Origin of the sequence: Nonomuraea jabiensis, from assembly GCF_014204795.1 — a bacterium.
GTDB classification, from domain to species: domain Bacteria; phylum Actinomycetota; class Actinomycetes; order Streptosporangiales; family Streptosporangiaceae; genus Nonomuraea; species Nonomuraea jabiensis.
Window position 1 is genome coordinate 12,422,829 of sequence record NZ_JACHMB010000001.1, and the last position, 57,671, is coordinate 12,480,499.

At 71.9% G+C, this 57,671-nt stretch carries 48 protein-coding genes, 1 pseudogene and 1 riboswitch (2 of these 50 cut by a window edge); of the genes and pseudogenes, 20 read left to right on the forward strand and 29 right to left on the reverse strand.

The genetic code is table 11. From position 1 onward, the window contains the following. The 3 genes from HD596_RS63345 to HD596_RS56615 form a co-directional block, all read left to right on the forward strand. Positions 1–507, forward strand: the 3' portion of a protein-coding gene (locus HD596_RS63345) for a hypothetical protein (RefSeq protein ID WP_246555498.1). 1,299 nt of this gene lie to the left of the window's left edge; 507 of the gene's 1,806 nt are visible here — the last part of the coding sequence; its start codon lies beyond the left edge, outside the window; its stop codon occupies positions 505–507. 57 nt (positions 508–564) lie between these two features. After that, the gene (locus tag HD596_RS56610; protein ID WP_185077620.1) at positions 565–3,855 is read left to right on the forward strand and encodes a coiled-coil domain-containing protein; all 3,291 of its coding nucleotides are present in this window, start codon (positions 565–567) and stop codon (positions 3,853–3,855) included. Between the two features lie 433 nt (positions 3,856–4,288). After that, positions 4,289–5,005 carry a carbonic anhydrase gene (locus tag HD596_RS56615; RefSeq protein ID WP_221520075.1) on the forward strand — a complete coding sequence of 239 codons (717 nt, stop codon included), beginning with the start codon at positions 4,289–4,291 and terminating at the stop codon, positions 5,003–5,005. A 751-nt stretch (positions 5,006–5,756) separates the two neighbouring features. Here the strand turns inward: HD596_RS56615 and HD596_RS56620 are convergent. Both HD596_RS56620 and HD596_RS56625 read right to left on the reverse strand, forming a co-directional pair. Then, on the reverse strand, positions 5,757–6,107 hold the full coding sequence (locus tag HD596_RS56620) for an MFS transporter (RefSeq protein ID WP_185077621.1): 351 nt from the start codon (positions 6,105–6,107) through the stop codon (positions 5,757–5,759). Then, the gene (locus HD596_RS56625; RefSeq protein WP_185077622.1) at positions 6,104–7,036 is read right to left on the reverse strand and encodes an MFS transporter; all 933 of its coding nucleotides are present in this window, start codon (positions 7,034–7,036) and stop codon (positions 6,104–6,106) included. The genes HD596_RS56620 and HD596_RS56625 overlap by 4 nt, the downstream gene beginning before the upstream one ends. Positions 7,037–7,435: 399 nt before the next feature. Next, positions 7,436–7,581, forward strand: a riboswitch (cyclic di-AMP (ydaO/yuaA leader). A 12-nt stretch (positions 7,582–7,593) separates the two neighbouring features. On the opposite strand from HD596_RS56625, the gene HD596_RS56630 reads away from it, so the two are divergent. After that, positions 7,594–8,370, forward strand: coding sequence for a glycoside hydrolase family 25 protein (locus HD596_RS56630; protein ID WP_185077623.1), 777 nt, complete (start codon positions 7,594–7,596; stop codon positions 8,368–8,370). Positions 8,371–8,510: 140 nt separating this feature from the next. Here HD596_RS56630 and HD596_RS56635 read toward each other — a convergent pair whose 3' ends face one another. Both HD596_RS56635 and HD596_RS56640 read right to left on the reverse strand, forming a co-directional pair. Further along, complete coding sequence (locus HD596_RS56635; protein ID WP_185077624.1) at positions 8,511–9,386, reverse strand: F510_1955 family glycosylhydrolase; 876 nt, start codon at positions 9,384–9,386, stop codon at positions 8,511–8,513. 47 nt (positions 9,387–9,433) lie between these two features. Beyond that, entirely contained in the window at positions 9,434–10,720 is a 1,287-nt protein-coding gene (locus HD596_RS56640) for an MFS transporter (RefSeq protein WP_313047329.1), read from the reverse strand. Positions 10,721–10,806: 86 nt separating this feature from the next. On the opposite strand from HD596_RS56640, the gene HD596_RS56645 reads away from it, so the two are divergent. Continuing rightward, entirely contained in the window at positions 10,807–11,442 is a 636-nt protein-coding gene (locus HD596_RS56645) for an HAD family hydrolase (protein ID WP_185077625.1), read from the forward strand. A gap of 35 nt (positions 11,443–11,477) precedes the next feature. On the opposite strand, the gene HD596_RS56650 is transcribed toward HD596_RS56645, so the two are convergent. From HD596_RS56650 to HD596_RS56660, 3 genes are all read right to left on the reverse strand, one after another. Further along, complete coding sequence (locus HD596_RS56650; protein ID WP_185077626.1) at positions 11,478–12,362, reverse strand: NAD-dependent epimerase/dehydratase family protein; 885 nt, start codon at positions 12,360–12,362, stop codon at positions 11,478–11,480. A 63-nt stretch (positions 12,363–12,425) separates the two neighbouring features. Next, a complete protein-coding gene (locus HD596_RS56655; RefSeq protein ID WP_185077627.1) occupies positions 12,426–16,124 on the reverse strand; it encodes an AAA family ATPase in 3,699 nt (1,232 codons plus the stop codon). Then, positions 16,125–17,234, reverse strand: coding sequence for an exonuclease SbcCD subunit D (locus tag HD596_RS56660; RefSeq protein ID WP_185077628.1), 1,110 nt, complete (start codon positions 17,232–17,234; stop codon positions 16,125–16,127). Positions 17,235–17,341: 107 nt separating this feature from the next. Here HD596_RS56660 and HD596_RS56665 point away from each other — a divergent pair, with 107 nt between their 5' ends. Then, complete coding sequence (locus HD596_RS56665) at positions 17,342–18,835, forward strand: alpha/beta hydrolase family protein (protein ID WP_185077629.1); 1,494 nt, start codon at positions 17,342–17,344, stop codon at positions 18,833–18,835. A 29-nt stretch (positions 18,836–18,864) separates the two neighbouring features. Here HD596_RS56665 and HD596_RS56670 read toward each other — a convergent pair whose 3' ends face one another. From HD596_RS56670 to HD596_RS56680, 4 genes and pseudogenes are all read right to left on the reverse strand, one after another. Beyond that, positions 18,865–19,791: an alpha/beta hydrolase gene (locus tag HD596_RS56670; protein WP_246555499.1), complete on the reverse strand. Its 927-nt coding sequence runs from the start codon at positions 19,789–19,791 to the stop codon at positions 18,865–18,867. Positions 19,792–19,873: 82 nt separating this feature from the next. Further along, positions 19,874–20,860, reverse strand: coding sequence for an RNA-guided endonuclease InsQ/TnpB family protein (locus tag HD596_RS56675; protein ID WP_376776130.1), 987 nt, complete (start codon positions 20,858–20,860; stop codon positions 19,874–19,876). A gap of 38 nt (positions 20,861–20,898) precedes the next feature. Continuing rightward, positions 20,899–20,994 (reverse strand): annotated as a pseudogene (locus tag HD596_RS66085) (hypothetical protein); the annotation flags it as partial. Further along, positions 20,975–21,115 (reverse strand): hypothetical protein, encoded by a 141-nt coding sequence (locus tag HD596_RS56680; protein ID WP_185079482.1) that lies wholly within the window; start codon positions 21,113–21,115, stop codon positions 20,975–20,977. The pseudogene HD596_RS66085 and the gene HD596_RS56680, both read right to left, overlap by 20 nt. Before the next feature lie 90 nt (positions 21,116–21,205). Here HD596_RS56680 and HD596_RS56685 point away from each other — a divergent pair, with 90 nt between their 5' ends. Next, entirely contained in the window at positions 21,206–22,651 is a 1,446-nt protein-coding gene (locus tag HD596_RS56685) for an LCP family protein (RefSeq protein ID WP_185077631.1), read from the forward strand. Between the two features lie 19 nt (positions 22,652–22,670). On the opposite strand, the gene HD596_RS56690 is transcribed toward HD596_RS56685, so the two are convergent. Genes HD596_RS56690 through HD596_RS56705 form a run of 4 tightly spaced genes read right to left on the reverse strand, consistent with a single transcriptional unit; the run spans position 22,671 to position 25,972 of the window. Then, positions 22,671–23,615 (reverse strand): asparaginase, encoded by a 945-nt coding sequence (locus HD596_RS56690; protein WP_185077632.1) that lies wholly within the window; start codon positions 23,613–23,615, stop codon positions 22,671–22,673. Beyond that, a complete protein-coding gene (locus tag HD596_RS56695; RefSeq protein ID WP_185077633.1) occupies positions 23,608–24,423 on the reverse strand; it encodes an amino acid ABC transporter permease in 816 nt (271 codons plus the stop codon). The genes HD596_RS56690 and HD596_RS56695 overlap by 8 nt, the downstream gene beginning before the upstream one ends. Continuing rightward, a complete protein-coding gene (locus tag HD596_RS56700; RefSeq protein ID WP_185077634.1) occupies positions 24,420–25,064 on the reverse strand; it encodes an amino acid ABC transporter permease in 645 nt (214 codons plus the stop codon). The genes HD596_RS56695 and HD596_RS56700 overlap by 4 nt, the downstream gene beginning before the upstream one ends. Next, on the reverse strand, positions 25,064–25,972 hold the full coding sequence (locus HD596_RS56705) for a glutamate ABC transporter substrate-binding protein (RefSeq protein WP_185077635.1): 909 nt from the start codon (positions 25,970–25,972) through the stop codon (positions 25,064–25,066). The genes HD596_RS56700 and HD596_RS56705 overlap by 1 nt, the downstream gene beginning before the upstream one ends. 106 nt (positions 25,973–26,078) lie before the next feature. On the opposite strand from HD596_RS56705, the gene HD596_RS56710 reads away from it, so the two are divergent. Continuing rightward, positions 26,079–27,215: an ROK family transcriptional regulator gene (locus HD596_RS56710; protein WP_221520077.1), complete on the forward strand. Its 1,137-nt coding sequence runs from the start codon at positions 26,079–26,081 to the stop codon at positions 27,213–27,215. 93 nt (positions 27,216–27,308) lie between these two features. On the opposite strand, the gene HD596_RS56715 is transcribed toward HD596_RS56710, so the two are convergent. Continuing rightward, on the reverse strand, positions 27,309–28,037 hold the full coding sequence (locus HD596_RS56715; RefSeq protein ID WP_185077636.1) for a hypothetical protein: 729 nt from the start codon (positions 28,035–28,037) through the stop codon (positions 27,309–27,311). After that, positions 28,034–29,401 carry an alpha/beta fold hydrolase gene (locus HD596_RS56720; protein ID WP_185077637.1) on the reverse strand — a complete coding sequence of 456 codons (1,368 nt, stop codon included), beginning with the start codon at positions 29,399–29,401 and terminating at the stop codon, positions 28,034–28,036. Before HD596_RS56720 ends, HD596_RS56715 begins: the two co-directional genes overlap by 4 nt. Positions 29,402–29,550: 149 nt before the next feature. Between HD596_RS56720 and HD596_RS56725 the strand changes: the two genes are divergently transcribed. The 3 genes from HD596_RS56725 to HD596_RS56735 all read left to right on the forward strand — a co-directional run bounded on the left by HD596_RS56725 (position 29,551) and on the right by HD596_RS56735 (position 31,389). Continuing rightward, entirely contained in the window at positions 29,551–30,030 is a 480-nt protein-coding gene (locus tag HD596_RS56725) for a GNAT family N-acetyltransferase (protein ID WP_221520078.1), read from the forward strand. Continuing rightward, positions 30,018–30,323 carry a hypothetical protein gene (locus tag HD596_RS56730; protein ID WP_185077638.1) on the forward strand — a complete coding sequence of 102 codons (306 nt, stop codon included), beginning with the start codon at positions 30,018–30,020 and terminating at the stop codon, positions 30,321–30,323. Before HD596_RS56725 ends, HD596_RS56730 begins: the two co-directional genes overlap by 13 nt. Before the next feature lie 130 nt (positions 30,324–30,453). Then, on the forward strand, positions 30,454–31,389 hold the full coding sequence (locus HD596_RS56735) for a hypothetical protein (RefSeq protein WP_185077639.1): 936 nt from the start codon (positions 30,454–30,456) through the stop codon (positions 31,387–31,389). Between the two features lie 30 nt (positions 31,390–31,419). Here HD596_RS56735 and HD596_RS56740 read toward each other — a convergent pair whose 3' ends face one another. Continuing rightward, entirely contained in the window at positions 31,420–33,729 is a 2,310-nt protein-coding gene (locus HD596_RS56740) for a xanthine dehydrogenase family protein molybdopterin-binding subunit (RefSeq protein ID WP_221520079.1), read from the reverse strand. Between the two features lie 59 nt (positions 33,730–33,788). Between HD596_RS56740 and HD596_RS56745 the strand changes: the two genes are divergently transcribed. Together HD596_RS56745 and HD596_RS56750 are read left to right on the forward strand one after the other, a co-directional pair. Then, positions 33,789–34,658 (forward strand): FAD binding domain-containing protein, encoded by an 870-nt coding sequence (locus HD596_RS56745; RefSeq protein WP_185077640.1) that lies wholly within the window; start codon positions 33,789–33,791, stop codon positions 34,656–34,658. Further along, the gene (locus tag HD596_RS56750) at positions 34,655–35,134 is read left to right on the forward strand and encodes a (2Fe-2S)-binding protein (RefSeq protein WP_185077641.1); all 480 of its coding nucleotides are present in this window, start codon (positions 34,655–34,657) and stop codon (positions 35,132–35,134) included. The genes HD596_RS56745 and HD596_RS56750 overlap by 4 nt, the downstream gene beginning before the upstream one ends. A gap of 2 nt (positions 35,135–35,136) precedes the next feature. On the opposite strand, the gene HD596_RS56755 is transcribed toward HD596_RS56750, so the two are convergent. Beyond that, entirely contained in the window at positions 35,137–35,802 is a 666-nt protein-coding gene (locus HD596_RS56755; protein ID WP_185077642.1) for a GntR family transcriptional regulator, read from the reverse strand. Between the two features lie 129 nt (positions 35,803–35,931). Here HD596_RS56755 and HD596_RS56760 point away from each other — a divergent pair, with 129 nt between their 5' ends. After that, positions 35,932–37,236: an MFS transporter gene (locus HD596_RS56760; RefSeq protein WP_185077643.1), complete on the forward strand. Its 1,305-nt coding sequence runs from the start codon at positions 35,932–35,934 to the stop codon at positions 37,234–37,236. Positions 37,237–37,327: 91 nt separating this feature from the next. Beyond that, complete coding sequence (locus HD596_RS56765; protein ID WP_185077644.1) at positions 37,328–37,543, forward strand: hypothetical protein; 216 nt, start codon at positions 37,328–37,330, stop codon at positions 37,541–37,543. Between the two features lie 55 nt (positions 37,544–37,598). Here HD596_RS56765 and HD596_RS56770 read toward each other — a convergent pair whose 3' ends face one another. From HD596_RS56770 to HD596_RS56780, 3 genes are all read right to left on the reverse strand, one after another. Continuing rightward, positions 37,599–38,603: an enolase C-terminal domain-like protein gene (locus tag HD596_RS56770; protein WP_185077645.1), complete on the reverse strand. Its 1,005-nt coding sequence runs from the start codon at positions 38,601–38,603 to the stop codon at positions 37,599–37,601. Positions 38,604–38,614: 11 nt separating this feature from the next. Then, positions 38,615–39,988: an MFS transporter gene (locus HD596_RS56775; RefSeq protein ID WP_246555500.1), complete on the reverse strand. Its 1,374-nt coding sequence runs from the start codon at positions 39,986–39,988 to the stop codon at positions 38,615–38,617. Between the two features lie 73 nt (positions 39,989–40,061). Beyond that, entirely contained in the window at positions 40,062–40,793 is a 732-nt protein-coding gene (locus tag HD596_RS56780) for a TetR/AcrR family transcriptional regulator (RefSeq protein ID WP_185077646.1), read from the reverse strand. 97 nt (positions 40,794–40,890) lie between these two features. On the opposite strand from HD596_RS56780, the gene HD596_RS56785 reads away from it, so the two are divergent. After that, a complete protein-coding gene (locus HD596_RS56785; protein ID WP_185077647.1) occupies positions 40,891–42,336 on the forward strand; it encodes a DHA2 family efflux MFS transporter permease subunit in 1,446 nt (481 codons plus the stop codon). Between the two features lie 42 nt (positions 42,337–42,378). Here the strand turns inward: HD596_RS56785 and HD596_RS56790 are convergent, their stop codons facing one another. The 5 genes from HD596_RS56790 to HD596_RS63350 are packed head-to-tail and all read right to left on the reverse strand — an operon-like array spanning position 42,379 to position 50,024. Further along, positions 42,379–43,518: a VWA domain-containing protein gene (locus HD596_RS56790; protein WP_185077648.1), complete on the reverse strand. Its 1,140-nt coding sequence runs from the start codon at positions 43,516–43,518 to the stop codon at positions 42,379–42,381. Then, a complete protein-coding gene (locus HD596_RS56795) occupies positions 43,515–45,851 on the reverse strand; it encodes a DUF5682 family protein (RefSeq protein ID WP_221520080.1) in 2,337 nt (778 codons plus the stop codon). The genes HD596_RS56790 and HD596_RS56795 overlap by 4 nt, the downstream gene beginning before the upstream one ends. After that, positions 45,848–46,912 carry an ATP-binding protein gene (locus tag HD596_RS56800; protein ID WP_185077649.1) on the reverse strand — a complete coding sequence of 355 codons (1,065 nt, stop codon included), beginning with the start codon at positions 46,910–46,912 and terminating at the stop codon, positions 45,848–45,850. The genes HD596_RS56795 and HD596_RS56800 overlap by 4 nt, the downstream gene beginning before the upstream one ends. After that, positions 46,909–48,270 carry a DUF5691 domain-containing protein gene (locus HD596_RS56805; RefSeq protein WP_313047344.1) on the reverse strand — a complete coding sequence of 454 codons (1,362 nt, stop codon included), beginning with the start codon at positions 48,268–48,270 and terminating at the stop codon, positions 46,909–46,911. Before HD596_RS56805 ends, HD596_RS56800 begins: the two co-directional genes overlap by 4 nt. After that, positions 48,267–50,024 carry an SWIM zinc finger family protein gene (locus HD596_RS63350; protein WP_313047346.1) on the reverse strand — a complete coding sequence of 586 codons (1,758 nt, stop codon included), beginning with the start codon at positions 50,022–50,024 and terminating at the stop codon, positions 48,267–48,269. The genes HD596_RS56805 and HD596_RS63350 overlap by 4 nt, the downstream gene beginning before the upstream one ends. A 112-nt stretch (positions 50,025–50,136) precedes the next feature. On the opposite strand from HD596_RS63350, the gene HD596_RS56825 reads away from it, so the two are divergent. From HD596_RS56825 to HD596_RS56840, 4 genes are all read left to right on the forward strand, one after another. Next, the gene (locus HD596_RS56825; protein WP_313047347.1) at positions 50,137–50,682 is read left to right on the forward strand and encodes a cupin domain-containing protein; all 546 of its coding nucleotides are present in this window, start codon (positions 50,137–50,139) and stop codon (positions 50,680–50,682) included. Between the two features lie 43 nt (positions 50,683–50,725). Further along, positions 50,726–51,172 (forward strand): NACHT N-terminal Helical domain 1-containing protein, encoded by a 447-nt coding sequence (locus tag HD596_RS56830; RefSeq protein ID WP_376776174.1) that lies wholly within the window; start codon positions 50,726–50,728, stop codon positions 51,170–51,172. A gap of 272 nt (positions 51,173–51,444) precedes the next feature. Then, a complete protein-coding gene (locus HD596_RS56835; RefSeq protein ID WP_185077651.1) occupies positions 51,445–52,317 on the forward strand; it encodes a UTP--glucose-1-phosphate uridylyltransferase in 873 nt (290 codons plus the stop codon). A gap of 61 nt (positions 52,318–52,378) precedes the next feature. Continuing rightward, positions 52,379–53,914, forward strand: a complete 1,536-nt coding sequence (locus tag HD596_RS56840; protein WP_313047350.1) for an aldehyde dehydrogenase family protein — start codon at positions 52,379–52,381, stop codon at positions 53,912–53,914. A 72-nt stretch (positions 53,915–53,986) separates the two neighbouring features. Here the strand turns inward: HD596_RS56840 and glnII are convergent, their stop codons facing one another. Continuing rightward, positions 53,987–55,006 (reverse strand): glutamine synthetase, encoded by a 1,020-nt coding sequence (glnII, locus tag HD596_RS56845; RefSeq protein ID WP_185077653.1) that lies wholly within the window; start codon positions 55,004–55,006, stop codon positions 53,987–53,989. Positions 55,007–55,178: 172 nt separating this feature from the next. Further along, positions 55,179–57,671, reverse strand: the 3' portion of a protein-coding gene (locus HD596_RS56850; RefSeq protein ID WP_221520081.1) for an AAA family ATPase. 474 nt of this gene lie beyond the right edge of the window; the window shows 2,493 of its 2,967 coding nt (coding positions 475–2,967); its start codon lies beyond the right edge, outside the window; its stop codon occupies positions 55,179–55,181.

The following is a 57,671-nucleotide window of genomic DNA, read 5'->3' on the forward strand; positions in this document are numbered from 1 at the left end:
GTCGGGGTCGCGGGCGCGGCCATTACCGGGGAGGTGGGCGAGCGCGTCGATCGGGCGGACGGCGACGAGCCGGTGGCCGGACGGGCGGTGGCCGGACTGGCCGCGGCTCCTGGCGTTCGGTCCGGTGTCCCGGCGGGCCCGCGGCTGGGGGTGAGCGAGCGGGCCGTGCTGACGCTCGTCCTGGTGCACTCCGTCGCCATCCCCAGGGCCGAGGGGCTGTTGCCCGAGGACTCGTGGTTGTCGCCGCACCCCACCCCGGTGGACGAGCTGCGCCGCCACACCCAGCTGCCGATCGGCGAGCTGGAGGCGGCGTTGCGGACGTTGCGGCACGCAGGGCTGCTGGGGCAGGTCAAGGCCGGTGAGGAGGCGGGCGGCTACGTGCCGGGCCCGCAGTTCCATCGGCTCACTCCGGCGGCCCGGCGGCGGTTGCAGGAGGAGCTCATCCTGGCGGCCGGGCCCAACACGCCGCTGGCGGCCGCCGTACGATCCCGAAGATCGGCGAAGTGACCGCGACGGCACACAGATTCAGCGTCATGACGGATGGAAGGACTACGGGGGTAACAGGTGTCGCAGGTGGAGAACGTCGTCGGAGACCGGGTGCTGATCGCTGTGCAGGCGGTCAACATTTCGCGGCTGTCGACCCATCCGGTGCCCACCGTCCCCGGCACGCTCATCGTCGTGGCGGGTGCCGGGCCGAAGGACTCCAACGGCGCGGGCAAGTCGTCGTTCATCGCCTCGATCACGGCGTTGCTCGGGGACGAGCAGTGGCGCTTCGCCTCGGGCGCCAAGGCGGTGTCGGAGCTGCTCTTCAACGCCGAACTGGCCAGCGGCGCGGGCGCCCGCCAGTGGGCGAGCGCCGACCACGGCTACATCGTGGGCGTCTTCGGCCCGCCCGGCATGGATGGCTTCGCCCCGTACGACACGGCGGAGGCGGCGCCAACGGGCGCTCTTCCGGCCGGTGGGGCGGGCGACGGAGCGGCCACGGACGGTGCGGCCGTCGCAGGTGACGGGGGCGGCTCCGGGCACGGGGGCGGCTCCGGGCACGGGGGCGGCTCTGGGGAAGGCGAGTTCGTGCTCGAGAGTCAGGTGGCCGGGGCCGAGCTGAGTGGTGAGCTGTTCGAGGTGCCCGACACCTCGGGCGGGGCGCTCACCGTGTGGCTCAAGGTCAACCAGGAGGCGCCGCACCTGGAGATCCGGTGGCGGGAAGGGGTGCATCTGGCGGCCTCCCCGTCCGAGGCCGAGCGGGTGGCACGGGCCGACGAGATCTGGGCGACGCTGCCGAAGTCGGCCGGGCGGCGCGACGTGGTGGCGCGCGACCTCACCAAGGTGCTCTACGGCGACCGGGTCAGGTGCGTGTCGTTCCTGTCCACCTCCGTACGGAGCAAGGTGGCCACGAACCTGCTCTCCCAGCCGCTCAACGAGATCTCCCCCGAACGCGTCTTCGAGGCCATCGCGGCCCTCACCGGCCTCGACGCCGAGTTGGAGCAGGAGCGGGAGGCCCGCCGCGACGAGCATGCCAAGCGGGTGCGCGCCGCGCAGGCGGCCGAACGGCTGGCGGAGTTCGAGATGGAGTCGAAGGCGCTGCTGACCACGTTCGACCGGCGTGATCAGGCGAGGATCCGGTTGGCGGACGCGCTGCGGTGCTGGCGCGGCAGGCAGGCGCGCAAGCTGGCCGACGCGGCGGGCAAGGACGAGGCGCTGGCCGCCGAGCTGGAACGGCACCGCGCGGCCGGAGAGGCGGCGGCCGAGGCGATCGCCATGGTCAAGGCGGAGATCGCCACGCTGCGGGAGGACACCCTCGACCGGCAGGTCTCGCAGGCCCGCAAGGAACTGGCGGCGCTGCAGGCGCGGGCGGCCAAGCTGGACGCCGACCGTGCGGTGGCCGAGAACTCCGCCGACGAGCTGCGCGGTCTGATCCCGGCGCTGGAGGAGACGCGCAGGTTCGCGGACGGGCGTGACGTGCCCACGGCGGAGCGGGAGCTGCGGGAGGTCCGGCTGCGGCTGAACGAGGCGCTCAAGGCGCTCGGGGTGGCCGACCAGGAGGTGTCCTCGGCGCAGGCGGCGCTGGACGACGCCGAGGGCGGTCCGGCGGCGGCCCAGCTCAACGCGCTGGCGGCGGCGGGCATCGGCGCGACCGGCCTGCTGGACGCGCTCGACGTGGCCGAGCAGGCCCGCGACGCCGCCCACACACCCCCGGCACAGTCCGCCGGTGGAAGCCAGGCACTACGCGGGACGACCTCGGCCACCCCCGAGGCGCTCGGCGCCGCCCTCAAAGCACGCTACGGGAAGGCGCCCGGCGGCGGTGCTGGCCAGGTGGCGGGAGTGGCGTTGGGGGATTTGCGGGGGTGGCCGAATGAGCATGCGGTGATCGTGGACGCCGCGCAGCTCGACGACGCCGCTGCCGCCCTGGCCGAGTTGCCCGGGTCCGTGCTGGTCAGCTCGGCCGGGGTGAGCGTCGTGGGGGCGTTCGACGGGGTGGCGACCGGGCGGGAGGCTCGGATCAAGGCCGCCGAGCTGCGGCTCAACCGGGCCAAGGACGTCCAGGAGACGGCGGCGCAGGCCGTACGCGACGGAGAAGAGGACGTCGCGGAGGCGCAGCGGCGGCTGGAAGGGGCCAGGGCCGGGGTGCGCCTGGCCGAGCTGGAGGCGAAGCTGGGCGAGCGGCGGGCCAGGCTGACCGAGCTGAACGCGGCGATCGGGGAGCTGGCGCCGAAGGTGGCCGAGGCCGAGCGGCACGCCGGTGCGCTCGACTTCCGGGCCAGGACCAGGGACATGGAGATCGAACGCCTGGAGGGGCGGCGGCACCGGCACGAGGCCGAGCGAACGCAGGCACGCGACCAGGAGGCCAAGGTCGGCGCCGAACGCGAGGCGCTCAAGCTCGACGCGCTGGCCGCCGACTGGGGCGGCACGGTCGAGACCGCCCGCGAATGGCTGAACGCGCTGCCCGAGGAGGAGCGGCCGCGTGCGGCCGAGGAGTGGTGGCGGATCGCCGAACGCCACTTCGACCAGGCCCTGCGCGACACGTTCCCGGAGGAGGACGCGGAGATCCCCGAGGAGCTGCGGTTCCTGCTGAGCGAGCGGAGCGGGAGCACGGCGCGGGAGCAGGCGACGTTCGCGGCGGTGTGCGGGGCGCTGGCGTCCTACCTGCGGGGCCAGGAGGAGTACGAACGGCACCAGCGCCGCCAGATCGAGGCGCAGGTCGTCTCCCGGCAGCGCGACCTGTCGGCGGCGGCCAGGGGCGCCGAGGAGGCGGCGCAGTCCACGGCCGTACACCGGGCGGCGCTGACGGCGGCGATCAAGGCGCGGCTCACGCGGGTGGCCGAGGAGTTCGAGAAGCTCGACACCTCGTACGGGGGTTACGGCGCGACCCTGGAGTTCCCGGTGCCGCCCGCGCCCGCCGACCCCGAACAGCGCTGGCAGTGGCGGGTGACACCGAAGTGGCGGCGCGGCGAGGGGCAGGGGTTCGTGCCGTACAACCGGCGGGCCAACACCGCACTCATGGACGAGAAGGCCGTCAAGCTGGTGTGCGCCGCGGCCATCGCCTCATCCGGAGGCGGTCACCTGTGCCTGGTCCTCGACGAACTCGGCCGCAACCTGGGCAAGGAACACCGCAGGGAAGCGGTCGCGCTCTTCCGGCGGATCGGGGAGACGTACGGGATCACCGTGATCGGGGCGCTGCAGGACGACATGGAGCCGTACGCGATCGACGCCTGCGGGCAGTACATCAAGCTGCGGCGGTCGTCGGACGCGATGCCGTACAACGAGCCGCCGGTGATCGTCGGACACGACCAGCACGCCGACCGGGTACGCGCCCTGGCCGCCTACGTCGACAGGACCGCGGCAGCGCTCATCTGACGGGCCCACCGCCTCCGTGGCGGTCATTTGACGGGCCCGCTGCTTGCGGGCGCCCGCTTGACGGGCGGGCCCGTGACGGTCACTTAGCGGCCCGCCGCCTGGGGGCGCTCGCTTGACGGGCGGGCCTGTGCAAGAGGCACAGGGGAAGAGGGGGCCTCGGTCGCACTCCTCCATCGCTCCAGGACGCGCCGGGCAACGCCCTGCCCCTGCTCGGCGAGGCCGCACGCGTGTTCGCCGAAGCCCTCCTCCGAGCCCCCGCCCCGTAGGCTCCCCCACACGGGCCGGCGACTTCCCCACGGTGACCAAGCCGCCGGCACCGCCGCGTCGCGGACGCCGATTTTTGCCGGCCGAATATGACAACGTGCAACCTCACCTGTGATGAGCGTTACATATTCTGGCGCATCGATATAAGAGCGGCGCATACTCCTGTTCCATGCCAAATCACATGATCAACCGGCGTGCTCTCCTGCGCGCCGGCATCGTCACCGGAGGCCTCCTGACCGGCGTGGCCTCCGCGAGCACCGCCGCGTTCGCCCGCACCGCTCAGCCCTCGAACACCGCCCCGGACCAGCGTCCAGCCACCCCGGCCGAGGCGTGGGCGACGCTGCGCGAGGGCAATCGGCGCTGGGTGGACGGCACCGCCACCCACCCGCACCAGGACGCGGCCCGGCGCAAGGAAGTAGCGGAGAAGCAGGACCCGTTCGCGGTCGTCTTCTCGTGCATCGACTCGCGCGTCGCTCCAGAGTTAGTCTTCGACACCGGCCTGGGCGACCTCTTCGTGGTGCGGACCGCCGCGCAGACCATTGACCCGCTGGTGACGGGCGCCGCCGAGTACGGTCCGGCCGAGCTCGGCACCCCGCTCGTGGTCGTGCTCGGCCATCAGCGCTGCGGCGCCGTCACGGCCGCCGCCGAGTCGCTGCACGACCACAAGAAGCTGCCCGGAGAGCTGGACACGATCGCCTCCGCCCTGCGTTCGGCCTACAAGCGTTCGGGTGGCGACGTCGACAAGATGATTCGCATCAACACCATCGACGTGGTGAAGCAGCTCAAGAAGGACAAGCTCTTCGCGCCGCGCATCGCCAAGGGCCGGCTCAAGGTCATCGGCGCGTACTACTCGATCGACACCGGCGAGGTCACCCGCCTCGTCTGACGCTCGGGGAAGAACGTCCTCGGGCCGCCGAGCACGACCTCGACGGTCGGGCGCTCACCTTGAGCGCCCCCGCCGAGGTCGTCCTCACCCCGCTCGCAGTGCCCGTCGATCCCGCGCGCGGGGCAGCGTCGACCCCCTTTTGGCTGGAACGGCCCGGTCGTGCCGCCGTACGTGGTGATCTTGTATTTGGCGCGCCAGGCCCGCGAGCGGCCACCGTCCGCGTCATGAAAGCGCCCCTTCCTTGGGCACGCCGGCCGCCTCCGGAGGGGCGGACGCAGTTCCGGTCCGATGCGTCCGGCACGTTCTCCGGCGTCGTAAGCGACCGGTGCCGATGGATCGCCCTGTACCGGTGGTGAGGTGACCGGCCCTCGTTGATCGTCACGGTCGGCCTGGCACTGGGCGGGCGAGGGTGAAGACGGTGCCGCGCTCCCGGCCGTCGTCGGGCAGCCGGCGCTCCGCCCACTTGTCCATCGCGGCCTTGATCTCGGCGGCGTACTCGGCCAGTTTTTCCGCCGGTGACGCGGGTCCACACCTCGGCGGAGGACGGCCCGAGCGGTCGGCGTTTCTGCTCTGAATGCGGCTGGTCCGCCCAGCGGCGCACGTGGCCGACAGCTGTCCACGCGACACCATGCGACTACGGAGCACAGGGAGTGCGGACGGTCAAGGGGACCGCGCACCTTGTGGCCATCGACCGGGCCGAACGTGAGATCTCCCCGGCCCGCCGAGGGTCGGGGAGATCTTCTGGTGGCTGTCAGTGATGGTGTGCGGCGAGCTCGTGATGATGGGACCCAGCCGGCTGCCGCCGATCGAGGGTCGCCCAGGTGATCAAAGCGGTGAGTAGTCCGGCGCTGGTCAGCAGGCCGCCAACCCAGTTGACCGAGGTCAGCCCGAGGCCGCCGTCGATGGCAGCACCTCCGAGGTAGATGCCGATGGCACTGCCCAGGGTGAAGGCGGAGATGTTGGCCGCCGAGGCCACATCGGGCGCGTGCCCGGCCGCCGTCATCACCCTCAGCTGCAGCGGCGCCACCACCGCGAAGGCCGCGGTGCCGAACAGCAGCATCATCGCGACGGTGGCCACCTTGCTCTCGATCGCGACGTTCATGGCGAACAGGGCGATTCCAGCGCACCGAGAGTGCCCAGGACGGCGGGCATGACCTTCCTGTCGGCGAGCCGCCCGCCGAGGGTGTTGCCGGCGAACAGGCCGACCCCGAAGAGCAGCAGCAAGGGCGTGACCCAGGCAGGGTCGAATCCGGTCACCTCGGTGAGCTGGGGAGAGATGTAGACGTAGCTGGTGAAGACGCCGCCGTACCCGAGCATCGTGGTCAGCAGCGCCCCCCACACGGCCGGTCGCCTGAGCGCGGCCACCTGCTCTCGCATGGACGGCCCCTGACCGCCGCCTCCCAAGTGAGCCAGTGCGTGGGCGTCCAGCCCCTCGAACTCGCCTCCCACGTGCGCGTCGTGGTGCCCATGCTCCTCCACCTTCCTGGGCAGGGCGGCGAGCAGGCCCAGCAGCGCCAGGCCACCGAAGATCACGAGGGTCCAGAACGTGAATCGCCAGCCGAGCACCTGACCGACCGCCGCACCGATCGGCGCGCCGAGGATGGTGGAGGCGGTCAGGCCGGAGAACACGACGGCCACGGCGCGACCCTTGCGCTCGGGGTCGACCAGCTCGGCGGCGAACACGGCGGCGATGCCCAGGAACGCCCCATGCGCCATGGCGGAGACGACCCGGCCCATCATGATGGCTCCGTAGCCGGGGCCGGCCGCCGAGAGCAGGTTCCCCAGGAGGAACACACCGGTGGTCAGCAGCAACATCGATCGGCGCCCGAATCGGGTGCCGAGCGCGGTGAAGATCGGGGCGCCGATCGCCACGCCGAGAGCGTAGACACTCTCGAGATGGCCCACAGCACCGATCGAGACATTGAGGGCGTCGGCTATCTCCCGGACGACTCCGGCCACGATGAACTCGTCGGCACCCATCGCGAAGGCGCCCAGCACCATCGCCCAGATCGCCAGTGGCATCTTCCTCATCGCAGGCTCCCATTGACGTGGAAGGTCGGTGTGCGGGCCGCGATCCACAGCCCGGCACACCCTGACGCCGCCCTAAGCGCTATACCCGCCTAGGGTATTCCAGCGCATCCGACAGCGATCGGAGTTTCGCCAGTACGGCTCTCGTGGAGGTAGGGCATGTCGTGAAGCCCGCCCGGAAGCGGCCCGCAAACTTTACCCAGCCCCGAACCTCCTGCAACGACGGCATTTCAGCGCCTGTCCGGGAGGCCATAGGCCGAGATCCGGTTTGCCCTATTTGCATCCCCCGTGGGGGTATATATACCTTTACGGGGTCGCGGCACGCCTCTGGACGAACTCTTCCGTTGTCTCGTTGCCGCTCCGTTGACCGGACCGTGCGCCGTCCCGATGCAGCTTCGGGACGGCGTTCGGCCGCCGAATCCGCTCCTCGCGGAACCGGGGATCCCATTTTTCCGGGGTGAATCGGACGCCAGCCCAGGGCTGCGCCCGTAGGGCACTTCCAGTCCCGAACCCGTCAGCTAACCCGGTAGGCGGCATGGAAGCTAGGAGTCAATACCCGCATGCCCAACTTTCGGCTTGCCGCAATCGCCCATTCCTTCAAGACCCCCTTCGATCTTCCCGCCAAGCGTCTCAGCCTCGCCATCGGCGGCGTGATCCTGGCCGGAACCACCGTGTTCACGGGTGTGACCGGCACCGCGCAAGCTTCGACCAGCGAGCACATCTCGTCACACGGAGCTGAGCATGACGCCAGAGCGCTCACCTACGGCGTGGACGTCTCCAGGTACGAGTCCCAGTACGACTGGAATGCCAGCCCTGCCCAGTTCGGCATCATCAAGGCCACCGAGGGCACGAAATTCCGTGACGCCTCCTTCGCCCGCCACTGGCGTGAACTAGGCAAGAAGGGAATCGTGCGCGGGGCGTACCACTTCGGACATCCCCGCAACAACCCCATCGCCGAGGCGGAGTACTTCCTCTCCATGGTGAACTCGCAGCCCACCAAGCCCGGCGACCTGCTGGTCCTCGACCTGGAGACCACCGACGGCAAGTCCGTGGCCGAGGTCAACGCCTGGGCCAAGACGTGGTTGTCGTACGTGAAGGCCAAGACCGGCGTCACCCCGATGATCTACAGCGGCTGGAACTTCGCCAACACCTACGGCAGAGGCCTGGCCCAGTACCCGCTCTGGGTCGCCCACTACAGCAAGGGCAGGGGCACGGTCACCCCGCCCGCCGACTGGAAGTCCTGGGCCATCCACCAGTACACCGACTCCCCCATCGACCAGAACGTCTCCGCGCTGACCCCCGCCCAGCTGCGCGGCCTGGGCCGTCCCGCCGTCTGAGCAGGCAGACGGGACACCGGCCGCAGGGCATCCTCCACGGTGGCAACGGTGAGGTCGAAGAGCCATTCGCGGCCCTCCCGACCTCCACCGATTGCACCGGCGGTGGACACCAGGCCCCGGCCACCCAGCCGGTCGACGGTTCAGCCGGCGGCGGCGAAGGCGGTGGCGAACGTTCTGCCGCCGTCCTTGGATTCCAGCACCGTGCCGTCCTCCATGGCGGCCAGCAGTCGCTGCCGGTCCACTGCCGTGAACGCGGCGGCCCGGCCGGGCAGCTCTCCGGCGGCTGCCCAGGTCCTGCCGTCCTGGCTGGTGTGGATCTTCCCGTCGGCGCCGGCTCCCACCAGCGCCCCGCCCGGCAGCACGTCCACATGGCTGAGCAGGGGCGCTTTCGGCATGTCGGTGTAGTTAACGCCACCGTCTTCGCTGACCTTCAGCCCGTCCGGGGTCGTGGCGTAGACGCGCGAAGGCCGGTCGGCGCCGGCCCCGAGGTCGATGACCTGCTCCTTGGCGCCTTGACTCCAGGTGGTGCCGCCGTCGGAGCTTCGCCAGATCTTCGACGTCTGGCTGTCGAAGGCGTACAGGTTGTCGCCGGCGGGTTGGATGGAGTGGAAGTCGGCCGAGCCGTCCGCCGAGATCGACTTCCAGGTGACCCCCGCGTCGGTCGACCGGATGAGGCCGAGATGCGGCGGGCGGTCCGGGGAGACGTCCTCCGCCGAAGGGTGCCCGCTGGCCAGGAAGGTCTTCGGGGCGGCGATCGTGAAGCCCATGTGGTCCTGGTCGCGGTCGGCCACCCGGGTGATGGTCGTCGGGGATGTGACCTTGAACAGCCCGTAGTGCCCCGCGACATAGAGCGCTCCGTCGGCGGGATCGACGCCGAGGCCGTGGACATGGCCCACGCCGGGGTCGGACTCCCCCGCACCGCCGGGCTCCGGCGACGCCTGACCGCAGCTCGCCAGTGCTACAGCCAGCCCGACTCCCGCGGCGCCCGTACGCAGCCGCTGACCTGCACGCGTCATGGCGCGAGTCTACAACCGTCTACTATCGCCCTTCGTAGAAGGGCCTCTCAGAGGCTGTCCTCGCCCGTCTCGGGGAGGGCGAGCAGGCAGAGCAGGCTCAGCAGGGCCATCGCCGAGACGTACGCGCCGACGCCCATCACGCCCAGCCCGCCGGCCTGCAGGCTCGTGGCGACCAGCGGCGGCACCGCGCCGCCGAGCACGCCGCCCAGGCTGTAGGCCACCGAGGCGCCGCTGTAGCGGTACTGGGTCTTGAAGAGCTCCGGCAGGTACGCGCCCATCGGCCCGAAGACCAGCCCCATCAGGCCGAGCGCCCCCGCCAGCGCCACGCCCACCAGCAGCACGGACCTGGTCTCCATCAGCGGGAACATCACCAGCCCCCACACGACGGCCGCGCCCGTCCCGGCGAGCAGGGTGCGGCGGCGGCCCAGGCGGTCGGAGACCATCGCGGAGACCACCGTGCCCGCGGCCATGAACACGACGCCGGCCATGGTCAGGCCGAGCATGGTGGTCTTCGGGATCTTGAGCGTGGCGGTGCCGTACGCCAGGCAGTAGGTGGTGGCGGTGTAGAAGAGCGTGTAGGCGACGGTCATGGCGCCGGCGCCGAGGAGCACGCGCCGCCACTGGTGCCGCAGGAGGCCGGCGATCGGGACCTTGGCGATCCGGTGCTGGTCCATGGCCGCCTGGAAGACCGGCGTCTCGGAGATCTTGAGGCGTACGTACAGGCCGACGATCACCAGCAGCAGGCTCGCCACGAACGGCAGCCGCCACCCCCACTCCCCGAACTGCGCGTCGCTGAGCGTCTCCCCCAGCACGAGGAACAGCCCGTTCGCCACGATGAACCCGGCCGACGGGCCGAGCTGCGGGAACATCGCGTACAGCCCGCGCCTGCCGGGCGGCGCGTGCTCGGTGGCCAGCAGCGCCGCGCCGCCCCATTCGCCCCCGAGCCCGATGCCCTGCGTGAACCTCAGCAGCACCAGCAGCACGGGCGCGAGCACGCCGATGGCCGCGTAGCCGGGCAGCAGCCCGATGGCGACCGTGGAGAGCCCCATCACCAGCAGCGACACCACGAGCATGGACTTGCGGCCGACCCGGTCGCCCCAGTGCCCGAACAGGGCCGAGCCGAGCGGGCGCGACAGGAACGCCACCGCGAAGGTCGAGAACGCGGCCAGGCTGCCCGCCACCGGGTCCATGCCGGGGAAGAAGGCGGTGTTGAGCACCAGGGCCGCCGCGGTGCCGTAAATGTAGAAATCATAGAATTCGATCGCCGTGCCGATGAGGCTGGCGGCCGCGATCCTTGACCGGCTGGGCGCGGCGACTTGGGGGGACGTTGTCACATTTGTCTCACTATGCGGAATAGCGTCTTGTAAAGCGATACGAAGAAGCTACCACCTGCGGAAAGATCTCTCTGAAGGGAACGGGTTTGGCTGTCGATCTTGTCATCTTCGACTGCGACGGGGTGCTCGTGGACAGCGAGCCGATCTCCGTACGCGTGGGTACGGCGGCGCTGCGCCGCCTGGGCTGGTCGATTGACGAGACGGAGTACATCGAGCGGTTCGTGGGCTGCACGAACGACTACTGGGAAGAGCAGGTGGGCGAGACGCCGCCGGGCTGGCGCGAGCAGCTCAGAGCCGAGTACATGGCGGCGGTCAAGGCCGAGCTGTGCGCCGTCCGGGGCATCGAGGAGGCGCTCGACCGGCTCGCCGTGCCGAGCTGCGTGGCCTCGAACGGCCGGCACAGCGTGATCCGCCACAGCCTCGAGCTCGTGGGGCTGGCCGGGCGGTTCGACGGGCGGGTGTTCAGCGCCGAGGACGTCGCCAGGGGCAAGCCGGAGCCGGACCTGTTCCTGCACGCGGCGGCCACGCTGGGGGCCGAGCCGGAGCGGTGCGTGGTGGTGGAGGACAGCCCGTTCGGGGTGACCGCGGCGATGCGCGCGGGCATGCGCTGCCTGGCCTTCGCCGGCGGCCTCATCCCCGGCGACCGCCTCGCCGGTCTGGGCGCCACCCTGTTCCACGACCCGGCCACGCTGCCGGAGCTGATCACCTCGCTCGAACGCTGATCGCCTCGCTCGAACGCTGAGACGGGGATGTGTCGTCACCCCTGGCGGGTGCGGCCGTTCTCGTCCAGGTAGTCGCGCCACGACCGCTTCGGGGTCCAGCCCAGCAGGCGGTGGGCCTTGTCGCACGAGATGCCCGAGGAGTCCGGGCGGGACAGCGGCCGCAGCTCGATCCGGTCGCCGTAGTGCTCCCGCAGCTTGGCGGCGAAGTCGTGCCCGCCCGCGTTGTCGGGCGCGGCGATGTAGAACACCTCGTGCCCCGGCAGGTCGGACTCGACGGCCAGGACGATCGCGTCCGCGAGGTCGTACACGTCGGTGTAGCTCCACAGCCCCGCGCCGATCATGGCGGCGTCGCGGACCTGCGGTCCGATGTTGCGCTCGTAGTTGCCCTCGTGCTGCACCCAGCTCGGCCGCAGCGAGATGCACCTGATGTCGGAGCGGCGCACCGCGGCGTCCATGAGCTGCTCGCCGAAGTGCTTGGACAGCGCGTACGGGTCCTGCGGCCGGGCCGGGTGCTCCTCGTCCACCGGCGCGTAGTCGGGCAGGAAGGGGCGGTCGGCGAAGAAGTAGCCGGGGACGGTCTCGCTGGAGATGTTCACGAAGCGGGGGACGCCGAGGCGGATCGCCGCCTCGATCAGGTTGAACGTGGCCATCAGGTTGTTCTGGAAGACCACGTGCGGCGCGTTGGCGGTGGGGTCGGGGATGGCGGCGGCGTGCACGACCGCGTCGGCCCCGTAAACAACGGCGTACGCCTGCCCGGCGTCGGTCAGCTCGGCCTGCTTGTAGGCGGGTTCGCCGGGCTCGTGCCGCTCCCAGATCGGGCGCGTGAGGTCCACGCCGGTCACCTCGTGACCGGCCTCGGCCAGCGCCTTGACGGCCGCTCGGCCGACCTTGCCATGGGCTCCGGTGACGACGACGCGCATGGTTCCACTCCTTCACGGGGTTCGGTGCGAGCAATCTACGCGAGATCGCGCGGCCGTCGCCGCTCAGCCCACCCCCGCCAGCGACACGGTGGACCCGGCGCGGGTCTTGGTGACCTTGAGCTGGGCCGTGATCCTTGACCGCAGCTCGGCGACGTGGCTGACGATGCCCACGGCCCGCCCGCCGTCGCGCAGCCCGTCGAGGATGTCGAGCACGCCGTCGAGGGTGTCCTCGTCGAGGGTGCCGAAGCCCTCGTCCACGAAGAGCGTGCCCAGCTCGGTGCCCCCGGCCTCGGCCGTGACGACGTCCGCGAGCCCCAGCGCCAGCGCCAGTGACGTGATGAAACTTTCGCCGCCGGACAGCGTGGCCGGGTCGCGGTCGACGCCGGTCCACCCGTCGGCCACCCGCAGCCCCAGCCCGCCCCCGGAACGCCCCCGGGACCCGGCCGTCTTGCGCAGGTCGTGGCGCAGCAGGTAGCGGCCTGCCGACATGTGGTCGAGCCGTTCGTTCGCGGCGTCCACCACCTGCCGCAGCCGCTCCCCCAGCACGTACGACGACAGGCTCATGCTCCACTGGTTGTCGCCGGACGTGCCACTGGCCAGCGCCGCCATGCGCTCGGCCAGCCGGTGCCGCTCGGCCGCCGGGCGCCAGCGCTCGATGCGGTCGGCCAGCTCGCCATGCAGCTGGGCCAGCCGCTCCGCCCTGGCCACGGCCCGGTCGCGGGCGCTCGACAGCCTCGTGTGGGCCTCCTCCAGCCGGTCGCGTTCGCTCCCGAGCGAGGCCAGGTCGGGCGCGGGCGCGGCGGCGGCAGCGACCAGCTCGGGGTCTGCCAGGACGCTCGTGACGGCGGCGTGCTCGTCGTCCAGCCGCCGCAGCGCCTCCGCCCGCCGTTCCCGCTCCGCGGGACTCCGGAACGCCGCCTCCGCCTCCGGCACGTCCGCGAACCCGGCCTCGGCCGCCGCCTCCTCCGCGGCCTGCCGGGCCCTGCCCAGCTCGTCGACGGCCGCCACCGCCGCCTGCGTGGCCTCCAGGGCCTCCCGCAGCAGTTCGGCCTCGTCGTGCAGCCGCGACAGGCGCGCGGCCAGGGTGGGATCGTCGCCCCGCGCCGCGTCCAGCCGGGCGCCGAGCCGACCGGCGTCCCCGCTCAGCTCCTCATGCCGGGTGCGGTACGACGCCAGCCGCGCCTCGACGCGGCGCCGCTCCTCCTCCAGCTCCAGCCGCTCCCGGTGGAGCGCCGCCGCCTCCCGCGCCAGCACCGGCTCCCCGTCCGCCGACGCCCGCAGCCTGCGCAACTCCCGCTCGGCCCGCGCCAGCACAGCCGCCCCGTCCAGACGGCCCGGCGTCGGCCCGTCCAGAGGAACCGACTCCGGGCCTCCGCCGAGCGCACCCGGGCCATCCGGACGCACGGCCCCCGGCCCTCCAGCCAGCGCGCCCGGGCCGTCCGCGCGGGCGGGCTCCGGGTCCGGGTCTGCGGTGGGCAGGGCCGTCTGGAGGAGGCGGGTGCGTTCGGACTCCAGGTGGGTGTGGTGGGCGCGGTGGCCGGCGAGGGTCTCGGCGATCTCCCTGGCCTGGTCCCTGACTCGCTCGCGCTCGATCTCGACGCGTTCGAGCGCCGCGGCCAGCGCGGGCTCGCGGTCGGCCACCGCCTGGAGGCGGGCCAGCTCCTGCTCCGCCCCCAGCACCTGCGCCTCGGCCGTCTCGACGTCCAGCCCGCCGGTGGCCTCGACGGCGTCGGCGTGCCGGGACTCGAGGGAGGCCAGGGCGCGTTCGGCGGCCTCGCGCTGGGCCAGGGCGGCCTCGTGGGCGCTCTCGGCCTCGTGCTCGTCGTCGGCCGAAGGCGCGCTGGGGGCCGGGGAGGCGGGATCGGGGTGGTGGTCCGAGCCGCAGACCGCGCAGGGCCGGCCGTCGGACAGGTCGCGGGCCAGCTCCGCCGCCATGCCGTCGATGCGGGCCTGGCGCAGGTCGAGCCAGCGTTCGCGCAGCGTCTGGGCGTGGTCCACGAGCGCCTGGTGGGCGGCGGCGGCCGCCTCCAGCTCCGCGGCCAGGGCTTCGCGGCGGTGGGTGGCCTCCAGCGCGGCCCTGGCGGCGTCGAGCCCCGCCGCCGCCGCCGGGATGGCCGCCGCCTGCGCCTGCACCTCGGCGAGGGCCGCGGCGGCGTCGGCGATCCGTTCGGGCAGCTCGGCCTCGGCGGCGGACACCTCGGCCTCGCGCTGCGCCAGCGCGTCGAGCTCCGCGGCCAGCCTGGCCAGCTCGTCGTCGATCTCGATCAGGTGGGCGGCGGCGTCTCGTACGGCCTGCGCGGCCGGGATCCTGGCGGCGTCCATGCGCGCCTCGGCCAGCCTGCTCTCGGCCTGCTCGATGAGGGCGGGCAGGGCGGCCAGCCGCGCGCCGACGGCCTCGCCGGCGCCGACCAGCCCGGCCAGCTCCTCCTCCACGCGCAGCAGGTCACGCCGGACCACCGACAGCCGGGCCTCCTCGGTGAGCAGCTCCGACAGCCGCGCGATCTCGGCCTGCCGCTCCCGCTCCAGCGCGGCCAGCTCAGCCGCTGATGGCTCACCCACCGTGCGCCCGCCCGAGGCCGAAACGGCCGGAGAGCGACCGTCCGGAGACGAGCCGTCCGAGAAGGAGCCGTCCGAAGAAGAGCCACCTGAGAAGGAGCCGTCCGAAGGCGGGCCGTCCGGTGAGTGCTCGGTGGTGCTGGTCGCCTGCCGGGCGAGGAGGGGGCGGGCTCGGGCGAGGGCGTCGGCGGCCAGCGCGCGTGCCTTGGCGGCGGCCTCCGAACGCTGCCTGACCGCCGTGACGAGAGGCAGCACGCGGTCGGCCCTGGCCGCGTCGTCGAGGATGGCCTGCAGGTCGGCCCGTTCGTCCGCCCGCTCGTCAAGGGTGCGGCGCATGGTGAGCGCCTCGGCGTGCCGGCGCTGCCGGTCGGCCAGCGCGGCGGCCTGCTCGAACCGCAGCCGCGCCGAACGCGCGGCCTGCCCGGCCGCCTCGTGCTCCTCGCCCGCCCGGGCCACGACGGCCCGCGCCGCGTCGAGCAGCGCCCCCGCCCACCGCAGGGGGTCGTCCTCGGGCAAGAAGGCTGCGTCCAGGTCGTCGCCCGCCGCCTCCTCGACCCGCTGGACGGCGAAGTCGACCTCCTGCCGGAGCTCCTGCGCCTCCCGGAAGGCCAGCTTGCGGTGCTCGGCCAGCCACGACTCCGCCTGCGTGAAGACCTTGACCGAGAAGAGCCGCTCCAGCAGCTTGCGGCGCTCCTCCCCCTCGGCCCGCAGGAACTTGGCGAAATTGCCCTGAGGCAACATCGCCACCTGGCAGAACTGGGCGGCGTTCATGCCCAGCAGCCCGCCGATCAGGTCGCCCGCCTCGTCCAGGCGGGTGGTCAGGCCCTGCCACTCCGACCCGCGCCATTCGGAGACGACGACCTTGGGCTTCTCCTCGGTGAACCCCGTCCCGCGCAGCTTGGGCCGCTGCCAGGACGGCGAGCGCTGGATGCGGAGTAACCGCCCGCGGATGGACACCTCCAGCGTGACCGAGGGCCCGGCCGAGGGCGGGGCGTGGTCGCAGCGGAGGCTGCGGGCGTCGTTGCGCTGCGGGTCGGGCACCTGACCGTAGAGGCCGAAGCAGAGCGCGTCGAGGATGGTGGTCTTGCCCGCCCCCGTGGGCCCCTGGATCAGGAACAGGCCCGCCTCGGCCAGCGCGTCGAAGTCGACCGTCTCGGTGCCCGGGAACGACCCGAACGCCGTCAGCGAGAGCCGGTGCGGCCGCATCTACGCCATCGTCTCCTTCACCCTCGACGCCTCGATCGCCTGTCTTAGCAGGTCTTCCTCGTCACGTGCGGCAGGCTCGCCGCGTACTTCCCTGACGAAATCGAGGGCCACCTCCGCCTCCGGCCGCCCGCTCAGCCGTACGGGCTGGGCGGCGGGCGCGGCGCCGACCGGGTCGAAGGACAGGGCGAGGGTGTGGGGGAAGCGGGCGCGCAGCCGGTCCATGGCCGACTTGGGGCGGACGGCGTCGGTGAGGGTGACGTGCAGCCAGTGGTCCTCGTACGGGGTGTGCCGGGCGGAGGTCAGCAGCTCCTCCAGCTCGCCCCGCAGCCGCCCCACGGGCCGCGGCACCGGCGCCGGCACGAAGTCGACCCCCGAGCCGAGCGTGACCAGCCACGAGCCCTTGACGTGGCCGACCTCCGAGAACGAGTACGCCAGCGGCGACCCCGAGTAACGCACCGTCTCCGACATGCGCTGCCGCCCGTGGAGGTGGCCCAGCGCGACATAGGACACCCCGTCGAAGGCCGACAGGGGAACGTGGGCCACCCCGCCCACGCTGATGTCGCGCTCGCTGTCGCTGGCCTGGCCCCCGACGACGAAGCAGTGCGACAGCACCACCGAGGCGCGGTGGCGGGCGGCGTCGGCCCTGATGCGGTCCATCGCGTACGTGATGGCGGCCGTGTGGCTCCGGTCGGGCAGCTCCCAGGCGTGGCGGACCAGCTCGGGCTCCAGGTAGGGGATGCCGTAGAAGGCCACACCGTCGATCAGCACCGGCTCCCAGGAGAGGTCGGGCGAGGTGCGCACGTGCACCCCGGCGGCCTCGAAGAGGGCCGAGCCGAAGCGCAGCCGCAGCGCCGAGTCGTGGTTGCCGCTGATCAGCACCACCCGCGCCCCCGCCGCGCGCAGCCGCCCGAGCGCCGAGTCCAGCAGCGCGACCGCGTCGACCGGCGGCAGCGCCCGGTCGTAGACGTCGCCCGCGACCGCGACGACGTCGACCTGCTCCGCCCGGACCGTCTCCACCAGGTGGTCGACGAACGCCTCCTGCGCCGAGAGCAGGCTCTCGCGATGGAACGACCGCCCCAGATGCCAGTCCGAGGTGTGCAGGATCCGCATGTCGCAGGAAGCTAACAGCTCTCACCGACAAATGTGGCCTCATCTGTCCCGCAGGCCGGGAGTAGTCTAGAAGATCGGCGGGCAAACCAACGCACATGGGGAGGCCGATGCGCACTGGCCGTGGCACCTTGAGCGTCGCCGCCGGTCTGGTGCTGGTGGCTCTCGCGACGGTCGGATACGTGCTGCCGCCCGCGTTCGATCCGCCACCGCTCAAGGTCGATCCAGCCTTCCAGACGATCCCGGCGCAGCCCGCGAGCGAGCTGCGGCCGGTGGTGGCGGTCGATTCCGTCCGCAGGGAGGAGATCTCCGTCTCGGCGGAGGGCCAGCGCCTGGACGGGACGCTCCGGCTGCCGATGACGCCTGGGCGGCACCCGGCGATGGTGTTCGTGTCGGGGTCGGGCAACGGGTCGCGGACGGAGTTCACGCCGCAGGCGGAGTTCCTGGCCAAGGCGGGCGTGGTGACGATCGCGTTCGACAAGCGCACGGTCGGCTACAACTTCCGCCAGCGGGACTTCTCGCTGCTCGCCGACGACGCCCTGCGCATGGTGGAGCTCCTGCGGACGCGCCCGGAGGTCGATCCGGCGCGCATCGGCCTGTGGGGGGTCAGCGAGGGCGGCTGGGTGGTGCCGATCGCCGCGGCGAAGAGCACGGCGGTGGGGTTCGTGATCCTGGTGTCGTCCCCGAACGTCTCCCCGCTGCGCCAGGTCGCCTGGGCGCTGAACGAGCAGCTGCTCCGGCTGCGGGCCCCGATCGGCGCGCGTGACCTGCTGACCAGGGCCATGGGCGGGGTCGGCTTCAACTTCCTCAGATATGACGCGCTGCCGGCGTTAAGCGGGATCAAACAGCCGGTCCTGGCCTTCTACGGCACCACCGACCCCTCGATCCCGTTCGTCGAGTCCACGCAGGCGCTCATCAAGGGCATGAACCGAGCGGGCAACGACGACTACACGATCCGCTTCATGGCCATGGGCGACCACGCCATGCGGGTGAGCGGCGGCCCGTTCACCAAGGGCTACCTCGAGACCATGGCCAACTGGATCACCGGCCTGCCCGGCACCGCGCGGCCCGCCCTGCACATGGCGGGCGCCACGCCGGTGCAGCGGTTCGAGGCCAGCGACGTGCCGGCCGCCCCCTGGTACGCGGGCGGCACGATGCTCGGGCTGACGATCTGCCTGGCCGCCGTCGGCTACGTGGCGGGCCCCATCGCGGCCATGGTCGTACGCCTGCGCGGCCGCCCCCTCGTCCCCGCCGAGACCAACGCCAGGCTGTGGCCCCCGATCAGGCGCCGGCTCAGCCGGATGGTCTGGACGGGCGTGGGCCTGCTGGCCTCGGTGATCGCGTTCATCATCCTGCTGGTGCTGTTCTCGGTCAACCAGGCGGGCGCCTGGCCGGCCGTGCTGGCCGGCTGGCTGATCGTGCGGCTCCTGGCGGCGCTCATGCTGATCCAGGAGGTGACGGCCGTGGCGGCGTTCGTGTCGGCCCTGCGCGAGGGCATGCGGCCCGGCCGCTGGCAGCACGTGGCGGTCGCCGGCGTGCTGGGCGGCACGGGACTGCTGCTGGTGGCGGCGGCCTACTACGGGCTGTTCTCCTTCCCCTGGTAGACCCCCTGGTAGACGCGGGCGCCGGCCCGCTACCCGTCCTGGCCGGCCGGCTGCGGCGCGAGATAGGCGTCCATCCAGCGGTCCAGCTCGGCGAAGACCTGCTTGCGCGCCGGCTCGGCCGACAGCACCAGGTCGTGCAGGCCGTCCGGGATGCGCACGCAGGTGACGTGCGGGCCGAGCGAGGTGGACCAGCGGGCGATGTGCCGGGGATCGAGCACGATGTCGGCCGAGCGGGCCTCGGGGACGAGGTCGCGTACCCGCAGCCCGTTGGCGGAGGCCAGCACGAGGACCGGCACGTCCACCGCGAGTCCCGCGTGCAGCCGCCGCTGCGCCCGGCGGATGGCGGCCAGCCACATGGCGTGCACGGAGAAGCCGCCCAGCGGCTTGAGCTCCAGGTCGTAGTCCCACTCTCCGCCCGCGCTGCGGTGCAGCGTCTGCCCGTAGACGGTGCTGACCCCCAGCGGGAGCGCCCACCGCGTGTACGACAGGGGCGTCTTGAACAGGTCGGCGGCCAGGCGCAGCGGGGCGGGCACGTTCAGGTCGAAGAACGGGCTGTTGAGCACCATCCCCTGCACCAGCCCCCGCCCGCGGACCCGGTCGGCCCACAGGGAGGCGACCAGGCCGCCGGTCGAGTGGGCGTTGATCGTCAGCTCGTCGTGGTCCTGCCTGACGATGCGGACGGCCTCGTCGATCTCGGGGAAGTAGTCGGTGACGCTCCTGATCAGGCCCCTGGTCTGGTGCGGCAGCAGCGAACGCCCGTATTTGCGCAGGTCGAGAGCGTAGAAGTCGATGCCGCGCTGGACGTAGTGGTCGGCGAGGTGGTCCTGGAAGAAGTAGTCGGTGAACCCGTGCAGGTAGAGCACCGCCCTGCGGGATCCCGTCTTCCTGGAGACCAGCGTCGCGACGACCTCGCCCTCGAAGTCGTCCGGCATCTGCAGCACGGTGATCTCGTACATGCTAGACACCATAAGGATTGTCCGGCCATGACGGGACACCGGCCGGCAGACCGCGCATCGCAAAGTTGACTTCGTCTCCCGCCTAAAGGCCAAAGGCGGGAGTTCCGGCCCTCGCGGGCTGGGTTTCCTGCTTCACAGCCGACCGCACCCGGCGAGACCCGGAATGTCTTACATCGGCTCCACAGGCCGTCACCGCTCGACCAGCGGCCAGGATGTTCTTCGCCGCGTTGACATCCCGGTCGTGCCAGGTGCGGCAAGCAGGGCACCTCCAGTGCCTCACGCCAAGCTTCAACTCGACGAGCAGATGCCCACAGCAGCTGCAGGTCTTGGACGATGGGTACCAGCGGTCGATCACGATCAGCCGACGGCCGTACGCGGCGGTCTTGTATTCGAGCTGACGACGGAACTCGCCCCACCCGCAGTCTGAGATCACCCGCGCCAAGGAACGGTTGCGGACCATGTTCGTCACGGCGAGGTCTTCGACCACTATCACGTCGTTGTCGCGGACCAACCGCGTGGTGGTCTTGTGCAGGAAGTCGGAACGGGCGTCACGGACCTCGGTGTGCGCGCGAGCGACCTTCAGCTTGGCCCTGGCCCGGTTGGCCGACCCAGGCTGCTTGCGCGCCATGCGCCGCTGGTAACGGGCCAGGTTACGAGCCTTACGTTCAAGATGACGCGGGTTGGCGATCCGCTCGCCGCCGGAGGTCACGGCGAAGTCGCGCACGCCAAGATCCACGCCGACCGCTTCACCGGTCGGGGGAAGCCGCATGCCTTTGTCGTCGGCCTCGACGGACAGGGAGATGTACCAGCGACCGTCTGGAGCACGAGATATGGTCACGGTCGTCGCCTCGATCGAGGCGGGGTCGATGCCGGGCCAGGACCAGACGAACTCCAGCGGGCCCTCCATCTTCCCCAGATGCAGCCGTCCGTCCTTCCAGCGGAATGCCGAGCGGGTGTAGGTAGCCGACTGACGGCCGTGCCGAGACTTGAAGCGGGGGTATTTGGCGCGCCCGGCGAAGAAGTTCGCAAACGCGGTGTACTGATGGCGCAGGGCCTGCTGCAGGGGCACCGACGACACCTCAGGCGTACACACCCGAAGGTGCCGTTCAGCAGCGCAGCCTGTTCGGGGGTGGGGTAAGCCCGCGCGCCTTGTAAGCCGTACGCACGTTCGAATATTGGCTGATCAAGGCCCCGCCATGCCACCAGAGGTCTTGGCAAAGGTGAAGGCGTTCAGCCGCTCCGGGCGGTTCAATGTGACGGTGGCGATCCGGTCGGCGACTTCGTACTCGATCTCGGTGAAGTCTGTTCGGCTACTGATGTTCATCCTCCGATAAAGACATATTTCGTATTAAGTGCGTAGGCTGCCGCCTCTGTAAGAGGCCTATGGGTGGTAATTCGGGGAAACGGGGAAGGCGTGCGGCAGGCAAAGGAACCCTCGAGCGCCGGAGCGGTTCTCGGATGGCTGGCGCTGGCGGCGCTGGCGCCCGGGGCGGCCCATCTGCGCGCCGGTTGGCGCAGGACCGGCCTCGCCCTGATCTCCTGCTACATCGTCGGTCTCCTGGCGCTGGTCGCGTTCGCGCTGACGACCGACAACCTGGTGGGCACGCTCATCGAGCGGATGACGACGATCATCGTGAGCGCCGCCGTGCTGGGCGTGGCCTGGTTCGCCGTGATCGTGCACTCGTTCATCGTGCTGCGGCCGGGGCGGCTGCCACAAGGCGGGCAGATCGTCACCGGGACGCTGGCGGGGCTCCTCGCCGTCGCGGTGGTGCTCCCGTTCGGCGTGATCACGCAGTACGTGTGGACCTTGCAGAGCACGGTCAACGACATCTTCCAGGAGACCCCGTCCGACTCCCCGTCGTCCGGCGCCGCCGCGGAGCGGCCGGAGGACCCGTGGGCGGGGCGGGAGCGGGTCAACATCCTGCTCCTGGGCGGTGACGCCGACGACAACCGGATCGGCGTCCGCACCGACAGCATGAACCTGGCCAGCGTCGACGTGAAGACCGGCAACACCGTGCTGTTCAGCCTGCCGCGCAACCTGGAGAACGTGCGCTTCCGCCCCGGCACGCCGATGGCCCAGCACTTCCCCAACGGCTTCCGCCTCCCGCCCGACCCCGGCGGCGGGCGCAGCGACCTGCTCAACAGCGTCTGGGAGTACGCCGACGCGCACCCGGAGATCTTCGGCGGCAAGCAGCACCAGGGCCCCCGGGTGCTGATGGACACGATCGGCTACACCCTCGGGGTCAAGGTCGACTGGTACGCCCTGGTCAACATGTGGGGCTTCGCCCGGCTCATCGACGCCATCGGCGGCATCACGATCACCGTCGAGAAGGACGTGGTGTTCGGCAAGTACAACGAGGGCCTGGTCAAGGCCGGCACGCGCAAGCTCAAGGGCGCCGACGCCATGTGGTACGCCCGCTCGCGCACGTTCAGCGACGACTACACCCGCATGCGCCGCCAGCGCTGCGTGCTCGGCGCGCTGCTCACCCAGGCGGACCCGGCGACCGTGCTGGCCCGGTTCAACCGGATCGCGCTGGCCACCAAGGAGCTGATCAGGACCGACATCCCGCGCGGGATGCTCAAGAACCTGGTGCCGCTGGCGCTGAAGGTCAAGAACGCCAAGGTGACGAGCGTGCAGTTCGTGCCGCCGCTGATCAGCACCGGCTATCCCGACTGGGAGAAGATCCGCACCATCGCGGCCAAGGCGATGCGGGACTCGGGCGAGAACAAGCCGCCCGTCGCCGCCACCGCCTCTTCCGGCCCTTCTCCCAAGAAGACGGCGGCCGCCAAGAAGGCCGCCCAGAAGCCCGGCCAGAGCCCGGCGAAGGGCATCACGGACGGCTGCGACGGCTCTCTCTGACCCGAAAGCGTCCCGCGGCCTACCCGCGGGCGACGATCCGGCCCACGGGGATCCCGCCGCCCAGCACGTCCACCTGCTCGAACGCCGCCGCCGTCGTGACGTCGCAGCCCATGCGCCGCAGGACCGCCAGGGCGACGGCCGTGGTGGCGCGCGGGCTGCCGTCGATGACCTTGACCGCCACCGAGTGGCCCGACTCCAGGGCCACCACCAGCACGCCCTCCGCGCCACCCTTGGCCACGGCGCCGGGCAGCGCCCGCATCAGCTCGGTGTTCTGGTGCCCGGTCCCGCCCACGTACTCGGGGTGCTCGCGCATGGCGTCGGCGACCTGGTGGGGCGCGCTGCCCGGCGCGGCCAGCACCAGGCCCTGCACGGCCCGCGCCAGCCCGGTCAGCGACAGGCCGAACAGCGGCGCGCCGCAGCCGTCCACCGCCACGTGCGCGGCCTTCTCCCCCGCCAGCTCCTCGGTGACCGAACGGACCTGGAGCTGCAGGGGGTGGCCGGCCGACAGGTAGCCGGGCACGTCCCAGTCGTTGGCCACGGCGGCGGCGAGCATGGCGGCGTGCTTGCCGGAGCAGTTCATGCGCTCGCGGGACTGCTCGGCGCCCTGCCTGATGAGCCCGTACATGGTGAGGGCGTCCTCCGGCCACGACGGCGGGCACGCCAGCGCGCCGAAGTCCAGGCCGTAGTCGTCGAGGATCTCGCGGACCAGCTCCACGTGGAAGTCCTCGCCCGTGTGGCTGCCCGCCGCGATGGCCAGCCGCGGCCCCGCCAGCGCCGCGCCGGCGGTGAGGCAGGCCAGCGCCTGGAACGGCTTGGCGGACGAGCGCGGCAGCACCGGCTCGTCCACCTTCCCGAGGACCACCTCGGGACGCCCGGACGGGTCCAGGCCGACGGCGCTGCCGTAATGGACGCTCTCCACGAATCCGGAGCGGATCACCTCGGCGAGCACGGCGTAATCAGGCACGAGCGGCCCTCCTCCTGAGGGTGACGGGCTGGCGCGCTTCCAGCGTGCGGGCCAGCTTGGACAGGGACACGTTGACCGCAAGATAGACCAATGCGACGACCAGATACGTCTGGATGAGCAGACCGTTATAGGCCGCCAGCACCTTGCCGCTGTAGAGGAGCTCGCCGTAGCTGACGACGAAGCCCAGCGAGGTGTCCTTGAGCAGGCCGACGGACTGGCTGACGATCGACGGCAGCACCCGGCGGGCCGCCTGGGGCAGCACGACGAGGCGCATGGCCTGGAGCGGCGTCAGGCCGACGGCCAGGCCCGCCTCGGTCTGGCCGCGTTCGACGGAGTTGATGCCGGCGCGGAAGATCTCGGCGAAGGCGGCCGCGTTCGAGGCCGTCAGGGGCACGGCCAGCTTCCAGAACAACGGCAGGTCCAGGCCGTAGCGCGGCAGCGCGAACAGCACCACGTACACCAGCAGCAGCGCCGGCACGACCCTGATGACCTCGACGTAGGCGGCCGCCGGGAGGCGGATCCACCTGCGGTGCGAGAGCCGGCCCAGGGCCAGGACCAGGCCGAACGCCATGGACAGCGCCGCCGACACGACGGCCGCCAGGAACGTGGACCACAGCCCCGTCAGGAGGTAGCGCCACATCGGCCAGGTCGCGTACGGCTGCCAGCGGGCGGCGTCGAGCTGCCCGTTCGCCGCGAACTGCCGCACGGCCAGGACGGCGAGCGCGACGGCGGCCAGGACGCCGAGCACGGTCGCGACGCGGATGCGCCCGCGCGCCTTGGGGCCGGGCTCGTCGAAGAGGACGCTCACCGCAGGATCACCAGCTTGCGTTCGAGGCGGCCGGTGACGAAGCCCGCCGCGGCGGCGATCAGCGCGTACGCCAGGCCCGCGCCGACGAAGATCGGGATGGGCTGCGCCTCGACGAGGTTCACCCGGTTGGCGGCGGCCGTCAGGTCCACGACGCCGACGGCGGCGGCCAGGGCGGTGTTCATCGTGGTGGCGATGAAGATGTTGCCGAGCGGCTGGACGACCGTGCGCAGCGCCTGCGGCAGGACCACGTGCCTGAGCGACTGGCCGAACGTCAGCCCGATGGCCCGCGCCGCCTCGCCCTGCCCCCTGCTCACCGAGTTCACGCCGGAGCGCAGGGCCTCGCCGACGTACGCGGCCTCGTACACGGCGATGACCACGATGGCGGTGACCAGCGGCTCGGCCTTGACGCCGATCTCCGGCAGGCCGAAGAAGGCCAGGACGAGCAGGACGAGGAGCGGCAGGTTCTGGAAGGACTCCACGTACGCGGTGCCGATGGCGCGCAGCACCCGCACGGGGCTGACGCGCAGGGCGCACACGAGCGCCCCCAGCACCGCCGCGCCCGCGAAGGACGCGGCGGTGAGCTGGAACGTCACGATCAGCCCCTGCCACAGCTCGGGCAGGTGATCGAGGAGAACGGACATCAGGACCCCGGCACGGAGCCGATCTGCGGCGGCTGGGGAGCGTCGCCGGTCACCACGGTGCCGATGGACTTCTTCCAGATCTCCTGCCAGACCCCGGTGTCCTGGGTCTTCTTCAGCCAGTCGTTGACGAACTTCTTGAACTGGTCGTCGCCGTGCTTGAGCCCGATCCCGTACGGGTCCACGGTGAACGGCTTGGTCACGATCTCGATCGACGGGTCCTTCTTGGCGTCCGCGATGAGGATCGTCTCATCCTGCACGTAGGCCACGCCCCGGTCCTGCTTGAGCGCCTGGACGCACTCCGGGTCGCTGCCGAAGGTGATGATCTCCGCCTGCGGCGCCAGCTTCTTGATCGCGGGGATCGCCGGGGTGTTCGCGCCCGCCAGGACCTTCTTGCCATTCAGGTCCTCCGGCTTGGCGATGCCCGCCGTGCCCTTCTTCACCGCGATCGTCAGCCCCGAGGTGTAGTACGGGCCCGCGAACGCCACCTGCTTGGCCCGCTCCTCGGTGATCGTGTACGTCTGGAAGACGACGTCCACGGTCCCGTTGGCCAGCAGCGCCTCCCGGGTCTCCGACGCCGAGTTGACGATCTTCACCTTGGGCTCGCCCAGGATGTACTTGGCCAGCGCCTTGCCCATGTCCGCGTCGAACCCCTCGACCTCGCCGGTGGCGGGGTTCTGCTGGGAGAGCAGGGGCGCGTCCAGCGAGCCGCCCACGAGGAGCTCGCCGCGCTGCTTGATCTTCTCCATGGTCGAGCCGGGCAGGATGTCGGCCGCCGCCGCGACGGGCGCCTTGGCCAGGACGTCGCTGCCCTTCTCGGACGGCGCTCCGGGCACGGCGGGACTACTCGACTCACCACAGGCCGCCAGCCCTAAGAGCGCGACGGCGACGACGGCGACAAACCTCTTCATGAACGGTCACTTCCTTCGATTTCGAAGATAGGCCGGACCGTAGTGGGAGATTTCGTAGCAAGTCAATACGTTGTCGGCTTAAGTCTGGACATGGTAGGTATCTCACATGAAGCAGCGGCTGCCCGTGCAGGGGGCACAGGGCGACCTGCTGAGACTCGTCGCCACCGGCAAGGCCGAGTCGCGCGCCGAGCTCGCGCGCTTATCCGGCCTGGCGGCGTCCAGCGTGTCGCTGCGCGTGGAGGAGCTCATCGACGCGGGCCTGCTGGCCGAGGAGGGCTCGGGCACCTCGCGCGGCGGCCGCCGCCCTCGCCGGCTGCGGCTCTCCCCCGGCGCCGGCGTCCTGGCCGTCGCCGACCTGGGCGCCCACCACGTACGCCTCGGCCTGCTGGACCTCAGCGGCACGCCGCTCGTGATCGAGGAACGCGGCTGCGAGATCGCCGACGGCCCCCAGGTCACCCTGGACCGCATCGCGGACGCGTTCGACGAGCTGCTGGCCGCCCACGTGCCCCCGTCGGTCCCCCTGCGCGGGGTGGGCACCGGCATCCCGGGCCCGGTGGACCCGTCGAGCCTGCGCGTGGTGACGCCCTCCCGCATGCCGGGCTGGAACGAGTTCCCGGTCGCCGACCACCTGGCCGCCCGCTACGACCTGCCGATCCTCGTCGAGAACGACGCCAACCTGATGGCCGCGGGCGAGGCGCGCTGGTGGCCCGGCAGCCAGAACCTCATGGTCGTCAAGGCCGGCACGGGCATAGGCTGCGGCGTCATCGTCAACGGCCACCTGCACCGGGGCAGGGGCGCGGCCGGCGACATCAGCCACGTGCGGGTGCGTACGGACTCCTCGGTCGTGTGCGCCTGCGGGCATCCGGACTGCCTGGAGGCGTACGCGAGCGGCGCCGCCCTCATGGCGGCCCTGCGCGAGTCCGGCATCGAGGTGACCCGCACCGCGGACATCGTCACCCTGGTCAACGACGCCATCCCGGAGGCCACGAGCCTGGCCCGCACCGCGGGCCGGCGCATCGGCGAGGTCCTGACGGTGCTGGTGAACTTCTTCAACCCGGACGTGGTGGCGGTGGGCGGCAGCCTGTCGGCGGCGGAACCGCTGATCACCTCGATCAGGGCGGCGGTGTGGGAACGCTGCCTGCCACTGGCGACGCGCGACCTGGAGATAGCCCCGGCGCGGGGCGGCCGGGACGCGGCCCTGCTGGGCGCCGGCACCCTCCTGCTGGAGGCCGCCCTGGCCTGAGAGAAGCCACCGGGCAGGCCGCCAAGCAGGCGCGGGGCCTATCGCGACCTCGCCATTCCGTCCGGCAGCCTCTCCAGGCTGACCCGAGGGCGATCACGCTGGGGCTGCTGGTGGATGGAAGACGTCAGGGAAGGGCTGTCCTGCTGACAGCCGTCCGACGAGAGTCCGTACGCCCTCCTTCCCGCCGTTCGCTCCCGCCCAACGGCTCACCTGGCAGGCGGCCTTGGCGTACATCTGGGGATCCGCCGACGCCGCCCGCAGCCACTCCGCCAGCGTGACCGGGAGGGGCTGCCGGGAGTCGAGCAGGCACCGGTCGCCGGTCGGCGCGAGGTAGCGGGGGTCGTCGCTGACCAGGACCGCGAGACCCTCGTCGAACCACTGCGGAACGTCGGCGCCGTTGAGGCGGGCGTGCAGCTCCACGTGGGTCATCTCGTGCGAGGCGATCACGGGATCGACGCCGCGCGGGGACAGCATCACCGCCCGGTTGAGCACGGCGATACCGCGTTCGCGGCCGCCGCCGATCCTGCGGTAGCAGTCGTCGGACAGGCACACGAGAAGGTCCGGGGAGCTCTTCCGCCCGCCGAAGAAGTCCCGTACCCGCTTGTTCGCCTGCTGGACGACCTCGCTCACCTGCCGGCGCCGGTCCTGCGGCAGGCCGGGTTCGGCGTACACGCCGGGCTCCAGCCGCTCCAGGCCGTAGCAGCCGGGGCAGGTGGTGGCCGCGACGGACGGGAAGGCGATCGCCGTCACCACCACGGCGGCGGTGAGCAGCACCGCGACGGCGGCGCCCGCGATCCACCAGCGTCTCCTTCGTCGGCTCACGGGCACGTGGTCCCCCGGGGCGGCAGGCGGCGTTCGATGACGTACGTGCTGACGTGGTCGATGACGCACGGGTTGGCCATCGCGCCGAAGAGGTTGTGGCCGGGGCCGTCGTGTTCGATCGTGCGGCTGCCGGGGATCTGCTCGACCGCCCGGCGGGTGGACGCGTAGTCCTGCCAGGTGCCCGCCCCCAGGAGCGGCGGCAGCGTACGGGGCATCGGCGTGGGCGGGTTGCTCACCCGGGCCGGCCAGCCGGCGCAGGTGAGCGGCAGGTGCCAGGCGAGGGGGAAGGCGGCGCCGGTGCCGGGCGCGATGGCGCGCAGCCGCCTGACCGTGCGCGCGACGTCCCGCTGGGTGGCCGGGCGCGGGAAGTCCAGGCATTCCTTGACCCCGCCGCCGGGCAGGCCCGGGTAGGGCTGGCGGCTCGACAGCGCGAACCCTGACGCGTCGCCGGCCTCGGCCGCCGCGATGGCCGCCACGACGTCGCCCCACCGGCTGGGGCCGGGCCGGAGCTTGAGGAGCGCGAGCGACCGCAACTGCGTGCCGTCGTAGCGGGCGCCGGCTTGCGGGGCGGGGATCGGCTCGCGGTCCGCCCTGGCGATCAGTGCCCGCCAGCGCTTCTCCGTCCCGCCGGGCGCCCAGGCGAAGAACCGGTCCATGAAGCGCTCGTTGTCGCGGGCGATGGAGTCGAGTTCCCGGTCCCAGTCGCGCAGGCTGTGGTTGCCGGAGCCGTCGATGTACATCGTGCGTACGCGCCGCGGGAACAGCCGGGCGTAGGACTGCGCGATCGTCCCGCCGTACGACAGGCCGAGGAAGTTCATCCTGTCCTCGCCGAGCGCTTCGCGGATGGCGTCGGCGTCGCGGGCGTCGGAGGCCGCGTCCATGTGGTCGAAGAGCTCGGGGTCGGTGGCGCGGCACTTGTCGCCCCTGGCCTTGTTCGCGGCGGCGAGCCGGTCGAACCCGGCCTGGTCGGCGGGGAACGCCGGGGTGCGCACGAAGCCCCAGTCGCACTGGAGCACCGCGCCGCTGAGCCCGGGATAGCCGCGCGGGTCCCAGGTCACGACGTCCATCGACGTACGGATCTTGTCGAAGATCCGGGTACGCGAGCCCAGCGACGCGATCTGGTAGCCCTGGGGGCCGCCGAAGTTGACCAGCACGGACCCCTTCTTGGCGCCGGTGGCGGGCAGGCGGGCCACCTTCAGGGTGATCTCGCGGTCGCTCCCGGGCGACAGGGCGACGCGCAGGTCCGCGCACTGGAGCTCGGGCGCGTTCGCGACCGGGCAGGAGCCCCACGGCAGGGACGGCTGCGGCGTCGCGGCGCTGACCAGCGTCGTGAGGACGGCCAGGGCCATCAGTGTCTTGAGCATGCGCAGAACGTTAGGAGTCGCGGATGGCCGGGGTCTGCCCGCGAAAGTCATCGATGGCTGTTCACCATAGTTGACTACGCGATGCCGCTGCGGTTCGGAGGTCGGAAATCGACGTGCGCCGGCGGAGGATCGGATGCGATCCTCCAAGGGTGGATGAGCCCGCAGCGTTCCGGATATCTCGCGTCACCGGCTCCCCCGAGCTGGCGGAGGTCACCGCAAGACTCCTTGAGCAGTTGCCGTCCTGGTTCGGGATCCCGGAGGCCAACGCGGCATACGTGGAGTCGGCGACCCGCCTTCCCGGCCTGCTGGCTCACGCCGGCGCGGAGGCCGTCGGCGTCCTGCTGTACCGGCGGCATTTCGCGGAGTCGGCCGAAATCCACTTGATGGCGGTCAACCCGGGCTGGCATCGGCGGGGTGCCGGCAGGGCGCTGGTTGACGCCGTCACCTCGGACGTCCGGGCGGACGGCTGCCGGATGCTGCAGGTCAAGACCCTGGGAGCGAGACACCCGGATGAAGGCTACGCCAGGACCAGGGCGTTCTACCGGGCTGTCGGCTTCCTGCCGCTGGAGGAGACGGACGACCTGTGGCCGGGCAACCCGTGCCTCATCATGGTGAAGTGGTGTCGCTGACTGCGGGCAGCTCCAGCTCGGCTGGGCGCATCGGTGCGGAGGCGATCGAGTCCCTGCTGTCCCAGCGCGTGACGGGGTACGAGCCGCTGTCCGGGTTCGCGGCCAACACGGTCGCCGCGGTGACTCTCGGGTCCGGCGCGCGGGCTGTCTTCAAGGCCGCCGCGATTGACCATACTTCATTGAACAGAGTATGGTTCCCAGGCATGCCAGAAAGATCCGCATTGGCGCTGATCGTGATGGTCGCGTCCACCGCCTCCGGCCGGACCCGCGCGACCTGCCGGACCGGACGGTAGCCGGCTCGTACGCGAGCCGCGGAAGAAGCGGATCACGCGCGCCGGCGGGAGCGCCGGACACCACCACGGGCCGTACAGGTGCCTCGGCGGTCGCGTGCGCGCGTGACGTCGACATACGGGGAGACCGACCATGAACACCATCGGAAAGACCGCCTTGGCCCTGGCCGCCATGGCCGTGCTCAGCGGCTGCGGGGGCACCGCCGAGCCGGCCGGGAAGGGCACTTCACCTGCCTCGAAGCCGGCCTCGAATCCGGCCTCGAATCCGGCCGTGACGGTACAGGAGAAGAGGCGCCAGTTCGAATCCGTCAAGGCGGACTGCATGAAGCAGAAGGGCTTCAGGTACATCGCCTTCGTGCCACCGGAGAACCCCCTCACCGACGACGAGCGCAAGCGCAGAGCCGGCGACTATGAGGCGTTGAAGGCCCAGCGGGCGAAGTACGGCTTCGGGGTCTTCTCGTCATACGTCCACCCGAAGGGCCCGGACGCCCCCGGCAACATGCCCGACCTCTCAGAGGCCGACCCCAACGGGAAGGTCTGGACGAAGCTCTCCTCGGCTCAGAGCAAGAGCTACTGGAAGGCCGTGAGCGCGTGCGTCGTCGTCGCGGCCAAGCAGGTCCTCGGCAAGAAGGTGCAGTCCGACACGGACCTGTTCGAGCAGCTCGCCGCCGCCGGGGAGAGGGCGTCCGAGCGCGAGATCGACAGCGACGCCGAACTGGTCGAGCTGGCATCGAGCATGGCCACGTGCCTGACGGGCAAGGGATACAAGGTCTCCGGCACCAGGCCGACGGACCTGGCGCAGCGCGGCTGGCGCGAGTTCCTCGATCGCGAGGACGAGATCGGCCGCAGGCAGCGCGAGGACGTTCCCGACGTGCCGTCGCCCACCAAGGAGGGCGAGGTCAAGCGGACCTTCGGCGCCACGCTCACGCCCACCGAGGCCAAGCCGTACCTGGACAAGGAGATCAAGGCCGCTCTGGACGATCTGGAGTGCGGCAAGGACTTCTACCGGGTCTACACCCCCAAGGCGGAGGCCATCGATCAGAAGGTCGCCGAGGAATGGGGCCACTGACGCGGTCCATGCACGTGCCCCGGAGGTCGCCTACCGGCTACCGGCGGTGGCCGCCCACACCGCGGCGGGGGTCAGGGGCATGTCGATGTGGTCGAGGTCGAGGGCGTCGCAGACGGCGTTGACGATGGCCGGCGGGATGCCGATGCAGCCGGCCTCCCCCGCGCCCTTGGCGCCCAAGGGGGTGTTGGGGTTGGGGGTGACGGTCTCCAGGAGGGTGACCGGGGGCATGTCGGCGGCGGTGGGCAGGAGGTAGTCCAGGAGGGTCGAGGCGTGGGGCAGGCCGTCCTCGCCGATGACCGCCTGCTCGTAGAGGGCCTGGCCGAGGCCCTGGGCGATGGAGCCGTGGCCCTGGCCGGCGACGATCGCGGGGTTGACGACCACCCCGTAGTCGTCCACGGCCACCAACTGGCGTACGTGGACGGTGCCCAGGTCCGGGTCCACCTCCACCACGGCGACGTGGGCGCCGTACGGGAAGGCCTGCGGCGGGGCGACGATCTCGTCGGCGCGCAGGGGGCCGGTGCGGGCGACCAGTTCGCCGATGGGCAGCCCCGGGAGGGGGCCGACCTCGGTGTTGGGTACGGGCACCTCCTCAAGGTCGCCCGGCTCGCCGCCCACCATCAGGCGGCCGGCGGCGTACGTGACGTCCTCCTCCCCCACCCCCAGGAGCTCGGCGCAGCGGCGGCGGGCGGCGGCCACGAGGGCTTCGGCGGCGCGCCACAGGGCCGCGCCGCCCACCTGCATGGAGCGGCTGCCGAAGGTGGCGAAGCCGTAGGGGACCTCGCCGGTGTCGCCCTCGACGACGCGGACCCGGTCCACCTCCACGTCCAGGACCGAGGCCACCACCTGGGCGAACGCGGTGAAGTGGCCCTGGCCGGTGGACGTGGATCCCACGCGGGCGATGAACGTCCCGTCCGGGCACGCCTCCACGCTCCCGAACTCGTCGCTGTCCGGCGGGCCTCCCGAGCGTTCGACGTACGTGGCGATCCCCACCCCGAGCGGCGCTCCGCCGTCCTCGCGGCGGCGGGCCTGCTCGGCGCGGAGCTCGTCGTAGCCGACGGCGGCCAGGGCCCGGTCGAGGGCGGCGGCGTAGTCGCCCGAGTCGTAGGTGCGGCCGGTCGGCGTCAGGTAGGGGTACTGGCCGGGGCGGATGAAGTTGCGGCGGCGCAGCTCGGCCGGGTCCAGGCCGAGGCGGCGGGCAAGGCGGTCCACGGTGCGTTCGAGGGCGTAGGCGGCCTCCGGGCGGCCGGCCCCGCGGTAGGAGGTCGTCGGGGCGGTGTTGGTGAGCACGCACCTGACGCGCGTGTGGACCCGGGGCGTGCGATAGGCGCCGGTGCTCATCGCCGCGGTCATCATGGGGACGAAGGCGCCGAGGTGCGGGTACGCGCCGACGTCGGCGTCGACGAGCAGTTCGTACGCGAGGAAGGTGCCGTCCTCGTCGGCCGCCAGCCGTACGCGCTGGTGCTGGCCGCGGCCGCGCGGGCCCGCCAGCATGGCCTCGGCGCGGTCCTCGCACCAGCGCACCGGGCGGCCGAGGTGGACGGCGAGCAGGGCGGCGACCAGATACTCGGGATAGGTCTGGCTCTTGGCGCCGAACGCCCCGCCGGTGGCCGGGACGATCACCCGGATGCGCTCTCTGTCGAGGCCGAGCGCCGCGGCCAGCGCGTCGCGCAGCCGGTGCTGGGCCTGGTGGGAGACCCACACGGTGAGGCGGTGCTCGCGTCCCGGGTCCACCAGGATCGCCCGCGGCTCCAGGGACGTGGGGAGCAGGAGCTGCTCGCGGTAGGCGGCCTCGACGACCACCGGGGCGGTGGCGAACACGTCGTCGGCCGGGCGGCCGAAGGTGCGTTCGGCGGCCAGGTTGTCGCGGTCGTCGAACAGGCGGGGCGCTCCCGCCGCCAAAGGGTCGTCCAACAGCCGGGGCGCTCCCGCCGCCAAGGGGGCGTCGGCGCGGGTGAAGGGCAGCAGTTCGAGGTTCAGGCGGACCGCCTCGGCGCCGTCCTCGGCGCGGGCGCGCGTCCCGGCCGCGACCACCGCGAGCGCCTCCCCCGGATAGCGGACGCGGCCCGTGGCGAGCAGCGGCCACGGCGGCATGCCCTCCTCGCCGGGCACCGTGCGGGCGGCGAGGTACGGCAGGTCGGCGGCCGACCACGCGCCCGCCACCCCGTCCTCCTTGAGCGCGGCGGCGACGTCGACCCCGCGGATCACCGCGTGCGGCACCGGGCTGCGGGCGAACGCGAGCTCCAGCGTGCCCGGGATCTCCAGATCGGCGACCCGGCGGGCCCGTCCGGTGACCAGGTCGCGATCCTCCCGCCGCGCGAGCGGCATCCCGATGTACCGCAATGTTTGGACACCCCCGCTTTCGGTACCAACGTCGATATCGGATTCCCGGGATGGGAGACATGAAACCGGCACAATTCGACTACGTCGCGCCTGCCTCCGTACCTGAGGCGGTGGCCGTGCTGGCCGAGCACGGGCCGGAGAGCCGCGTGCTGGCCGGCGGCCAGAGCCTGCTCATCGAGCTGCGCTACCGGACCACGCGCCCCGCCCTGGTGGTGGACGTCAACCGCATCCCCGGGCTCTCGCAGGTGACGGTCGAGGACGGCTCCGTCCGCGTCGGCGCGCTGGTCCGGCACGCCCAGCTGGAGCGCGCCCGGTTCGACGACCCGCTGGCCGAGCTGTTCCGCCAGGTGGCGCCGTACGTCGGCCACCCGCCCATCCGCGCCCGCGGCACCTTCGCGGGCAGCCTGGCCTGGGCGCATCCGGCCTCGGAGTGGTGCGCGCTGGCCATGGCGCTGGACGCGGGGATCGAGGTGAAGGGCCCCGCGGGGCCGCGTACGGTGCCCGCCGCCTCATGGTTCCGCGGCGCGTTCGAGACCGCCTGCCTGCCGGAGGAGCTGGTCACCGGCGTCCGGCTGCCGCGCCCGCCGGCCGGGGCCGTCGCGGCCTTCGCCGAGCACCGCCGCACCCACAGCGGCTTCGCCCTGGCCGCCGCCCTGGTGATGCTGCGGCTGGCCGCCGGCCGCGTCGAGTGGGTCCGCATCGGGCTCGCGAACGCGGCGGACGTCCCCCTCCGCGCGGTCGGGGCCGAGCGCCTGCTGACGGGTGAGCGGCCGGAGCCGGAGCTGTTCGCGGCGGCCGGCGCGCGGGCCGCCGCCGAAGCCGACCCGCCCGGGGAGCCGCACGCGCCGGCCGCCTACCTCAGGCACGCGCTGTCCACGCTCGTACGGCGCTGCCTCGCCCGGGCCGTCCACCACGCGGGGCTCCCGTGAACGTCCGGTTCACGGTCAACGGCCGGACCCACCGGATCGACGTGGAGCCGCGGACCAGCCTGGCCGACGCGCTGCGCGACCGGCTGGGCCTCACCGGGACCACGCTGGGGTGCGAGCACGGGGTGTGCGGCTCGTGCACCGTGCTGGTGGACGGCACGGCCGTCCGCTCCTGCCTGACCCTGGCCGTCCAGGCGGAGGGCGCCGACATCCGCACCGTCGAAGGGCTGGCCGACGGCGACGAGCTGCACCCGCTGCAGGAGGCGTTCGCGGCCGAGCACGCGCTGCAGTGCGGCTTCTGCACCCCGGGCTTCCTCATGCTGCTCGCCGGCGCGCTGGCCGAGGAGCCGGAGCTGGACCGCGACGAGCGGCGGCTCGACGCGGTGCTGGCCTCCAACCTGTGCCGCTGCACGGGGTACGCGGGCATCCGCCGCGCCGCCGCCCGCGCGGCCGAACGCATGCGCGCGGACGGCGACTGAAGTCAGGGTTCCATCTGGAGGAAACGGTCCCGGGCGGCGGCGAGGTGGGCGCGCATGGCCTCGGAGGCGGCCTCCGCACGGCCCGCCATGACGGCCTCGGCGATGCGGGCGTGCTCGGCCAGCGTGGGGTCGCCGTCGCGCCCGCCCGCGTACTCGATGCGGAACAGGTGCAGGTGGCCGTGGGTACGCCGGAGCGACTCCCGCACCGCGCCGCTGCCCGAGAGCTCGGCGATCAGGTCGTGGAAGCGGGCGTCGTGGTCGGCCAGGCCGTGGTAGTCCTCGTACCTGGTGCCCTGGGGCGCCTTCGGGACGCTGGCCAGCTCGGCCCGCACGCGCTCCGCGGCCTCGGCCGTCATCAGCTCGGCCGCGCGCCCGGCCGCCCACGGCTCCAGGAGCAGCCTGAGCTGGTAGAGGTCGGCGATCTGGGCGGGCGTGAGCAGGGGCGCCACGGAGTAGCCGCGCAGCGCCTCCTTGGTCAGCAGGCCCTCGGACTCCAGCGCCGACAGCACCTCGCGCACCGGCGTCTGGGAGACCTCGAGCAGCCTGGCGATGGCGTAGATGTTGACGCGGGCGCCGGGCTCCAGGTCGCCGTTCATGATCAGGCCCTTGACGCGCTCGTAGACGTCTTCGGTGAGAACGCTCCGGCGGGCGGCCGGTACGCGGCCCATCAGGCGCTTCTCGATCTCACTGGCCAACCTTCACGCTCCGGTACGGGTTCTTGACGGGTCTTGACGGACGTCGTGCGATGTATGCAACATAGCCGAAATATCCAATAGGAAATATTATTGGGGATCGCGATGGCCACAACCCTCCGAACCACCGTCCGCGGCCGGTTGCGCTGGTACATGATCAGCTTCGTCTTCGCCGGGCTCGTCATCAACTACCTGGACCGCGCGAGCCTGGGTGTGGCCCTGCCGTTCATGGGAGAGACGTTCAAGCTCTCCAAGACCGAGGAGGGCATGATCCTGGCCGCCTTCTTCTGGTCGTACGACTTCTTCCAGCTCGCCGCCGGCTGGTTCGTGGACCGGTACGGGCCGCGCAGGACGTTCACGTTCGCCTCCGTGTGGTGGTCGCTGTTCACCTCGCTGACGGCGCTGGCCAGCAGCTTCGCGGCGCTGTTCGGCGTGCGGCTGCTGCTCGGCATCGGCGAGAGCCCGGCCGCCACGACCAGCGCCAAGGTCGTGGGCCGGTGGTTCCCCCGGCACGAGCGGGCGCTGGCCACCGGGATCTGGGACTCCGGCTCGCGCGTGGGTGGCGTCATCGCGCTGCCGGTGGTCACGGGGCTGATCGCGTGGCTGGGGTGGCGGTGGACATTCGCGATCATCGGGGTGATCGGGCTGGCGTGGGCCGTCGGATGGTGGCGGACGTACCGGGATCCGCAGGACCACCCGAAGATCTCGGAGGAGGAACTGGCGTACCTGCGCGAGGGCGGGGCCCGCTTCGAGGGCGACGACGACGGGGACGCGGCCAGGATGCGCTGGCGGGACCTGTTCCGCTACCGCACGATCTGGGCGATGATGCTGGGCTTCTTCTGCCTCAACATGGTCGTCTACTTCTTCCTCACCTTCTTCCCGACCTATCTGGTGGAGGAGCGCGACTTCAGCCTGCTGAAGCTCGGCCTGTTCGGCGCGCTGCCCGGCCTGGTGGCCATCGGCGGCGAGTGGCTGGGCGGCTGGCTGTCCGACCGCCGCATCGCCAGGGGCGACTCGCTCACGCGGGTCAGGAAGACGTTCATCGCGGGCGGGTTCCTGGTCTCGACGGTGATCGGCGTCGCGGTCTGGGTGCCGGAGGCGTGGATGGCGCTGGCCCTGCTCTCGGTCGCCTACGCCGGCTCGACGTTCGCCGCCTCCAACATCTGGGCGCTGCCCGCCGACGTCGCCCCGGCCGACCGGTACGTGGCCTCGATCGGCGGCATCCAGAACTTCGCCTCGAACTTCGCCGGCATCATCAGCCCCATCATGGTCGGCTTCCTGGTGGACAGGACGTCGTCGTTCACGGTGCCGCTGATGGTGATCTCGGGCGTGGCGCTGCTGGGCGCCTTCACGTACGCGGTGATCCTGAAGCGGGTCGAGCCCATTGGCCCGCCGCGGGCCGAACCGTAAAGATCCGCTCTTGCGCCTGTGGCGGTGCGACCCTCCCGCGACCTGGCGTGATCTCCTGAGCGGTGTTCGTACCATCACTCAGGAGGTTCGCATGCGCCGACGCGCTCACCTGCTCGCCACCGCCGCCCTGCTCGCCACCCTCGGCTCGGCCGTCGTCCTGGGCTCCATCCCGGGCAGCGATTTCCGCCCCATCACCCAGCGCATCGCCAACTCCCTCGTCCTGACGGACCGCTACATCTCGACGGTGAACGCCGTCCTGAGCGGCTCCCTGAGCAACCCCCTGAGCGGCGTCGGTCTGCCCATCTGAGCACGCGGGCCGGTGGAAGGCCGCCCGCCGCCGGCCCGGACTCCGCCTTGGCGCCTTACGCGTGGAAGGCGTCCTTCGCCAGCCTTCGCACCCGCGTCTCGTCGATGTCGTGCCCGAGCCCCGACTGGGTGAGCGGGACCGCGATGACTCCGGCGTTGGCGCCCACGATCGGCGTGACGATCTGGTTCTGGCGCGGCGGCTGCGTCACGTCGCACGGCAGCGTGCAGCCCGGCAGGCTCGCGACCGCCACCGTCGCCGCCCTGGCCAGCCCCGCGCCCTGGCCGCCCGCGCACTGGATGTCCAGGCCCGCCGCCGCGGCCCGGTCGTGCGCCCGGCGGGCCTCCGTCAGCGAGGCGAACGCGTTCGGCCGCAGCAGCAGCACCCGGGCGGCCCGCAGGGTCAGGTAGTCGTCCAGCTGGGCGGTGGAGGCGACCTCGACCGCGACCGAGGCGGAGACCTGGTCCTGGAGCGAGGCGTGCGCGTAGACGTCGCCGCCGGCGAAGGGCCGCTCGATGACCTCCAGCCCGTAGGAGTCGAGGGCGACGAGCTGGCCGAGGTCGGTGTAGGCGTTGCCGCAGTCGACGGCCAGGGTCAGCGCGGGGTACGCCAGGCGCACCGCCCGCACGGGCTCGACGTCCCAGCCTGGCCTGATGTCCAGTGTCACGTGGCCGTACCCGGCGCAGACCTGCTGGTTGACCCGGGCCACGAGGCTCTCCACGGACGGGTCGGGGGCCAGCCGGACGGTGGCCATGAGCGAGGTGCGGGTGCCGCCGATCGCCTCGGCGAGCGGCACCCCGCGCATCCTGGTCCACAGGTCCCAGCAGGCCATGTCGACGGCCGGGTCACCGCTCGGCACCGTGTCGGGGTGCTCCCAGTCGACGCCGATCAGCAGGGCGCCCAGCGTCTCCTCCAGCCTGGACCACGTCTTCGGCTGGGGGGAGATCGACTCGCCCCAGCCGGTCATGCCACCGTGGTCGGTGAGCTTCACGAGCAGGGTCTCCGACTTCCTGCCGAACGGCAGGACCAGCCGGAAGACCTCAAGCTCCCGCACTCGCGGCATGTATCCCCCTTTTATGACGCGGCTCCCTCCATAGTGCCTGCTGCGCGGGACTGGGCAAAACGGGGGGCCAGCAGAAAGGCCACGGCCGCGAGGACGGCGGTGAAGGACAGGCCGATCGCGTAGTTCTCGGCGGTGGCGGTGAACAGGGCGCCGCTGACCGCGACGGCCACCACGGTGAAGACCGACTCGCCGACGCCGACGGCCGCGGTGTTCTGGCCCTCCTCGCCCTCCTTGGACATCTCCAGCACCAGTACGGACACCGTCGGGTGCAGCGCGCCGATGCCGAGCCCGGCGATCGCCATGGCCACGAACGCGATCGCGAGCGGCAGGGAGTCGATGAGCACGAGCGTCACCAGCGCGATGCCGGCGGTGATCATGGCGGCGCCGCCGCGGATGGCGGCCAGGTGGCTGATCGTGCCGCGGCCCTTGATCCAGGAGCCGGTGGACCAGCCGAGGGCGCCGACGGTGAGCACGAGACCCGCGCCGGTGGCGGTCAGGCCGCGCTCGTTGATCAGCATGAGCGGGATCAGCACCTCGGCGGCCGTCAGCGAACCGAAGGCCAGGCCGCGCAGCACGGGCGCGGTCGGCAGGCCGCGGGCGGCCCTGAGCGAGCCGGGCAGCAGCAGCCTGGGCAGTGCCACGGCCAGCAGGACGATCCCCGCGAGGAGCAGGGGCAGGCCCGCGAGCTTGAGCGCGCTGCCGTACTGGATCAGGGCGGCGGCCACGGCGGTCAGCGTGGCCCAGACGAGCTTGCGGCCGAGGCCGGGGGCGGGCGCGGCGATGCCGTCGCTCACCTGGCGCCCCGCGGTGCCGCGCCAGAGCAGCAGGGCCGACGGGATGACGATCAGGGAGACGCCGATGAAGATCCACCGCCAGTCGATGTTCTGGGCCACGAATCCGGCGATGGCCGGGCCGACCATGGACGGCACCACCCAGGCGGCCGAGAACAGGGCGAACACCTTGGGATGCAGGCTTCCCGGATAGACCCGGGCGATCACCACGTACAGCGACACCTGGATCAATCCCGCCCCGAGGCCCTGCACGAACCGGCCCGCGACGAACACCTCCATGTTCGGCGCGAACCCGGCCAGCAGCAGCCCGGCCACGAAGCCCGCCACGCCGGCCGCGATCGGCTGCAGCGGGCCGCGCACGTCGCTCCACCGCCCGCCCAGGACCGTCGCGATCACGCTGGCCGCCAGGGTGGCGCTGAAGGCCAGGTTGTACAGGTGCATCCCGCCCAGCTCGCGGGCCACCACGGGCATCGCCGTGGCCACCGCCATCGCCTCGAAGGCCACCAGCATGACCAGCGCGACCAGCCCGATGCTGAGCGCCCGGTACTGCGGCGACACCACACCCGTCGCGGATTTCTCAACTGTCATCGTCATACCGGGCAAGCTATGACGAACCCCCACGTCAGCACCTCCGGCGGGGGTCCTAGGCCGCTCTCGGCAATTGGGCCTAGGGCGTGCGGGGCATGCGCGCCTCGATGCCGTCGAGGAGCAGCTCGAGGCCGTACTGGAAGCGCTCCTCGCCGTCGTCGGCGATCAGGGCGTCCACGAACTTGGTGATGTGCGGGAACCGCGCCGCCGGCAGCGCCCGGTAGTAGCCGGCGATCTGGCCGACGAAGGACTCGAAGTATTCCTGCGGGTCGCTGAGGCCGGCCGCGCGCATCCTGGTGAAGTGGACGGAGCCCTCGTACGCGTCGCTGACGACGTACAGGGAGATCCGGTCCATCGACAGGGCCGCGTCCCTCGGCGACATGCCGGCCTCGATCAGCAGCCCGAAGACGAACTCGCCCATGCGGACCGAGTTCTCCCCCGTGGGGATGTTGGCCAGCGCCACCCGGGCCAGGTCGGCGTGCTTCGCCAGCACGCGGTGCACCTCCACCATGTACTCCCGCAGCTGCTCCTTCCAGCGGCCCGGATCACGCTCCGGCAGCCGGATCTCGCTGAGCACCCGGTCGTAGACCAGCTCCAGCAGCTCCTCCTTGTTCGCCACGTGCGCGTAGAGGGAGGCGGGCCCGGTGTCGAACTCCTGGGCCACGCGTCTCATGCTCAGCGCGTCGAGCCCTTCGGCGTCGAGGATCCGCAGCCCGGCCTCGACGATCAGGTCCTGGCTGAGCTGCCGCCTGAGCTGGGCCGGCTTGCGCGACTTACGCCAGGGGGGGAGGGGGACGTCCTCGGTTGCCATACGAACACTGTACTTGACACGAACGCTGTTCGCCACTAAAACGGTGTTCGTAGCGAACAGCGTTCGTTCATAGAACACCGTTTTTAAGGAGCCCCCCATGACAGTCACCGCCTCAGCGGCGACGACCGAGACCCAGCCCTACCGCTGGCGCTGGGTCGCACTGTTCGTGATCCTGGCCGCCGAGGTCATGGATCTGCTCGACGCGCTCGTCACCACGATCGCCGCCCCCACCATCCAGAAGGAGCTGGGCGGCAGCGACAGCGTCGTGCAGTGGCTCGGCGCCGGATACACCCTGGCCATGGCCGTCGGCCTGATCACCGGCGGGCGCCTCGGCGACCTGTTCGGCAGGAAGCGCATGTTCGTGATCGGCGCGCTGGGCTTCACCGCCGCCTCGCTGCTGTGCGGCGTCGCGATGAGCCCGGAGATGCTGATCGCGAGCCGGGTGCTGCAGGGCCTGTTCGGGGCGGTCATGCTCCCGCAGGGCCTCGGGCTGATCAAGGAGATGTTCCCGCCGCAGGACATGGGCAAGGCCTTCGGCATGTTCGGCCCGGTCATGACGATCTCGTCGGTGGGCGGTCCCGTGCTGGCCGGATGGCTGGTCGACGCCGACTTCTTCGGTACGGGCTGGCGCATGATCTTCCTGATCAACCTGCCGATCGGCCTGGCCGCCGCGCTGGCCGGCCTGCGCTTCCTGCCCGAGTACCGCCTCTCGAACGCCACCAGGCTCGACCTCGTCGGCGTCGCCCTCGTCTCCCTGGCCTCGTTCCTGCTGATCTACCCGCTCATCCAGGGCCGCGAGCTGGGCTGGCCCGCGTGGACGTTCGTGTCCATGGCGGCCTCGATCGTGATGTTCGCGATCTTCGGCCAGTACGAGGCGCGCCGCGCCAGGTCCGGCAAGGACCCGCTGGTCACGCCCGGGCTCTTCCGCAAGCGCGCCTTCACCGGCGGTCTGGTCGCCGGCCTGGCCTTCTTCTCCGGCATGATGGGCCTCGGCCTCGTCTTCAACCTCTACACCCAGCTCGGCCTCGGCTTCACCCCGCTCGAGGCCGGTCTCACCGGGCTGCCGCAGGCGCTCGGCGGCGTCGCCGGCTTCGGGCTGGCGATGTCCGGCCTGCAGGAGAAGCTGGGCCGCGGCCTGCTGCAGATCGGCACCGCCGTCATGGCCGCGGGCGCGGCCGCGCTCGCCCTGACCATCCACCTGGCCGGGGTCGACGTCAGCGGCTGGCAGCTCGCCCCCAGCCTCGCCTTCGTCGGCATCGGGATGGGCCTGACCATGGCGCCGTTCTTCGACATCGTGCTCGCCGGCGTCGAGCCGCACGAGTCGGGGTCGGCCTCCGGCACCCTGACCGCGATCCAGCAGCTCGGCGGCGCGCTCGGCACCGCCGTGCTGGGGACGCTCTTCTTCAACCTGCTGGCGCGCCAGTGGAGCTTCGGCTCGTCGATGCAGGTCACCGTCTGGGTCGAGGTCGGGCTGCTGGCCCTGACGTTCGCCCTGTCCTACCTACTGCCGCGCAAGGCCAGGCCGGGCGAGTCCGGCCACTGACGCCCCGTGGCGGGGCGCACGGCGAGCCGGCCGCATGACGGCTCATACCGCGAGGTGACGCTCGGCCCACCGCGCGATGTCGCGCCGCTCGATCGCGGCGGCCATCAGGTCGGGGAAAGCGTCGGGCGTGCACGCGAAGGCGGGCACGCCCATCGCGGCCAGCGCGGCGGCGTTCTCGTGGTCGTAGAACGGCGCGCCCTCGTCGGAGAGCGCCAGCAGCACGATCACCTGGACGCCGGCCTGCGTCATCGCGGCCACCCGGCGCAGCATCTCCGCCCTGACGCCGCCCTCGTAGAGATCGCTGATCAGGATGAAGATCGAATCGGTGGGCCGGGTGATGAGGCCCTGGCAGTAGGCGATGGCCCGGTTGATGTCGGTGCCGCCCCCGAGCTGGGTGCCGAACAGCAGCTCCACCGGATCGTGCAGCTGGTCGGTGAGGTCCACCACCGCCGTGTCGAACACCACCAGCGACGTCTTCAGCGACCGCGTCGAGGCCAGCACCGCGCCGAACACGCTCGAATAGACCACCGAGGCCGCCATCGACCCGCTCTGGTCGATGCAGAGCACCACCTCGCGCTGCACCGACCGCTGCCTGCGGGCGTAGCCGACGAGCCGCGAGGGCACGACGGTGTTCCTCTCCGGCAGGTAGTTCTTGAGATTGGCCCTGATCGTCCGGTCCCAGTCGATGTCGGCCACCCGCTTGGGGCGATGCGTCCTGGCCGAACGGTCGAGCGCGCCGGTCACGGCGGCCCTGGTTTTCTGGGCCAGCCTGCGTTCGAGCTCGTCCACCACCTTGCGCACCACGGCCCTGGCCGACTCGCGGGCCTGGTCGGGCATGACGCGGTTGAGCGCGAGCAGCGTGCCGACGAGGTGCACGTCCGGCTCGACCGCCTCCAGCATCTCGGGCTCCAGGAGGAGCCTGGTGAGGTTGAGCTTCTCGATGGCGTCCTTCTGCATGACCTGGACGACCGTGGAGGGGAAGTACGTGCGGATGTCGCCGAGCCAGCGGGCCACCCGGGGCGCGGACGCGCCGAGCCCGCCCTCCCTGCCGCCCTGGTCGTAGACGGCCGACAGCGCGGCGTCCATCCGCGAGTCCAGGCCCTCCAGGCCGAGCCCGGTGCCGTCGGCGTCGCCGCCGCCCAGCACCAGCCGCCACCTGCGCAGGCGCTCGTCGTCGGTCATCCGTCCGCCTTTCCGAGGATCGCCAGCACGGTCGCCACGGCCGCCGCCGCGCGCCGCTCGTCCACGTCCTGCCGCTCGTCCCGCGCACCGCTCCCGGCCGAGCGGACGCGCTCGCCGATCGCCCGGCGCTCGGGCGCGGCGAACCCGCCGAACGTGCGGCGCAGCAGCGGCAGCACGTCGGTGAACTGCTCGCCGGACAGCCCCGTGAGCCACCCGTCCACCAGGCTCAGCAGCCGGGGATCGTGCACCAGCAGCAGCCCGCCGCCCGCCAGGAACCCCTCGACCCACGCCGCCGCCCTGGCCGGGACCTGCCCCCTGGACATCGCCCTGGCCATGCGGTCGCCCGCGTCGTCGAGCTCCCCCGCATCGAGCAGGATCCTGACGAGCCGCCCTTCGATGAGCCCGTGCAGGTCCTGCCGGTCGCTGACGCCCCGCAGGGTGACCAGCCACCGGCTCCGCGGCGACACCTCCTCGCCGCCACCGTCCGTCTCCAGCAGCGCGACGGCCGCCTGCACGGCGTCCACGTGCTTGAGCAGGCCGGCGGCCGCGTCGTCGTCCAGCCCCGTCACCGCGACCGGCAGCCCCACGCAGATCCGCTCCAGCATCGAACGGACGATCACCGCCAGCCCCTCGGCCGAGGTGCCGCGCACGTCGCCGTAGCGGTGGGCGCGCACCATCGCGGGCAGGGCCGCCATCAGGTGCGTCACGTCGGTGTCCAGCGCCGCCTTGGCCGACAGCGCCGCCAGCACCTCGGGCAGCGCCTGCGGCAGGTCGGCCAGCAGGCACTGCTCGACCAGCGCGGTCAGCTCCGCCAGGGCCGTCCGGTCCGTCGCGGCCAGGTCCCTGGCCCGCTGCGCCGCCGCCCCGGCCACGGTGGTGCCCAGCGCGGCCTGCTCGATGAGCGCCAGGTCGTGCTCGGGCCGCCACCGCAGCGTCCACGTCTCCCTGAACGTGCCCTTCCCGCGCGACTCGCCCAGCGCGCCCCAGTCGACGCCGAGCAGCCCGAGCCGGTGCAGCAGATGGCTGCGGTCGAGGTCGAGCGGTTTGCGCAGGTCGAGGTCGATCTCACGGTCGAGCGCCTCCGGCCTGAGCCGCAGCCGCCGCTGCTGGTCGCGCAGGTCCCGCTGGAGCGGCACCATCGGGGTGCCGTCGGTGACCTGGCCGAGCCGGTCGCCGACGACCATGCGCCGCTGGATCAGCTCGACGGCCAGGTCGTCGCCCTCGCACAGCACGGCCCTGGCCGCCTCGGTGACCTCGCCGAGCCCGGCCAGGGGCCTGCCGCGCAGGGTGGCCAGGGTGTGCGCGAGGCGTACGGACTCGATGACGTGCGCGGACGACACCGCCAGCCCCTCGTCGCGCAGCACCGCGGCGGCCTCGGCCAGCCACCGCTCCACGGGCCGGTCGGGCGCTCCGAACAGGTGGTGGTACCAGCCGGGCGAGGTGATCCCCGCGCCGTAGCCGCTCCACGAGGCCAGCCGCCCGTACGTCCACGGCACCCACGTCAGCTCGGCCTTGACCTTGGGCAGCCCGCGCAGAATCGCATTGTCCCTGGCGGCGGGCGGGAGCGGGCCGGTCAGCGCGGGGACGTGCCAGGCGCCGCAGATCACCGCGATCCGCTCGTAGCCCTCCTTGAGGGCCGCGCGGAGGGTCCTGCGCATGTACGCCTCGCGCCTGGCCTCCCGCTCGTCCGGTTCATAGCCCTCGCGTACGGCGGCCATGGCCTCGGCGATCACCTCGAAGGGGGTGTCGCCGCGGTGCTCGACGACGTCCTCCCACCAGCGTTCGGGGTCGTCGTATCCGGCGGCGGCGGCGAGCGAGCCGATGGGATCGGCCCGCAGACCGGACGTCTCGTCGCGGCCTTCGTCCTCGATCTCCTTTTCGTCCTCGTTCTCGCCCCGCTTCTCGTCCCGGTCTTCGCTCTCCGCCAGCGAATGGGCCGCCGGGAGGTCGCAGAAGCGCACCGGGACGCCGGCCGCGGTGCCGTACAGGATGGCCTGCCACTCGGGCGAGAACGCGGCGAACGGCCAGAACGCGGCCCGCGCGGGCGCCCCCGGCACGTGGGCCAGCAGCGCGACGGGCGGCTCCAGCTCGGGCGCGAGCGTGACGAGCGGGTCGGCCTCGGGCGGGCCTTCGATGAGGATGGCGTCGGGGCGCAGGCGTTCGAGCTCCCGCCGCACGGCCCGCGCGGAGCCCGGCCCGTGGTGCCGCACGCCGAGCACCGAGACAGTAGGCCCGCCCGCGACGCCTGGGGCCGAGACGGCCGGCCCGCCCGCGACGCCTGGGGCCGAGACGGCCGGCCCGCCCGCGACGCCTGGGACCGGGAGGGTGCTCATGACACCTCGCGGCAGGCGCGGTAGAAGTCGCGCCAGTCGGAGCGCTCGCGCACCACGGTCTCGAGGTATTCGCGCCACACGACCCGGTCGGAGACCGGCTCCTGGACCACGGCTCCCACGATCCCGGCCGCCACGTCGGAGGGCCGCAGCACGCCGTCGCCGAAGTGGGCCGCCAGGGCGATGCCGCTGGTCAGCACCGAGATGGCCTCGGCCGTGGACAGGGTGCCGCTGGGCGACTTGACCTTGGTGCGCCCGTCCTCGGTGACGCCCGTGCGCAGCTCGCGGAACACCGTCACCACCCGCCGGATCTCGGCCAGCCCCGTCGTCGTCTCCGGCAGCTCCAGGGCGCGGCCGAGCTGGGTGACGCGGCGCGCGACGATGTCGACCTCCTCCTCGGCGGTGGCCGGGACCGGCAGCACGACCGTGTTGAACCGGCGGCGCAGGGCGCTGGACAGCTCGTTGACGCCCCGGTCGCGGTCGTTGGCCGTGGCGATCACGTTGAAGCCGCGCTCGGCCTGGACCTCGCGGTTGAGCTCGGGGATCGGCAGCGTCTTCTCCGACAGCACGGTGATCAGGGCGTCCTGCACGTCGGACGGCATGCGGGTGAGCTCCTCGACGCGGGCGACCCGGCCCTCGGCCATCGCGCGCATCACGGGCGACGGGGTCAAAGCCTCGATCGAGGGGCCTTCGGCCAGCAGCCTGGCGTAGTTCCAGCCGTAGCGGATGGCCTCCTCGGCGGTGCCCGCGGTGCCCTGCACGAGCAGCGTGGAGTCGCCGCTGATGGCGGCGGCCAGGTGTTCGGACAGCCAGGTCTTCGCCGTGCCGGGCACGCCGAGCAGCAGCAGCGCGCGGTCGGTGGCCAGCGTGGCGACGGCCACCTCGACGATGCGGCGCGCGCCCACGTATTTGGGGCTGACGCTGTCTCCGTCACCCAGGATGTACGTGGTCACGGCCCACGGGGAGAGCTTCCAGCCGGGCGGCCTGGGCCGGTCGTCGTCCTTGGCCAGGAAGGCCAGCTCCTCGGCGTACTGGTCTTCCGCGTGCGGACGCAGAACAGTCATGGGTGAAGCTCCTTGTACATGTCGGCACGGAAACGCAGTAGGGCGGCCACCTGCTGGACGGACTCCACGGGCGAGTAGCTCAGCGCCAGGGGGAACAGGCCCGGGTCGATGCGCTCGCCGGCCAGCTTGACCAGCTCGCCGAGGTTCCACGGCTGCGTGGTGGCCACCTTCACGATCTTGCGGAGGACTGCCGTGGCCAGGCCCTCGCGCCAGTGGGACGACACTCCGCCCAACACCATGATCAACTGACTGTCCAAATCATGCTTTTTCACGAAATCGGCGGCTAGTTCCTGCTGCTCGTCGGGCGGCAGGGACTCCAGCAGGTCGGCGATCGGATCCCAGCCGAACATCGCCCGCGCCCACTCCGGGTCCTTCTGCAGCACGGCGGCGCGCACCCAGGCGGCCTTCACCTCGGCGTCCCAGTCGGGGATCTTCATCTTGAGCAGCGTCGCGGGCGGGTGACCCCAGATCGACAGCGGGGCGCGGGCGAGGATCTGCTGCAGCCACCAGGCCCGCTCGCCGATGCCCCGGGGCGGCTTGGGACGGATGCCGTCGCGTTCCATGGCCTTGTCGCAGGCTTGAGGGGCCTCGACGGCGATGACCTTCCGGGAGATGGTCACGCAGGCCCGCGCCCTTTCGGCCATGCGCCGGGACAGGCGCGAGCCGGGCAGGCGGGTGAGGAGGTTGGCGGCGGCCTGGCGCACCTCCCGGCGGCGGTCGTCGAGCGCGCTCTCCAGGAACGGCTCGTCGTCCATGCTCAGCCCGTCGGCCAGCACCTCCACGAACTCGGCCCGGTCGTCGGGCGTCTCCCGCTCCCATGTGCTCTCCAGCAGCCGCCTGGCCTGCGCGGGATCGGCCGTCCTGAGCGTGCGCAGGTGCGCCCGCCGGTCCGCGGCGCCGCCCAGCTCCCACGTCTCCCCGGTCGGCTCCTCCAGGAGGTAGTCCCAGGCGGGATTGAGCCCCGCCAGCCAACGGCCCCGCTGCCCGGCCAGGACTCCCAGGTGGACCCGGATCGAGCGATCCCGCCGTCCTTTCTCCAGGAGCTCGGGCAGCACGTACGGCGGCACCCTCCGGCCGGTGGCGGCGGCCGCGGCCAGCCATTCGGGCAGCAGCCGCTCGTGCTCACCACCCATGATCCGCACCAGCCGCTCCGCCGCCCGCCTCCCCACAGCCACCCGCTCCTCATCAGGAGCCGCCTGAACTTCGGGAAACGCGTCCCCCTGCCCGGCCGCGCCGGTCTTGCGCCCGGCTCTCCTGCGCGCCACTTCCACGGCGGCCGCATCGAGCAGATTGCCCTGGTACGGCCTGCGATCGGTCCCCACGAGCGCCGTCGAGGCCAGCTCCTCCCAGCCGGTCACAGGATCACCGCCGTCCCTTCGTCGTCCCAGGTGGTCAGGGGCCGCAGCCCGCGTGGCGTCCATTCGACGGCCACGGTGACCGGACGCCCTCCGGAGACGGCGATCAGCCGCCAGGGGTCGCGGGCCGCGCGATGCAGCGGCAGCCCGCCGATCGAGTCGCGCCCCGGAACCACCCCGGCCAGCACGAGCGGCCACGACTCGGTCCAGGGATCCTCGCCCAGCACCCCGGCCACCTCGTCAAGCGCCTGTTCCGGCGACACCCCGGGCGGCGTCCCCCCGACGCCCCGGCCCGCCCCGCCGCCGTACCGAGCGGGGACATCCGCCCCGGAACCGAACCGGGCGTCGTCATCCGCCCTGGAGCCGAACCCGGCGCCGTCATCCGCCCTGGAGCCGAACCCGGCGCCGTCATCCGCCCTGGAGCCGAACCCGGCGCCGTCATCCACACCAGCGCCGAATCTCGCGGCGATACCTCCGCCGGAGCCGTACCGCGCGGCATCGTCCGAGCCGGACCCGTACCGCACAGCGCGATCCCCGCCGGAGCCGTACCGCACCGCGTCGCCCGGGCCGCGATCGTGCCGGGCGGCGACCAGCGCTCGCAAGGGGGCGGCGCCCGGATAGTACGTCAGGTCGGCCTCGATCGTCGTCCCCGTGACCAGGGAGGCGTCCAGCGGCTGCCCCTGCGGCGCGAACGAGAGCACGAGAGCCGCCCGCCCGCTGCCCCGCCCCCGCAGCCAGACCCGCCGGGAGGTCAGCCGGTCCTGCTCCTCGTCCCGCCTGCCCAGCACGTCCCAGTGGTCGCGCACCACGGGCCCGGCCAGCACCTCCTCCTTGGCGACCGGAAAACCGACCCGGCTCAGCACGGTCTCGGCCAGCGACCGGGGCAGCTCCGCCCGCCGTCGGTAGGCGACGGCGAGCAGGTGGATCAGCGCGTACTCCTCCAGCAGCCGCCCCGGCCAGTCGTCCTCCGCCCGGACCCGGACCAGCCTGGAGACGACCCCGGCCACGCCGGGCGCCTGGGCGTCGATGAGCCGCTTGGCCAGCCCCTCCCATTCGTGCTCGGCGGCCCCCGCCAGCCCCTGACGCACCTGGTCGTCGAGCCAGCGCTCCAGCTCGCTCAGCCCGGCGGCGACACGCCCGTGGCGGACGGACTCCGCCCCCGTCCGCGACGACCCACCGGACCGCCCGACGCCGGGAGCCCCGCTATGGGCCCCACCGCCGACCCCACCGCCGACCCCAACGCCGACCCCAACGTCGGCCCCACCATCGGCCCCAACGCCGACCTCACCGTCGGCCCCACCGCCGGCCCCACCGCCGACCTCACCATCGGCCCCACCGCCGGCCCCAACGTCGGCACCGCCCGAGGACACCTCGGCGGCCTTCCGTGCCCGGGCCGCCTCGATCTTGGCCGCTTCCTTGGCGGCCCGCTCGGCCCGCGCCTCCACCCACTCCGTCACCCACTGCGGCGCGCCCTCCTCGACGGGCACCCCGTCGGCCGCCCACATGAGCAGCAGCCCGAGCGCGTGCTTGCACGGGAACTTCCGGCTCGGGCAGCTGCACCGGTAGGCGGGCTCGGTCAGATCGACGCAGGCGAGGTACGGCCTGGCGCCGCTGCCCTCGCACTCGCCGTACACGACCGTGCCCGTCGTCCCGCACGCCGACCATTTCCCGGGCGCCGCCACCTTCTGCGCGGCCGACCGCGACGCCGCGTCCGGGGCCAGGGCGAGCACCTGATCACGGCTCCACCGTTCGATCACCTGCCGCAGACTAGCCACCTCCACCGACATTTCGCGCCCCGTCCGCGAGATGCCCATCGACCGGAAATGAACCACCCACCTTGTGCCGATTTATCGGCATAAACTCTGCCAGGTGGAGTTGCGCACCTACCCCGACGGCCCATCCATCCAGGTGCCCGACGAGGCGGCGGCCCTGGCCAGCCCGCTCGACGGGCAGCTCGTCCTCGACGGGACCCGCTTCCTGCGCAGGGACGTGACGGGCGCCCCGATGGCGTACGTCGAGCGCCCGCCCGTCGCGGTTGCCCTCGACCTGCTCCCCCACCCCGAAGGCGGCTGGTTCAGGGAGACATGGAGATCGTCCGTGACCTTCCACCCGGACGGTTACCCCGGGCCACGCGCCAGCGCCACGGGCATCTACTTCCTGCTGAACCCGGGCGAGGAGTCGGTGCCCCACCTGGTCAGGTCGGACGAGGTCTGGCTGTGGCACCGCGGCGGCCCGCTGAGCCTGACGATCGACGACTCCGCGGTCACGCTGGGCCCGGACGTCGAGGCGGGGCAGGTGCCCCAGGCGATCGTGCCCGGCGGCGTGTGGCAGTCGGCCCGCCCGGCCTCCGCCGAGGCGGTACTGGTGAGCTGCATCGTGTCCCCCGGCTTCGATTTCGCCGACTTCACGGCCTAGCAAAGCCGGTATATAGGGAGGCAGGCCAGGCATTGAGGCGGCGCTGACGGCCGCGGGCAAGTCGATCGCCGAACGTGCCATGCGGGAGTGGCTCGCCACCCGGGCCGCGCGCAAGGAGCGCGGTTCGGAGCTGAAGGACCTCATCCACGGCGGTTTCCGCGGCCGGCCGGCGCCCAGGAAGTTCCACGACCAGCTCCAGGGCATCGCGCCGGCGGTGGAGGGGCGGCTGTCCCGGCTGCTGGAGCAGGAGTTCCGCGGGCTGGACGAGCAGGCGGCCACGGAGAGCCTGGCCCGGCTGAGCGAGCTGGCCGAGGGCATGGAACGCCTGCTCGCCCGCATGCCTTTACGGACGCTGGAGGCGCCCGAGGGCCGCCAGGACGACGACGCGTTCCAGCGCCGCTACCTCGGCTTCGTCAGCCGCACTCTGGACGAGGTGAAGCTGTTCGGGGTGCGGGCAAAGAACTACCGCACATCGCTGCGTGCCGCCTGAAAGGTGCGCGGGGAGCTGCCGTCGGGCCTGCTGGACTGCGCCGACCAGGGGGCGGGCCGGGGAGCGAGGCGACCGAGAGGCGTTCGGGGGCGCGGCGCCCGCGCTCGCGCCGGGCCTCGACGTGATCCTCAGGCCCGGTCAGCGGGTCAGGAACGAGCGCCTCCTTCACCGCACCGTCAAGATCCGGCACCTCGGCGCCTGACCGCGAAATCGGCTGGGGTAACGTCGGCTCTCTCCCCGCACGATCAAGCCGCTCGATCAAGGAGAGACGCATGGTCCACAAAGCCGTCATCCCCGTGGCCGGCCTCGGTTCGCGGCTGCTGCCGCTGACCAGGGCGCTGCCCAAGGAGATGCTGCCGATCGGCGACAAGCCCGTCATCGAGCACACCATCCGGGAGCTCGTGGACTCCGGCATCGACGAGATCACCATCGTCACCTCGTCCCGCAAGGATCTCATCCAGCGGCATTTCGCCCCTGACGCCGACCTCGAGCTGCAGCTCCGCGCCGCCGGCAAGGACGAGCTGGCCGACGCGGTGGCGGAGCTGTCGTCGCTGGCCCACATCACGTACCTGTACCAGAACGGCCCCTACGGCAACGGCACGCCCGTGCTCAATGCCGCCCGGGTCATCGGCGACGAGCCGTTCATGGTGCTGTGGGCCGACGACGTGTTCGTGGCCGAGGTGCCCAGGGCCAAGCAGCTCAAGGCCGCGTACGACGCCACCCAGGCCCCCGTGCTGGCCCTGATGCCGATGGCCGTCGAGGACGCCTCGCGGTACGGCGTACCGATCGTCAAGGAGGACCTCGGCGGCGGCCGCCTGCTGATCTCCGGGCTGGTGGAGAAGCCGTCCCCCGAGCAGGCCCCCTCCCGGTACGCCGCCATCGGCGGATATGTCGTCACCCCGGGCGTCATCGAGGAGCTCCACGAGCAGACGCGCAGGTGGCACGAGAACCCGCAGGGCGAGATCTACCTCACCGACGCCCTGCACCGGCACGCCGCGGACCACCCCGTGTACGGGCAGGTGATCGACGGCACCTGGTGGGACACCGGATCGCCGCTCAACTACCTCAAGGCCCAGTTCGCCGCCGCGCTCGCGCATCCGAGGTTTGGGCCGGAGTTGCGCAAACTCGCCCAGGAGAGCGGCTGACGTCTTGGGATTTTTCCGGCGAGATGATTGTCTGACCGAAGGAACTATGAGGAGGACTCCGGTGAGCCGTCAGATCGTTTCCATCGTGGGTGGCAAGGAGGCGGGAAGCGCCACCACGTACCCGTCGACCAACCCCGCGCGCCCCGGCGAGGTCGTGGCGCACGTCGGGCTGGCCGACGCGGGCACGTTCGCCGCCGCCTGCCGCACCGCCAGGGAGGCCCAGCGCGAGTGGGCCAAGGTGCCCGCGCCGGTGCGCGGCCGGGTGATCGCCTCCATCGGCCGGCTGGTCGAGGCCAACGCCGAGCGGCTGGCCCGCCTGGTGACGGAGGAGATCGGCAAGCCGTACGCCGAGTCCCTCGGCGAGGTGCGGGAGATCGTCGACACGTGCGACTTCTTCCTGGGCGAGGGCCGCCGGCTGTACGGGCAGACGGTCCCGTCGGAGATGCCGGCCAAGAACCTGTTCACCTTCCGCAACCCGATCGGCGTGGCGGCGGTCGTCACCGCGGGCAACTTCCCGGTCGCCGTCCCCTCGTGGTACCTGGTCCCGGCGCTGCTCTGCGGCAACGCCGTCGTCTGGAAGCCCGCCGAGTACGCCGCCGCCTCCGCGCACGCCATGTACCAGCTCTTCGCGGCCGCCGGGCTGCCCGACGGCGTGCTGAACATCGTGTTCGCCGACGGCGCCGCGACGTACGAGGGCCTGGAGCAGGCGCTCGGCGAGGGGAGCGTGCAGAAGGTCGGGTTCACCGGCTCCAGCGAGGTGGGCCGGAAGATCGGCGAGCTGACCGGGCGGCACCTGCAGTCGGCCTGCCTGGAACTGGGCGGCAAGAACCCGATGGTGATCATGCCGGACGCCGACCTCGACCTGGCCGTGGAGGGCGCGCTGTTCTCCGGTTTCGGTACGGCCGGTCAGCGCTGCACCAGCCTGGGCACGGTGATCGTGCACGAGAGCGTGCACGACGAGTTCGTGGAGCGGTTCGCGCGGGCGGTGGGCGAGGCCAGGATCGGCAACCCAGAGGAGGACGTGCTGGCGGGCCCGCTGCTCGACCAGAAGTTCGCAGATCGGTACGAGGAGTACCTGACCTGGATCCAGCCCCACCATAAGGTCGTGTCCGGAAATATCGGGAAAATTACGGAGGACAATCCGCGCGGTGACTTCAACGGCGGGGGCCTCTACTACCACCCGGTGGTCGTCGACGGCGTCCGGCCCACCGACCGCCTGTTCCTGGAGGAGACGTTCGGCCCCATCGTCGGCGTGACCACCTTCAGCACCCTCGACGAGGCCATCGAACTGGCCAACCTGCCCGGCTACGGCCTGTCGAGCTCCATCTACACCACCGACCCGCAGCACGCCTTCCGCTTCCGCGAGGGCATCTCTGCGGGCATGGTCAGCGTCAACAACTCGACCTCGGGCGCCGAGGCCCACCTCCCGTTCGGCGGCAACGGCAAGTCCGGCAACGGCAGCCGCCAGTCCGGCATGTGGGTGCTCGACCAGTTCACCCGCTGGCAGGCGATGAACTGGGACCATTCGGGCCGCCTGCAGAAGGCCCAGATGGACGTCGCCGAGATCGAGCCCGACCTGGCCTTCCGCCTGCCGTAGCAGTCGTAGCAGTCCATGCGCGAACGGGCCCCTCGTCGCCGAGGGGCCCGTTCTTCGTCGTATGGGGGCAGGTCAGACCTGGCCGGCCTTCTCCAGGGCGGCGCAGCAGGTGTTCACCAGCAGGCGGGTGACCACGTACGGGTCGACGTTGGCGTTCGGGCGGCGGTCCTCGATGTAGCCCTTCTTCTCCACCTCGACCTGCCACGGGATGCGCACGGACGCGCCGCGGTTGGACACGCCGTAGCTGTACTTGTTCCACGGGGCGGTCTCGTGGTGGCCGGTGAGGCGGGACTCGATGTCGGCGCCGTACTGGGTGACGTGCTCCATCGGCTTGTCGCCCTCACCGAGCGCCTCGCAGGCGGTGATGATGGCGTCGTAGCCCTCGCGCATGGCCTTGGTCGAGAAGTTGGTGTGCGCGCCGGCGCCGTTCCAGTCGCCGCGGGCGGGCTTGGCGTCGAGGGTGGCCTCGACGCCGAACTCCTCGGCGGTCCGGTAGAGCAGGTAGCGGGCGACCCACAGGTGGTCGGAGACCTCGAGGGGGCCGGCCGGGCCAACCTGGAACTCCCACTGGCCCGGCATGACCTCGGCGTTGATGCCGGAGATCTTCAGGCCGGCAGCGAGGCAGCGGTCGAGGTGGAGCTCGACGATCTCGCGGCCGAACACGGCCTCGGCGCCCACGCCGCAGTAGTAGTGGCCCTGCGGGGCGGGGAAGCCGCCCTCGGGGAAGCCGAGCGGGCGGCTGCCCTTGAAGAAGGTGTACTCCTGCTCGATGCCGAACCAGGACTCCTGAGCGGCGTACTTCTCGGCGATCGGGCGGAGCAGGGCGCGCGTGTTGCTGACGTGGGCGTCGCCGTTGATCTCCTCGACCTCGCAGAGGACCAGGACGTTGTCACCGCCGCGAATCGGGTCGGGGCAGACGAACACCGGGCGGAGCACGCGGTCCGACGAGTGGCCCTCGGCCTGGTTGGTGCTGGAGCCGTCGAAGCCCCAGACCGGCGGCTCGGCCCCGTCGGCGAGGATCCTCGTCTTCGAGCGCAGCAGAGCCGTGGGCTCGGTGCCGTCGATCCAGATGTACTCAGCCTTGTAGCTCACGGCGGTCCTTTTCTTCACGGTGTTTCACAGCCACGCCGAGTCTTACGGACAGCCGTTTCCCGGTTTTTGCCCGAATGTGAACGCCGTGTTAATCAGGTACCCCAAAAGTAAAAGATGGCGTGGCGCCCGGGCGCCACGCCATGCGGTCAGGGCCTCGCTCACATGAGGCGCCTCAGGTACGGCCCTCCGTTCCGTTGCCGTCGTATCCGAGCAGCCGCATCGCCGTGTCGGGGTCCATCGCCGCCGCCAGGAGCTGGGCGCGGGCGTGGGCCTGGTCGCGTTCGCGTTCGGCCTTGGCCTGCGCGGCGCGTACCCCCTTGATCGCGACGAACGCGAGCCCGGCGCCCACGATCACCGCGACCACCACGACGAACAGCAGGAGCAGCAGCCCCGGCGAGGCCACGGTCGAGGTGGCCGCGTTGGTGCCGGCGCCCGCCACCGTGCCCGTCACCGCGAGCGCCGCGATGATGGACAGCGCCACGAGCCCGAGCAGGCTGGCGACGACCAGCCAGACGCGGCCCGCGCGCCGCGGCGCCGGAGGCGGGAGCGGGGTCGCGGCCGGCGTCCCCACCACCACGGGCACGGGCGTGGGAGGCGGCGAGGCCGCCGCCCACGGCACGAACTCGGGGCGTTCGGCCACCTCCCCGTTCACCTCGTGCGCGATCGGGGGCGGAGCCTGGATCACCGAGGTCTGCGCCACCGGGGGCGCCACCTGGACGGCCGTCATGCCGGAACCGCCGTAGGCCACCGGCTGCAGCTCGACCGGCTCCTCCACCGGCCCGGGCAGCTCCCGCTCGATGTGGCTGTGCTCCTTGTGGGCCCTGGCCGCGTCGCGGTGGTAGTCCTCCAGCTCCTGGCAGAGCTCGTCGGAGGCGTAGATCGTGCCGTCGATGAGCGGCCCGGGCTCCCTGCGGATGATGGCCACCACGTCGTCGCCGTTGAGCGTCTTGTGCGTCTCCAGCGCGTGCGCCACGCAGAGCACCTCCCTGCGGTGCTCCTGCAGCAGCTCCTCGGTCTTCTCCAGCAGCCGCACCAGGTTGAACTCGATCCGCTCCCCCAGCACGTCGGGAGTCAGGTCGGGCTGGTTCCTGGCGGGCTCCCGCTCGGTGATGCCGATCGAGCCGCCGGCGTTCGGACGGGCCTTGCGCATGGCCTTGCCGCCCATGATCTCCAGCTCCTGGAGGGCCGGCAGCGAGGTGACGCCGGAGCCCATGCCCCAGTACGACTCCATCATGGCGGTCAGGTACGTGGCCGAGTACAGGTCGCCGGAGACGCCGGAGGAGTTGTCCTCGCCGAAGAACATCCGCTCGCCGGCCAGCGAGGCCAGGGAGACCATGATGTCGGCCTCGTGCTCGGACTTCCACCGGGTGAACTGGTCCTCGGGCTTGATCGAGGCGACCATGCCCAGGTAGTCGGCGCCCTTCTCGATGGTGGCGATGTCGATCTCGAGGTGGAAGCGGGTCGCGTACGCCACGACGGCGTGGCAGGCCTCGTGCACGGCCACGGCGTGCCGCTCGCGCTCGATGTACTCGACGTCCTCGGGCGGGCCGAGCTGCTTGAGCCGCTTGGCCCGCAGCACGTCCGACCAGGTGATGATCTCGCGCCCGTCCCTGATGGCGGTGATCAGCGACTCGTTGACCAGGTCCTTGATCGTGGCGCCGGTGGCGTACGGGGTGATCGTGGCCAGCTTGTCGATCTGCTCCGGGGTGAGCTCGTGCCACACCTTGTCGAAATAGCCCTGGTACGTGCGGACCCGACCGGCCTTGGACGGGTAGCCGACCTTGTAGATGCGGTCGATGCGGCCCGGCCGCAGCAGCGCCTCGTCGAGCGCGTCGGGCCGGTTCGTGGCCATCATGACGAGGATGCGGTACTTGGGCGGCGGCTTGGGCCGCATGCCCAGCAGCCTGCGGACCAGCCGGTTGAAGAACCCGCGCGGCTTCTTGAGCCCGGACAGCTCGGTGAGCAGCGCCTGCAGCGTGCCGGGGTCGCCCGAGCCGTTCATGCCGCCGCCCATGAAGAAGCGGTTGCGCCGCTCGGGCTCGTCGGGCGACTCGCGCCTGGCCCGGAAGGCCAGCACCTGGCGCGTCTCCTCGGACAGGTAGTTGAGCCCGTGGCAGCCGTTGACGCCGGACAGGCCGGAGAAGCCGCCCTGCCCGGGCGGGCCCTGCTGGGCCAGGCGGCCGCGCTTGCCGAGCGAGTCGGCCTCGTCGAAGAAGACGATCACGCCGCCGTACCGGAGCGCCAGCTTGCGCAGCTTCCTGAACAGCGCCTTGACCTTCAGGATGCCGACGCCCATGAACATGTTCGTGAACGCGCCCGGGTCCACGAACACGTACGGCTTGCCGGTCTCACCCGCGACGGCCTCGGCCATGAGGGTCTTGCCGGTGCCCGGCGGCCCCCACAGCAGCAGGCCGCTGGGGACGTACCCGCCGCGCCGCTCGATCTCGTCGGGGCGCTCGAGGAAGACGATGTTCTCCCGGACGCGCTCGACCACGTGGTCCTGCCCCCACACGTCCTGGAAGCGGGTCTTGATGTCGTCGGGGAAGTACGTCTCCACCCCGCCCCTGGACAGGAACCAGAACAGGCCCACGAACTGGATGATGACCACGAAGAACAGGAAGACGATCTGGATCAGGAACGGCATCGCGTTCCAGAGCAGCGCCGG

Coding starts and splice junctions, on each gene's coding strand:
- HD596_RS56615 (WP_221520075.1), top strand. CDS start 4,289: ATGCCAAATCACATGATCAACCGGCGTGCTCTCCTGCGCGCCGGCATC.
- HD596_RS56620 (WP_185077621.1), bottom strand. CDS start 6,107: ATGAACGTCGCGATCGAGAGCAAGGTGGCCACCGTCGCGATGATGCTG.
- HD596_RS56625 (WP_185077622.1), bottom strand. CDS start 7,036: ATGAGGAAGATGCCACTGGCGATCTGGGCGATGGTGCTGGGCGCCTTC.
- HD596_RS56630 (WP_185077623.1), top strand. CDS start 7,594: ATGCCCAACTTTCGGCTTGCCGCAATCGCCCATTCCTTCAAGACCCCC.
- HD596_RS56635 (WP_185077624.1), bottom strand. CDS start 9,386: ATGACGCGTGCAGGTCAGCGGCTGCGTACGGGCGCCGCGGGAGTCGGG.
- HD596_RS56650 (WP_185077626.1), bottom strand. CDS start 12,362: ATGCGCGTCGTCGTCACCGGAGCCCATGGCAAGGTCGGCCGAGCGGCC.
- HD596_RS56655 (WP_185077627.1), bottom strand. CDS start 16,124: ATGCGGCCGCACCGGCTCTCGCTGACGGCGTTCGGGTCGTTCCCGGGC.
- HD596_RS56660 (WP_185077628.1), bottom strand. CDS start 17,234: ATGCGGATCCTGCACACCTCGGACTGGCATCTGGGGCGGTCGTTCCAT.
- HD596_RS56665 (WP_185077629.1), top strand. CDS start 17,342: ATGCGCACTGGCCGTGGCACCTTGAGCGTCGCCGCCGGTCTGGTGCTG.
- HD596_RS56670 (WP_246555499.1), bottom strand. CDS start 19,791: ATGTACGAGATCACCGTGCTGCAGATGCCGGACGACTTCGAGGGCGAG.
- HD596_RS56680 (WP_185079482.1), bottom strand. CDS start 21,115: ATGAACATCAGTAGCCGAACAGACTTCACCGAGATCGAGTACGAAGTC.
- HD596_RS56700 (WP_185077634.1), bottom strand. CDS start 25,064: ATGTCCGTTCTCCTCGATCACCTGCCCGAGCTGTGGCAGGGGCTGATC.
- HD596_RS56705 (WP_185077635.1), bottom strand. CDS start 25,972: ATGAAGAGGTTTGTCGCCGTCGTCGCCGTCGCGCTCTTAGGGCTGGCG.
- HD596_RS56710 (WP_221520077.1), top strand. CDS start 26,079: ATGAAGCAGCGGCTGCCCGTGCAGGGGGCACAGGGCGACCTGCTGAGA.
- HD596_RS56720 (WP_185077637.1), bottom strand. CDS start 29,401: ATGCTCAAGACACTGATGGCCCTGGCCGTCCTCACGACGCTGGTCAGC.
- HD596_RS56735 (WP_185077639.1), top strand. CDS start 30,454: ATGAACACCATCGGAAAGACCGCCTTGGCCCTGGCCGCCATGGCCGTG.
- HD596_RS56745 (WP_185077640.1), top strand. CDS start 33,789: ATGAAACCGGCACAATTCGACTACGTCGCGCCTGCCTCCGTACCTGAG.
- HD596_RS56755 (WP_185077642.1), bottom strand. CDS start 35,802: ATGGGCCGCGTACCGGCCGCCCGCCGGAGCGTTCTCACCGAAGACGTC.
- HD596_RS56760 (WP_185077643.1), top strand. CDS start 35,932: ATGGCCACAACCCTCCGAACCACCGTCCGCGGCCGGTTGCGCTGGTAC.
- HD596_RS56765 (WP_185077644.1), top strand. CDS start 37,328: ATGCGCCGACGCGCTCACCTGCTCGCCACCGCCGCCCTGCTCGCCACC.
- HD596_RS56770 (WP_185077645.1), bottom strand. CDS start 38,603: ATGCCGCGAGTGCGGGAGCTTGAGGTCTTCCGGCTGGTCCTGCCGTTC.
- HD596_RS56775 (WP_246555500.1), bottom strand. CDS start 39,988: ATGACGATGACAGTTGAGAAATCCGCGACGGGTGTGGTGTCGCCGCAG.
- HD596_RS56780 (WP_185077646.1), bottom strand. CDS start 40,793: ATGGCAACCGAGGACGTCCCCCTCCCCCCCTGGCGTAAGTCGCGCAAG.
- HD596_RS56785 (WP_185077647.1), top strand. CDS start 40,891: ATGACAGTCACCGCCTCAGCGGCGACGACCGAGACCCAGCCCTACCGC.
- HD596_RS56790 (WP_185077648.1), bottom strand. CDS start 43,518: ATGACCGACGACGAGCGCCTGCGCAGGTGGCGGCTGGTGCTGGGCGGC.
- HD596_RS56795 (WP_221520080.1), bottom strand. CDS start 45,851: ATGAGCACCCTCCCGGTCCCAGGCGTCGCGGGCGGGCCGGCCGTCTCG.
- HD596_RS56800 (WP_185077649.1), bottom strand. CDS start 46,912: ATGACTGTTCTGCGTCCGCACGCGGAAGACCAGTACGCCGAGGAGCTG.
- HD596_RS56835 (WP_185077651.1), top strand. CDS start 51,445: ATGGTCCACAAAGCCGTCATCCCCGTGGCCGGCCTCGGTTCGCGGCTG.